The organism is Acinetobacter sp. NIPH 1852 (genome assembly GCF_022549455.1).
Classification (GTDB): Bacteria; Pseudomonadota; Gammaproteobacteria; order Pseudomonadales; family Moraxellaceae; genus Acinetobacter.
Genome location: NZ_JAKZGG010000016.1, coordinates 1 through 57,671 on the forward strand (window position 1 = coordinate 1; position 57,671 = coordinate 57,671).

The 57,671-nt window shown below is 41.0% G+C and carries 55 protein-coding genes (1 of these 55 running past the window's edge); 22 read left to right on the top strand and 33 right to left on the bottom strand.

Annotation, left to right across the window (positions count from 1 at the left end; genetic code table 11):
* Positions 1–297: 297 nt before the first annotated feature.
* From MMO38_RS12560 to MMO38_RS12585, 6 genes are all read left to right on the top strand, one after another.
* Positions 298–1,179: a VacJ family lipoprotein gene (locus MMO38_RS12560; RefSeq protein WP_005198378.1), complete on the top strand. Its 882-nt coding sequence runs from the start codon at positions 298–300 to the stop codon at positions 1,177–1,179.
* Between the two features lie 131 nt (positions 1,180–1,310).
* Entirely contained in the window at positions 1,311–2,279 is a 969-nt protein-coding gene (gigA, locus tag MMO38_RS12565) for an RsbU family protein phosphatase GigA (RefSeq protein ID WP_004672565.1), read from the top strand.
* Positions 2,280–2,381: 102 nt separating this feature from the next.
* Positions 2,382–2,903: an anti-anti-sigma factor GigB gene (gigB, locus tag MMO38_RS12570; RefSeq protein ID WP_004672564.1), complete on the top strand. Its 522-nt coding sequence runs from the start codon at positions 2,382–2,384 to the stop codon at positions 2,901–2,903.
* A gap of 25 nt (positions 2,904–2,928) precedes the next feature.
* Positions 2,929–3,753, top strand: coding sequence for a carbon-nitrogen hydrolase family protein (locus MMO38_RS12575; RefSeq protein WP_241323751.1), 825 nt, complete (start codon positions 2,929–2,931; stop codon positions 3,751–3,753).
* A 205-nt stretch (positions 3,754–3,958) separates the two neighbouring features.
* Positions 3,959–4,321: a DUF4951 domain-containing protein gene (locus tag MMO38_RS12580; RefSeq protein ID WP_004672562.1), complete on the top strand. Its 363-nt coding sequence runs from the start codon at positions 3,959–3,961 to the stop codon at positions 4,319–4,321.
* A gap of 118 nt (positions 4,322–4,439) precedes the next feature.
* Positions 4,440–4,874, top strand: a complete 435-nt coding sequence (locus tag MMO38_RS12585; protein WP_004672561.1) for an organic hydroperoxide resistance protein — start codon at positions 4,440–4,442, stop codon at positions 4,872–4,874.
* 63 nt (positions 4,875–4,937) lie between these two features.
* Here MMO38_RS12585 and gspE read toward each other — a convergent pair whose 3' ends face one another.
* Entirely contained in the window at positions 4,938–6,428 is a 1,491-nt protein-coding gene (gene gspE / locus MMO38_RS12590; protein WP_034595181.1) for a type II secretion system ATPase GspE, read from the bottom strand.
* Positions 6,429–6,521: 93 nt separating this feature from the next.
* On the opposite strand from gspE, the gene MMO38_RS12595 reads away from it, so the two are divergent.
* Both MMO38_RS12595 and MMO38_RS12600 read left to right on the top strand, forming a co-directional pair.
* The gene (locus MMO38_RS12595) at positions 6,522–7,340 is read left to right on the top strand and encodes a hypothetical protein (RefSeq protein ID WP_241323752.1); all 819 of its coding nucleotides are present in this window, start codon (positions 6,522–6,524) and stop codon (positions 7,338–7,340) included.
* A 9-nt stretch (positions 7,341–7,349) separates the two neighbouring features.
* Positions 7,350–8,267, top strand: a complete 918-nt coding sequence (locus MMO38_RS12600; RefSeq protein WP_004672555.1) for a mechanosensitive ion channel family protein — start codon at positions 7,350–7,352, stop codon at positions 8,265–8,267.
* On the opposite strand, the gene MMO38_RS12605 is transcribed toward MMO38_RS12600, so the two are convergent.
* Positions 8,268–11,114 (bottom strand): DUF2339 domain-containing protein, encoded by a 2,847-nt coding sequence (locus MMO38_RS12605; RefSeq protein ID WP_241323753.1) that lies wholly within the window; start codon positions 11,112–11,114, stop codon positions 8,268–8,270.
* A gap of 188 nt (positions 11,115–11,302) precedes the next feature.
* Between MMO38_RS12605 and polA the strand changes: the two genes are divergently transcribed.
* Positions 11,303–14,068 carry a DNA polymerase I gene (gene polA, locus MMO38_RS12610; protein ID WP_241323754.1) on the top strand — a complete coding sequence of 922 codons (2,766 nt, stop codon included), beginning with the start codon at positions 11,303–11,305 and terminating at the stop codon, positions 14,066–14,068.
* A 57-nt stretch (positions 14,069–14,125) separates the two neighbouring features.
* On the opposite strand, the gene MMO38_RS12615 is transcribed toward polA, so the two are convergent.
* The 5 genes from MMO38_RS12615 to ppx all read right to left on the bottom strand — a co-directional run bounded on the left by MMO38_RS12615 (position 14,126) and on the right by ppx (position 19,301).
* Entirely contained in the window at positions 14,126–14,674 is a 549-nt protein-coding gene (locus tag MMO38_RS12615; protein ID WP_004672550.1) for a YggT family protein, read from the bottom strand.
* A 16-nt stretch (positions 14,675–14,690) separates the two neighbouring features.
* Positions 14,691–15,530: a pyrroline-5-carboxylate reductase gene (gene proC / locus MMO38_RS12620; RefSeq protein ID WP_241323755.1), complete on the bottom strand. Its 840-nt coding sequence runs from the start codon at positions 15,528–15,530 to the stop codon at positions 14,691–14,693.
* 3 nt (positions 15,531–15,533) lie between these two features.
* Positions 15,534–16,919 carry a tRNA lysidine(34) synthetase TilS gene (gene tilS / locus MMO38_RS12625; RefSeq protein WP_277602863.1) on the bottom strand — a complete coding sequence of 462 codons (1,386 nt, stop codon included), beginning with the start codon at positions 16,917–16,919 and terminating at the stop codon, positions 15,534–15,536.
* Positions 16,856–17,680 (bottom strand): acetyl-CoA carboxylase carboxyltransferase subunit alpha, encoded by an 825-nt coding sequence (locus tag MMO38_RS12630; RefSeq protein ID WP_241323756.1) that lies wholly within the window; start codon positions 17,678–17,680, stop codon positions 16,856–16,858. The genes tilS and MMO38_RS12630 overlap by 64 nt, the downstream gene beginning before the upstream one ends.
* Before the next feature lie 100 nt (positions 17,681–17,780).
* A complete protein-coding gene (gene ppx, locus MMO38_RS12635; RefSeq protein WP_241323757.1) occupies positions 17,781–19,301 on the bottom strand; it encodes an exopolyphosphatase in 1,521 nt (506 codons plus the stop codon).
* A 269-nt stretch (positions 19,302–19,570) separates the two neighbouring features.
* Between ppx and trxA the strand changes: the two genes are divergently transcribed.
* The 3 genes from trxA (at position 19,571) to MMO38_RS12650 (ending at position 22,117) form a co-directional block, all read left to right on the top strand.
* The gene (gene trxA / locus MMO38_RS12640; RefSeq protein WP_004672540.1) at positions 19,571–19,897 is read left to right on the top strand and encodes a thioredoxin; all 327 of its coding nucleotides are present in this window, start codon (positions 19,571–19,573) and stop codon (positions 19,895–19,897) included.
* 321 nt (positions 19,898–20,218) lie between these two features.
* Positions 20,219–21,487: a transcription termination factor Rho gene (gene rho / locus MMO38_RS12645; RefSeq protein ID WP_004672538.1), complete on the top strand. Its 1,269-nt coding sequence runs from the start codon at positions 20,219–20,221 to the stop codon at positions 21,485–21,487.
* 399 nt (positions 21,488–21,886) lie between these two features.
* A complete protein-coding gene (locus MMO38_RS12650) occupies positions 21,887–22,117 on the top strand; it encodes a hypothetical protein (protein WP_004672536.1) in 231 nt (76 codons plus the stop codon).
* 101 nt (positions 22,118–22,218) lie between these two features.
* Here the strand turns inward: MMO38_RS12650 and MMO38_RS12655 are convergent, their stop codons facing one another.
* Genes MMO38_RS12655 through pheS form a run of 3 tightly spaced genes read right to left on the bottom strand, consistent with a single transcriptional unit; the run spans position 22,219 to position 25,906 of the window.
* Positions 22,219–22,515 (bottom strand): integration host factor subunit alpha, encoded by a 297-nt coding sequence (locus MMO38_RS12655; protein WP_000126166.1) that lies wholly within the window; start codon positions 22,513–22,515, stop codon positions 22,219–22,221.
* Positions 22,512–24,893 carry a phenylalanine--tRNA ligase subunit beta gene (pheT, locus tag MMO38_RS12660; RefSeq protein ID WP_241323758.1) on the bottom strand — a complete coding sequence of 794 codons (2,382 nt, stop codon included), beginning with the start codon at positions 24,891–24,893 and terminating at the stop codon, positions 22,512–22,514. The genes MMO38_RS12655 and pheT overlap by 4 nt, the downstream gene beginning before the upstream one ends.
* Before the next feature lie 32 nt (positions 24,894–24,925).
* Entirely contained in the window at positions 24,926–25,906 is a 981-nt protein-coding gene (gene pheS, locus MMO38_RS12665) for a phenylalanine--tRNA ligase subunit alpha (protein ID WP_004672532.1), read from the bottom strand.
* 156 nt (positions 25,907–26,062) lie between these two features.
* On the opposite strand from pheS, the gene MMO38_RS12670 reads away from it, so the two are divergent.
* Entirely contained in the window at positions 26,063–27,055 is a 993-nt protein-coding gene (locus MMO38_RS12670; RefSeq protein ID WP_241323795.1) for a hypothetical protein, read from the top strand.
* Here the strand turns inward: MMO38_RS12670 and MMO38_RS12675 are convergent.
* The 9 genes from MMO38_RS12675 to thrS all read right to left on the bottom strand — a co-directional run bounded on the left by MMO38_RS12675 (position 27,052) and on the right by thrS (position 33,820).
* On the bottom strand, positions 27,052–27,432 hold the full coding sequence (locus tag MMO38_RS12675) for a hypothetical protein (RefSeq protein WP_004672528.1): 381 nt from the start codon (positions 27,430–27,432) through the stop codon (positions 27,052–27,054). The two genes, MMO38_RS12670 and MMO38_RS12675, sit on opposite strands and share 4 nt — an antisense overlap.
* A 255-nt stretch (positions 27,433–27,687) precedes the next feature.
* Positions 27,688–28,047: a 50S ribosomal protein L20 gene (rplT, locus tag MMO38_RS12680; RefSeq protein WP_004664213.1), complete on the bottom strand. Its 360-nt coding sequence runs from the start codon at positions 28,045–28,047 to the stop codon at positions 27,688–27,690.
* A gap of 11 nt (positions 28,048–28,058) precedes the next feature.
* Positions 28,059–28,253 (bottom strand): 50S ribosomal protein L35, encoded by a 195-nt coding sequence (rpmI, locus tag MMO38_RS12685; RefSeq protein WP_004672526.1) that lies wholly within the window; start codon positions 28,251–28,253, stop codon positions 28,059–28,061.
* Between the two features lie 198 nt (positions 28,254–28,451).
* Positions 28,452–28,880, bottom strand: coding sequence for a YqaA family protein (locus MMO38_RS12690; RefSeq protein WP_241323759.1), 429 nt, complete (start codon positions 28,878–28,880; stop codon positions 28,452–28,454).
* Between the two features lie 59 nt (positions 28,881–28,939).
* Complete coding sequence (locus tag MMO38_RS12695; protein WP_241323760.1) at positions 28,940–29,791, bottom strand: arylamine N-acetyltransferase; 852 nt, start codon at positions 29,789–29,791, stop codon at positions 28,940–28,942.
* A gap of 347 nt (positions 29,792–30,138) precedes the next feature.
* On the bottom strand, positions 30,139–30,759 hold the full coding sequence (locus MMO38_RS12700; protein ID WP_241323761.1) for a glutathione S-transferase N-terminal domain-containing protein: 621 nt from the start codon (positions 30,757–30,759) through the stop codon (positions 30,139–30,141).
* Between the two features lie 130 nt (positions 30,760–30,889).
* A complete protein-coding gene (locus MMO38_RS12705; protein ID WP_241323762.1) occupies positions 30,890–31,207 on the bottom strand; it encodes a hypothetical protein in 318 nt (105 codons plus the stop codon).
* A 133-nt stretch (positions 31,208–31,340) separates the two neighbouring features.
* Positions 31,341–31,892, bottom strand: coding sequence for a translation initiation factor IF-3 (gene infC, locus MMO38_RS12710; protein ID WP_081398967.1), 552 nt, complete (start codon positions 31,890–31,892; stop codon positions 31,341–31,343).
* A gap of 5 nt (positions 31,893–31,897) precedes the next feature.
* Complete coding sequence (gene thrS / locus MMO38_RS12715) at positions 31,898–33,820, bottom strand: threonine--tRNA ligase (protein ID WP_241323763.1); 1,923 nt, start codon at positions 33,818–33,820, stop codon at positions 31,898–31,900.
* 266 nt (positions 33,821–34,086) lie between these two features.
* Here thrS and MMO38_RS12720 point away from each other — a divergent pair, with 266 nt between their 5' ends.
* Complete coding sequence (locus MMO38_RS12720) at positions 34,087–35,730, top strand: acyl-CoA synthetase (RefSeq protein WP_241323764.1); 1,644 nt, start codon at positions 34,087–34,089, stop codon at positions 35,728–35,730.
* 43 nt (positions 35,731–35,773) lie between these two features.
* Here the strand turns inward: MMO38_RS12720 and yjgA are convergent, their stop codons facing one another.
* The 9 genes from yjgA to mazG form a co-directional block, all read right to left on the bottom strand.
* Positions 35,774–36,313 carry a ribosome biogenesis factor YjgA gene (yjgA, locus tag MMO38_RS12725; protein ID WP_241323765.1) on the bottom strand — a complete coding sequence of 180 codons (540 nt, stop codon included), beginning with the start codon at positions 36,311–36,313 and terminating at the stop codon, positions 35,774–35,776.
* Positions 36,314–36,315: 2 nt separating this feature from the next.
* Positions 36,316–36,585, bottom strand: coding sequence for an HPr family phosphocarrier protein (locus tag MMO38_RS12730; protein WP_005198445.1), 270 nt, complete (start codon positions 36,583–36,585; stop codon positions 36,316–36,318).
* Positions 36,582–37,433: an RNase adapter RapZ gene (gene rapZ / locus MMO38_RS12735; RefSeq protein ID WP_004672505.1), complete on the bottom strand. Its 852-nt coding sequence runs from the start codon at positions 37,431–37,433 to the stop codon at positions 36,582–36,584. The genes MMO38_RS12730 and rapZ overlap by 4 nt, the downstream gene beginning before the upstream one ends.
* 29 nt (positions 37,434–37,462) lie before the next feature.
* Positions 37,463–38,308: a pantoate--beta-alanine ligase gene (gene panC / locus MMO38_RS12740; protein ID WP_004672504.1), complete on the bottom strand. Its 846-nt coding sequence runs from the start codon at positions 38,306–38,308 to the stop codon at positions 37,463–37,465.
* 3 nt (positions 38,309–38,311) lie between these two features.
* The gene (panB, locus tag MMO38_RS12745) at positions 38,312–39,121 is read right to left on the bottom strand and encodes a 3-methyl-2-oxobutanoate hydroxymethyltransferase (RefSeq protein ID WP_241323766.1); all 810 of its coding nucleotides are present in this window, start codon (positions 39,119–39,121) and stop codon (positions 38,312–38,314) included.
* Positions 39,122–39,160: 39 nt separating this feature from the next.
* Entirely contained in the window at positions 39,161–39,649 is a 489-nt protein-coding gene (gene folK, locus MMO38_RS12750) for a 2-amino-4-hydroxy-6-hydroxymethyldihydropteridine diphosphokinase (protein ID WP_241323767.1), read from the bottom strand.
* Positions 39,646–41,100: a polynucleotide adenylyltransferase PcnB gene (pcnB, locus tag MMO38_RS12755; RefSeq protein WP_241323768.1), complete on the bottom strand. Its 1,455-nt coding sequence runs from the start codon at positions 41,098–41,100 to the stop codon at positions 39,646–39,648. The genes folK and pcnB overlap by 4 nt, the downstream gene beginning before the upstream one ends.
* 139 nt (positions 41,101–41,239) lie before the next feature.
* Positions 41,240–41,668, bottom strand: a complete 429-nt coding sequence (locus MMO38_RS12760; protein ID WP_241323769.1) for a ComEA family DNA-binding protein — start codon at positions 41,666–41,668, stop codon at positions 41,240–41,242.
* Positions 41,637–42,443, bottom strand: coding sequence for a nucleoside triphosphate pyrophosphohydrolase (mazG, locus tag MMO38_RS12765; RefSeq protein ID WP_241323770.1), 807 nt, complete (start codon positions 42,441–42,443; stop codon positions 41,637–41,639). The genes MMO38_RS12760 and mazG overlap by 32 nt, the downstream gene beginning before the upstream one ends.
* A 98-nt stretch (positions 42,444–42,541) precedes the next feature.
* Here mazG and MMO38_RS12770 point away from each other — a divergent pair, with 98 nt between their 5' ends.
* Complete coding sequence (locus MMO38_RS12770; RefSeq protein WP_241323771.1) at positions 42,542–43,327, top strand: SDR family oxidoreductase; 786 nt, start codon at positions 42,542–42,544, stop codon at positions 43,325–43,327.
* Between the two features lie 461 nt (positions 43,328–43,788).
* Positions 43,789–44,217 carry a hypothetical protein gene (locus MMO38_RS12775; RefSeq protein WP_004672494.1) on the top strand — a complete coding sequence of 143 codons (429 nt, stop codon included), beginning with the start codon at positions 43,789–43,791 and terminating at the stop codon, positions 44,215–44,217.
* 98 nt (positions 44,218–44,315) lie between these two features.
* Here MMO38_RS12775 and MMO38_RS12780 read toward each other — a convergent pair whose 3' ends face one another.
* The 4 genes from MMO38_RS12780 to cysM are packed head-to-tail and all read right to left on the bottom strand — an operon-like array spanning position 44,316 to position 49,859.
* Positions 44,316–46,622, bottom strand: coding sequence for a bifunctional (p)ppGpp synthetase/guanosine-3',5'-bis(diphosphate) 3'-pyrophosphohydrolase (locus MMO38_RS12780; protein WP_241323772.1), 2,307 nt, complete (start codon positions 46,620–46,622; stop codon positions 44,316–44,318).
* A 46-nt stretch (positions 46,623–46,668) separates the two neighbouring features.
* Positions 46,669–48,060: a 23S rRNA (uracil(1939)-C(5))-methyltransferase RlmD gene (gene rlmD, locus MMO38_RS12785; RefSeq protein WP_241323773.1), complete on the bottom strand. Its 1,392-nt coding sequence runs from the start codon at positions 48,058–48,060 to the stop codon at positions 46,669–46,671.
* Positions 48,061–48,069: 9 nt separating this feature from the next.
* Positions 48,070–48,891, bottom strand: coding sequence for a 3'-5' exonuclease (locus MMO38_RS12790; protein ID WP_241323774.1), 822 nt, complete (start codon positions 48,889–48,891; stop codon positions 48,070–48,072).
* A gap of 17 nt (positions 48,892–48,908) precedes the next feature.
* Positions 48,909–49,859 (bottom strand): cysteine synthase CysM, encoded by a 951-nt coding sequence (gene cysM / locus MMO38_RS12795; RefSeq protein WP_241323775.1) that lies wholly within the window; start codon positions 49,857–49,859, stop codon positions 48,909–48,911.
* 147 nt (positions 49,860–50,006) lie between these two features.
* Here cysM and MMO38_RS12800 point away from each other — a divergent pair, with 147 nt between their 5' ends.
* The 5 genes from MMO38_RS12800 (at position 50,007) to rsfS (ending at position 56,168) form a co-directional block, all read left to right on the top strand.
* Entirely contained in the window at positions 50,007–52,817 is a 2,811-nt protein-coding gene (locus MMO38_RS12800; RefSeq protein WP_241323776.1) for an ATP-binding protein, read from the top strand.
* 77 nt (positions 52,818–52,894) lie between these two features.
* Positions 52,895–53,683, top strand: coding sequence for a crotonase/enoyl-CoA hydratase family protein (locus tag MMO38_RS12805; RefSeq protein ID WP_241323777.1), 789 nt, complete (start codon positions 52,895–52,897; stop codon positions 53,681–53,683).
* Between the two features lie 321 nt (positions 53,684–54,004).
* Positions 54,005–54,871 (top strand): NAD(P)-dependent oxidoreductase, encoded by an 867-nt coding sequence (locus tag MMO38_RS12810; RefSeq protein ID WP_241323778.1) that lies wholly within the window; start codon positions 54,005–54,007, stop codon positions 54,869–54,871.
* 22 nt (positions 54,872–54,893) lie between these two features.
* Entirely contained in the window at positions 54,894–55,688 is a 795-nt protein-coding gene (locus MMO38_RS12815) for a TIM barrel protein (RefSeq protein WP_241323779.1), read from the top strand.
* A gap of 81 nt (positions 55,689–55,769) precedes the next feature.
* Positions 55,770–56,168, top strand: coding sequence for a ribosome silencing factor (gene rsfS / locus MMO38_RS12820; RefSeq protein ID WP_004672480.1), 399 nt, complete (start codon positions 55,770–55,772; stop codon positions 56,166–56,168).
* A gap of 82 nt (positions 56,169–56,250) precedes the next feature.
* Here the strand turns inward: rsfS and MMO38_RS12825 are convergent, their stop codons facing one another.
* A complete protein-coding gene (locus MMO38_RS12825; RefSeq protein WP_241323780.1) occupies positions 56,251–56,634 on the bottom strand; it encodes a hypothetical protein in 384 nt (127 codons plus the stop codon).
* Positions 56,635–56,911: 277 nt separating this feature from the next.
* On the opposite strand from MMO38_RS12825, the gene MMO38_RS12830 reads away from it, so the two are divergent.
* On the top strand, positions 56,912–57,671 hold the 5' portion of the coding sequence (locus MMO38_RS12830; RefSeq protein ID WP_241323781.1) for an SDR family NAD(P)-dependent oxidoreductase. The gene runs 62 nt beyond the window's last position; only the first 760 of its 822 coding nucleotides appear in the window; it begins with the start codon at positions 56,912–56,914; its stop codon lies off the right edge, out of view.

Consider the following 57,671-nt stretch of genomic DNA (forward strand, 5'->3'; position numbering starts at 1 on the left):
ACTCAAGATTTAAATCTTTCAATCCAAATCCTTGTTTCTCAACAAGTTTTTATCTGCATCACCGCCGATGGATGTGCATTCTACAGCATTTCCAACTCCACACAACCCCTTTTTTTAATTTATTGTGACGAGTGGGTGTTTTTAGATCAATTTTCACATTACTTCTTATATTTTGTCAGTGAATTTGCTTTAATAATAGATGAGTACTTTAACTGTATTCTGCTTAATATGTTTTGTGCTAAATAGTACAATCATTTTTATGACCGTATTTCGCTCAGACCGCGATTAAGGATTAATATGCATTACTCCAATTTTATCTTGCTTGGGTTGTTAACTGCTGGAGCATGCTCATCCGTATTTGCTCAAGAGACACTTAATGAAGCAGCAACCGATAGCAATCCCACTGTAATCTCAAATGAACATAAGACATCAACAATACAAGCAATAAAAGATTTAAAACATCTCACTAAAAATGATTTAAAAGTCAATGCAAATGCCGCTCAGCCAGATGAAGTGAAAGATCCATTACAACCATTAAACCGTCAGATTTTCCTTTTTAACGATGCATTAGACCGCAATCTATTGAAACCGGTAGCAATACAGTATGTTGCTAAAGTTCCTGTAGAGGTTCGTAGCCCTTATCGTCAGTTCCGTAAAAATCTGGGCGAACCGTGGAATGCTGTGAATCAAGTGATTCAAGGCCGACCTAGCCGCGCAGCAAAAACCTTAGGTCGTTTTACTGTGAATACACTCACAACCTTAGGTTTTGCTGACCCTGCTCGTCGTTTAGGGTTATCAACAGAAGAAGAAAACTTCGGTGTGACTTTAGGCTATTACGGCGTTCCTTCTGGCCCTTATGTCATGTTGCCTTTTTTTGGCCCAAGTACGTTTCGAGATGGTTTTGGCTTAGCGGCAGATAGTTTTGGTCGTCCACAGAAATATTTACTTGACGATCAAGATGGTATTTATTGGTCAAGCAATGTATTGCAAGCTGTAGATGCCCGTTCACAGCTTCTCGATATTGAAGAAAGCTTGAAAGGTGATAAATATTCGATGATTCGTGACTTTTATTTGCAACGTAAGGCTTTCCAAATTGCAGAGAAACGTGGTGATGCAAATGACATTTCCTTTATCAACGATGCAGATGATAATGATGAATCATTTTCAGATGAAGAATAGTTAAATTAAAATAATGTCTTACAAACTTATGTGTCGCTAGTGAATTTAAACGCTAGCAACACTAGGTTTTAAGTTATCTTTCATCTATGATGAATTAAAAAGTGATCATACAAAGGATTGGCAATACATCAATGTATTTCATTCAACCCACACGCTCCATACCTTACTTAGATCAAGCTTTAACTGAGTTACCGACCCTCCAAATCATTCAAGTGAATGATTTGGATTTGTATGATCAAACAATTATTGCGATTGCTGATGTACAAGACTTCCTAAAATATCAATGGAAACTTCCTACCATTGTGCTTGCATTTGAGCATGAAGGTGCTGCACTTGCTCAAGCTTGGGAAATGGGTGCATTAGCAGGTTGGATGTGGGATAATCTTCCCAAGAATCCAATACATGCTTTATTTAAAATTGATGCGCAATACAAGCGAAATCAAGACAGCCGCGACCTTCCCTCTGCGGCAGAGTTACAGCAGCGTCTTTTACCAAATCCAATTCAATTACCAAACTATCAATTTGAATCTTTTTTCCAACCATCAGCCTATTTATCGGGAGATTGGTACGATTACTGGCGATTAAATGATGAAGAGGTCTTATTTTATCTAGCTGATGTTTCAGGGCATGGTGTCACCAGTAGTTTATTGACATCATGGATGGCAGCTTTTCATGGTCGATCAAAAACGCCAAGTCAACTGATTCAGAAACTTAATGCCATGTTGATGCAAGAAAATATAGAAAAACATATTACGATGGTAGCAGGGATTCTAAATCTAGTAACAAACGAAGTTCGTTGGTCGAGCGCAGGACACTATCCTCCTCCTATTATTTTTGAACCAAACCAACCACCACAAATTCTATCAACCAGTAGTTTTCCCTTAGGGCTCACAGAAGAACTCGAAGTTGAAGAGCATCACTGTATACTCAATCGTCAAGCACGGTTCATTTTATGTTCTGACGGCGCGCTTGAACCTTTCGATGGTGGATTGAATGATCAGTTTAATCAATTGGTCGAACATCTACAGAATAACTCCTTCCGAGCCCCAGAACATGTCGCTGATGACATTGCCATTCTAAGTTTATGCCGAATGAATTAATCATAAAATCAATATCTTAACCAGTTCACAGTATCCAAGCCCTTGTGTCTGGAATATCACTATGGGATAATTTTATATCCTTTCTCTGAAAATGGCATTTATATGTCAACAGGTCATGTTGAATATGCAAGTTTGAACGGAACGCATATTTTCAAGCTTATTGGCGAAGTGCGTGCTCACTCTTGTATAAGTCTAGACAAACTCCTCAACCGAATTGAACAACAACAGAACGTTGTTGGTGCAATTGTTGATCTTACCCAAGCCACGTTTATTGACAGTACCGTCTTAGGAATACTGGCAAAACTAGGCTTAAAGCTTAAGCAAGCGCATCACATACAAGCCGTAATGCTTTCAACCAATGCCGATATTACAACCTTAGCCAACAGCATGGGGCTAGCACAAGTGTTTGTAATTTTAGATTATTGTGGTGACCCAAATGTATGCACGCTAGAGCTTACTGAAGAACATATCACGCATAGTGCTATGCTTAACACCGTGCTTGACGCGCATAAAACACTCATGCGTTTGAATGAAAATAACCAGAATATGTTTGAGCCTCTGGTTAAACAATTGCAAAAAGAACAAGATTGCTTAAGTATCGATGTACAAAAACAAAATGTTTGATCACTAAATTAATTGTGACTGGCTTATGACCTTACTTTCAGTTGTACAAATGAACTCCCAAGATGACATTGAAGCTAACTTCCTTGTCATTGAATCATTGATCCAACAAAGTAAGGCACAAGCCACAAAACTGATTGTCTTTCCTGAAAACTTTGTCTGTTTTGCTGCAGGTAAACAACGTGAAACTGCTGCTCAATTTGAAAGCATTCAAAAACGTTTAGAGCAACTCGCTCACCACTATCAAATTTGGATCGTTGCTGGCACACTCCCTTGCCCTTTTCGCCCCGATGGTTCAATCGTTCCCGACGGCCGCGTTCGGACTGTGAGTCTATGTATTAGCCCTGAAGGCACAGAAGCGCGCTACGACAAAATTCATTTATTTGATGTTCAGGTTGGAGATCGCGTTGGTGGTTATCAAGAATCAACATTCTTTGAACCAGGCAATGAGGTTGTTGTAGCAAAAACTCCATTTGGCAATATTGGCTTAATGGTCTGTTATGACTTACGCTTCCCTGAGCTTGCCTTAACTTTACGTCAGCAAGGTGCAAATATTTTAACTGCTCCCGCAGCATTTACTTACACCACAGGACAATTACATTGGCAGTTATTGTTGCAAGCGCGTGCAATGGATAGTCAATGTTATGTTTTGGGTGCAGCACAACAAGGTTGGCATGGTCAGCAGCGTCAAACTTGGGGGCATGCGGGTATCATGGATAGTCGTGGTCAACTGGTGCAAATGCTCAATACAGAAGGTCATGCTTTAATCAGCTCAACTTTTGATCTCGCAGAACAAGAAGCGGTACGTCTTGCAATGCCGTTGATGCAACATCGCCAACTCATCCATTATTAGAAATATATTTCCTACTTTAAATATCTAAACTTCAATTAAACCTTTATATTTTGGCATGAGCTGACTGTGCTGATCATTTTTATTCATGTCAGCCAACTTAAATCATGATTTAATACAAATTATTGAACTCTGTCGAACAAAGCAAAATGACTTTATTCGATGAGTGAAATAATATTGTCAATTCATTCTTATTAAGCTTTTGTTCATGTTTAGATTTATTAGCATATTGTTTTTTCTAGGGGCAACGACACCACTCCATGCTACATCAGTAGAAGATATTCCTGATGTATCAACCAATACGCAAAATAATTTATCCACACCACAAAACTTGTCTCTCAATACTTTTGGTCAATGGATCATTGGCTGGGGCACAGGGGCAGAAGGTGCGAGACAACGCTTAGACTATATTCAGCCTGAAGATGTGGTGATCATTAAACAAAAAGGGACAACCTTGGAAATGATCAAAGCATGGCAGCAATATTATGAGCAAGAAGCTCAGAAAAATATAAGTAACCCCACCGCTCGTTATAGAGCAAGATTAATGAAAAAAATTGCAGAGCTTTGGTAAACAAATCCTATAACAATAAGCGCTTAATATTCAAAATTGAACAACCTTTACTTACTTGTTTTTTAATTCATATAGCGTACGATCTAATGCTATTCAATAATATTCAGGAATAATAATCATGTCTTTAGAAAAAGTGGTTTATAGCGCAAAAGCGAAAGCAACAGGTGGTCGTGATGGCCGTGCAACGTCTTCTGATGGTGTTTTAGATGTTCAATTAGGTGTGCCAAAAGAAATGGGCGGTGCTGGTGGTGCTGTCACCAATCCAGAGCAACTTTTTGCCGCAGGTTATTCTGCATGCTTCTTAGGGGCAATGAAGTTTGTTGCGAATCGCGATAAGTTCAATATAAGTAAAGATGCTTATGTTGAAGGTGAAGTTGGGATCGGCCCTATTCCAAATGGATTTGGTATTGAAGTGACTTTAAATGTCTATCTCTTGGGAATGGAGCAAGCAGAGGCACAGCAACTGGTTGATGCTGCTCACATCGTCTGTCCATACTCGAATGCAACACGCAATAACATTGATGTGAATTTTAATATCGTGACTGCTGAATAATACTCTCGCTGATAAAAAACAGCATGGGTTCACCATGCTGTTTTTTTTCGTACCGCTGATTGCTTATCCTTCGGCAGCTTCATTGGTGACTCGCAATACTTCTTCTAAAGTGGTTTTGCCAGCCAAGACCTTTCTTAAACCATCATCACGAATTGAGCCCGATTGTTTACGAACATAGGTTTCTAACTCATATTCAGCAGCATTGCCATGAATCAAACGGCGCATCGATTCATCAACGGGTACAATTTCATAAATTGCCGTTCGTCCGCTAAACCCTACGTGTGAACAATGCTCACAACCCTGCGGCTCTGGTAACTCCATTTGATGATTGACATCGAGGTGTTTGAAAAGCTGTTGTTCAAAATCATCTGCTCTACGCCATGTCACACAATGTGGACATAAAGTACGAACCAAACGTTGTGCAATCACGCCAATCAGAGAGCTTGCAAGTAAGAAAGGCTCAATCCCCATGTCTTTTAAACGAGTGACTGCACCAATTGCAGTATTGGTGTGTAGCGTTGATAAAACCAAATGACCCGTCAATGACGCTTGAACCGCAATTTCAGCCGTTTCAAGATCTCGGATCTCTCCGACCATGACCACATCAGGATCTTGACGCAACATCGCTTTAAGCGCACGAGCAAAGGTCATATCAACTTTGGTATTGACCTGTGTTTGACCAATCCCTTCGAGTTGATATTCAATCGGATCTTCCGCAGTCAAAATATTACGCGTGTGGTCATTCAGATCAGAGAGTGCCGCATACAGTGTGGTGGTTTTACCCGAACCCGTTGGTCCGGTCACGAGGATAATGCCATGTGGACGATGTACCAATTGAGTTAAACGTGCATAATCACCTTGCATCAAGCCTAAATGGGTCATATTTAAACGCCCAGCTTGCTTATCCAGCAAACGCATCACCACGCGTTCACCATGTGATGATGGCAATGTCGATACACGCACATCAACTTCGCGTCCAGCTAAGCGCAAGGAAATACGACCATCTTGCGGAATTCGCTTTTCTGCAATATCAAGTTTAGCCATGACTTTGATACGTGAAACCAACAACGGCGCTAACTCACGACGCGGCTGTACGATTTCACGCAGTTGACCATCAACACGCAGGCGTACCGAAAGTTTTTTCTCAAAGGCTTCAATATGAATATCAGATGCACTGACACGAATTGCTTCTGACAGCAAAGCATTGATGAGACGCACAATCGGCGCATCATCTTCCTGATCCATCAAATCTTCCGCTTCAGGAACTTGATCCGCCAAGCTCAACAGATCGGGGTGATCTTCTAAACCCGCGGCAACTTGTTGCGACTCGCCTGTATCTCCTGCATAGCTTGAACTGAGTAAAGCATGAAACTCTTGCTCGGTACAAAGTTGATCATGAGCTGACTTCCCCAAAATTCGACGTGCTTCCTGCAAAGCAATACGCGCCGTTTCCTTGCGTCGCACAATAAAAACTTGATCGCCTTCATAACGGAACAAAACGCCATGCCGTTTGGCAAAACTATATGGAATTTGTATTTGTTTAAGTATTTGCATCACACAAATAATGATAAAAGAAAGCATTGAGTGTACTCTAAGCTGGTTACAGCGTGAAGTCTCTTTAGCATCCTCACAAAGGAATTTTGCATCTTGTCTCAAAATAATCTATATGAAACGCCTCATTCAGAATCTTTGAAGTGGTGGGGCGAACAAAAATTTGAAATTCAACAAGCCAAAGCTTGGCAATTCGGTTCATTACTCTTCCGTCTCACACGCGGAATTAAAGAGTGGCGATTGGAATACCATCGTCCGCACTATCAGAACGATTATGAACAACAATGGCGAATTCTAACGGATATTGAATTTGCAATGCCACAACCTGCAAAAATTGAACGCTACATGCTGCATAAAACCAATGAGACGTTTCATTTGATGCCACGTTTGGCTGATCGTTCCGTGGTCATTAAACCCGTAGATCCTATTTATATCCCAGCAGGTCAACGGGGAACACTTTATATCAGTACCCCTCTGTGGATTGCTGGTTTGGCTGACGGATTGGTAGAGCCTTTGTTTGACATTCCTGTGATTCAACCCAAAGACACGTGGTTTGGCAAAAATCCTCAACATGGAGAAATTTGCTACGCCACTTCGGTTGATGGTCGCACGGATTTAAACCTTTTAACACCGCGTGCTTTTCGCGCAGTCACGCCCATCGAATTTCAAAACAACAGCCCACATCAACTCCGTTTTGACCGTATGAATGTCCCCGTTCCTGCCCTCCCTCTATTTTATAGTGAAGGCACTGGTCGACTATGGACCTCCAAGATCAAGGTTTATTATGATGGTGCTGAACAAGCACGAATTCGCATCGAGAATAGAACGCCAAATCAAGCAGGAGAAGTGACCTATATTCACCCTCCACGCTCACCCAATAGTACTTTTTTGAATATGTTTGACTCGTTTTTTTAAGAGGTTGCTATGCCAGATTCCAATATTCCGAAAGATGTTGCAAGCAACCTCACCAGCATATTTACCAATATTAATTTTGCGCGACTCAGTGAAATTGTAGTCGCGATTATTTTATGTTTTATTGGTTTTATCATTGCAAGATTATTATCCAATACCTTTATTCGAACCATTGGCAACCGACTCAATGCACATCAACGCCTTTTGTGGCGCAGAGGGATTTTCTATTTCATTTTCTTACTGTTCATTATGACCAGTCTAAGAGAAGCAGGATTTAAACTCAGCGTTTTTTTAGGCGCGGCAGGTATTCTCACCGTCGCACTGGGTTTCGCCTCACAAACCTCTGCATCCAATTTGATTAGTGGTTTGTTTCTGATCGGTGAAGGTTCTTTTGAAGTCGGTGATACTATTCAAATCACCTTGATTCGAGGACACACCATTGAAGGTGAAGTCATTTCGATTGACCTACTTTCGGTCAAGCTTCTGACACTAGATAATGTGTATATTCGCCTGCCAAACGAGCAATTGATTCGTGCACCCGTCATGAATTTATCTAAATATCCAATACGACGTATTCCCATTACACTGGCAATTAACTTCCACGAAGATATTATTAAAGTCAGACAGGTGTTATTAGATGTCGCATCAAAATACCCGCTCGTGATGGATGACCCTAAACCAGCCGTCACAGTGACTGCTTTTAAAGAATCTTCAATCGAAATTTTATTTGCGGTATGGTGTCGTCAAGAAAACTATATTCAAGTTCGTGATGAAATGCAGGAACGTGTTCGTAATGGTTTCTTAGAAAATGAAATTGAAATTCCAGTACCAAAAATGGGTTTAATTGATCGACCTGCATCATTGGAAAATGACGAAATCGATCAATACACACACCAAAAAGAGCTCAAAAAAGAACAGAAAGAGAAATAATCAGCGCTGTTTCTCAGGCTCGTCAATCGCAGGTGGCAGAGGTGCAAGATATGCTATCACTAACATGATAGCACCAGACCCAATAAATGAAATCACACGGGTCAATGTGCCACTTTGCGATAGGTCAAGTAATAATAATTTAGCCACCACGATACCTAACAACGCAGCACCCACAAACCAAATTTGACGAATATGACGACGACTAGAAAAAGTCATTAATACAAAAGCCAAAATCATCCACAATAAGGTCAAGCTCAGTTGCACATCACCGTTTCGCCAAATTGCCCCACCCCATAACGGCGTATCCAAATAGTGATGCATGGCACGAACCACCACACTACTCAAGACCAATAAACCAATTAAAATGGTTGTAACTTTAAAGCCCCATTCAATCGATCTTTCAGCACTGAAATCATGATGATAAATGATCCAAATCATGCCAATGAACATCAACAAAGACAGAATATCAGTCAAATTTAACAGCGGTAACACATAATATTGCTCAGCAGAATAAGGATCTAGACTGACCAGCACCAACCAAAACAAAGTTAAACCCCAAACTGGGAGCTGATGCAGCAATTGGGTCTGCTTCGATGTAAACAACCAAATACTATAGATCGCTGGGATAAGTGCTAAAGCAATCACTGGCATGCTCGGGAAAATAGCCAAGCCAATGCTCGCTAAGCCCAACCAAAGCAAAGTTGACCACACCAGTAGATAAGTTTTGGACACGAATGGTTTCAACGCTATGAGCATCAAAGATAAACCGATTGAAGCAACCACAAAGCCAACTTGACTTAAGTGACTTGACCAATGCCCTAACCAATAGACATTTTCAGCCAAACTGGCGCCATAGAGTAAAAATAATAGTCCGCCCAACAAGGTGAGCTGTAGATGCTGCCATTGCAATTTTGATTTCAAATATACTGCAACGCTAAATATCGCCAGTAATACCACAGCAACTGCTAAATAAGGACTGAGCCCATGTTGCTGCCACTGCATCAACTCAATAGCAGCGATCGAACCCGCGTACATGCCTAATGCGATAAAAATCCCACTCAACATGCGTGAACTAAAATACTTTTCGACTTGTTGATAATGTAATAAATAGAATGCCGAGATAAATTGAGCTAAGGCATAAATGACAGTACTGAGGACTGGGAAATGGTCATTGGACCAAACTTGGAACATTAGTGCAATTGAACTGAATAGAACCAATGCCACCCCAATGTAACGACTCAAACGATAACGTTCAGTCACTCCCCAAACTATCAATGCTGTTCCTTGAATCACCCAACCTGTTGAGGTCCAATGTGCACCTTTGGCAAGCGGGAAGATCAGTGCGATAAAGACCACTGCAAGGATAAAAAAGCTTTTTGCTAAGATCGATAATTGGGGATGCTGACGTTTAATCCAGATATTTAAAACGATATAAACAACCGCCAATGCCACTGCACCCCAAGTCAATGCTGAAGTTGAGTTATGCATCAAATAAGCATGTAAAGAAAAGCCAAGCACAGGCACACTAAAAATCAGCCCAACATCCAAAATCGGCTGTAAACGCTGCGCTTTAGGCGCTGTTTCTTCTTGCAGGTTTTGCGCACGTAACATCAATTGGCTATAACGAATACTCAGCCAAATAAATAAGGCGATATGCAACCAAAGGATAAAATCAAGGGTTGTGTATTGCTGATGTTCTGCATAAATAGCAATGACCGCCCCACCAATAAACATGGTCACAAAAAAGGCAATTTGGTGCAGAATCTTCCAAGGTTGAATAAAATTCACCGCTGCAACTGCTAAGTTAATTATGAAATAATAACCAAACAAGAAAATCACATCAGGATGGTTTTGCGGAATAAGTAATGGCGCAAGATAGGCCATGGTCAACGCAAGGATCGCCAAATACAGGGCTTGTTGTTTGAGGCTGAGATAGACGGTTGCCAATAATAAAATCACAAAAAGAATACTGGCAGTGGTCAAACTAGCAATCACTGCAAAATGATGCGAGAAAATAAGTGTTAAAAAGACAATCGCTAAACCTAAACCTTGTAAAGCCACTGCAAATAGCTGATTTTTCTTTTGTAGCAAATAACCTGCGATTGTTGTAATCCCACCTGCACAGGCGATAAAGCCAAGTTTAACACCGAGACTCAACTGCCAATGTTCACTGGCAAATCGTAACAGCAATACCACACCAACCATTAAGATCGCCACCGCGACACGTAAAATTGGATTGCCATGGATCATCCAATCAAATGCAGGCTGCCACCATGCTGCATCTTTAGATTCAGACGGAGGTTTTATAGGGAAAGGGTTTTGAGTATTGGGTTGTTGACTTGATCCAGTATTGGCTTGCATCCAAGCAGGATGTTGTGACTCAGACACTGATAAAGTAGTGGTCGTTAATGGCGGAGATGATTCAATTTCTGGAACAAGCGGTGCAAATTCAGTTTTCGGTGTAGTCATTGAGAACTGTTCTAAATGCAGCAATCTGGTTTGAAATGCACTGATGGTTTGAATCAAACACAACATCAGTACCAATAATGCACCGCCTGCGAGCCACATCCACGTGTTGGCATAAGCAAATAACGCAACCAATGCGGCGCTATAAATCAGTACCCGCTGTATCCCAATTCCTGTGGATTGACCCGAAAAACCAGAACAGGCTTGCTCCAACTGACATAAGCGTTGATGAATTTCAGAAAGGATGTGCACAATAACAACGGTTAGCCCCACGGTGGCAGCAACAATGGTTCCCTGCCATTTAAATGCAATGGCGCAAGCCAGCAACACAGTCAAAGCAATTAAAACAATGACAATTCCCTGTTTGTCTTTTTTATACATAGACTTATATCAATAAAACAGCTTCATTGAGGCTATCTTACTTGATCACTAGATAAGCAGCTATTTTTGCATACAAAATACTGCAATTTTTTAAAGCGACGTAACTCGTCATTGCACAACACGGCGACAAGGACAGACAACACTTTTTCACGTAAAATACCTGCTAACTTATAATTGGGATTTGCGAAATGCCACCTTTTGTCTTGGTTGACGGGTCTTATTTTTTATTTCGTGCTTATCACGCGTTACCACCGTTAACGACGTCTACTGGCTTACATACCAATGCAATACGTGGTGCAATTTCAGCAATTCAAAAATTGATGCGTCGTACACAACCGACGCATATGGCGGTGATTTTTGATACGCCTGAACCTACTTTTCGCCATGCTCTTTCTCCTATTTATAAAGGTGATCGTCCAAGTATGCCCGAAGAATTGTCTCAACAAATTCCATATTTGCACGCATTAATTAAGGCACAAGGGATTCCTTTATATTATCTCGCAGGCGCTGAAGCCGATGATATTATTGGAACTTTGACCAAACAAGCGCTGAGTGAAGGTCATCATGTTTTAATCTCCACTGGCGACAAAGACATGGCACAACTGGTCAATGAACATGTCAAACTTGAAGATAGTTTCAAAGAACGTGTGCTTGATGAAGCGGGTGTTTTTGAAAAATTTGGCGTTCATCCGCATCAAATTATTGATTATCTCACCCTCATGGGCGATGCATCAGATGGCATTATGGGGGTTCCAGGTATTGGCGCAAAAACTGCAGCTAAGCTTCTAAACGAATACGGCTCACTAAATAATATTATTGCCAATGTCGATCAGCTAAAAGGCAAAATCAGTCAAAACATTAAAGACAGTTTAGACAACATCAAAATTGATCACCAATTGGCAAGTATCGTCTGTGATCTTGAGCTAAATCTAGATTGGCACGAGCTTAAACTCAGCAATCCAAATATTGATCAGCTACGTGATCTCTATACAGAACTCGAATTTCGTAATCAATTACAATCCTTAGACCACCCGAATAATCCAAATACCTCGGCTTATCAGCAAACCTCACAAAAAATTGTGAAAGCAGAGCAAAAAGCTGAAACGATTGTGACCGAAGATCACGCCACACTTTCAAGTCAAGATGATCAGCTCGGAACAGCCACTTATCATACGGTTCTCACACAACAAGACTGGGATGCATTGTTACAACGAATGCAACAAGCAGATCATTTTGCCATTGATACAGAAACCACGAATTTAGATTATCGTATTGCCGAACTTGTTGGTTTTTCGGTGGCATTTGATGCCAATGATGCATTCTATGTGCCTGTGGCGCATAATTATGAAGGTGCACCCGAACAACTGAATCGTGACCAAGTTTTAGCTCAAATCAAACCAATCCTTGAAAATGAGCAGGTCAAGAAAATTGGTCATCATCTAAAATATGATGCCCATATTTTTGCCAATCATGGCATTACCATTCGTGGTTGGTATTTCGATACCATGCTGGCATCTTATGTGTTAAATGCAGCAGCCACACGTCATGGTATGGATGATGTCGCACGACTTTATCTGAGCCATTTGACCACCACCTTTGAACAAATTGCAGGTAAAGGTGCCAAACAGAAAACCTTTAATCAAATTGAACTCGAAGTTGCAGCACATTATGCGGCCGAAGATGCACATGTCACTTATCGACTGTATGAAGTTTTATCAGGAAAATTAAAAAGCTCCCCAGAACTAGTAAATATTCTGCACAATATCGAAATGCCAGTTGCGCGTGTGTTGACTGCCATGGAAGAAGATGGCATCAAGCTCGATCATCAGTTCCTTGATCAGCTCAGTGTTGAATTTTCAAAGACCATACAAACACTAGAAAATCAGGCCACTGAACTGGCAGGTGAAGCTTTTAATGTTTCTTCACCAAAACAAGTGGGTGAAGTCTTATTTGAAAAGCTGGGGATTAAAGGCGGTAAAAAAACGGCTACGGGACAGTTCAGTACCAGTGAAAGTATTTTAGAAAAAATTGAACATCCACTCGCCGAAGTCATTTTAGAACACCGCGGCTTGGCAAAACTGAGAAATACCTACACAGACCGTCTTATTGAGCAATCGCATGATACAACACATCGTGTGCATACCAGTTATCACCAAGCCTTGACCACAACTGGTCGCCTATCTTCGACAGACCCAAACCTACAAAACATTCCTATTCGCACCCCAATTGGACGACAAATCCGTAAAGCCTTTATAGCACCTGAAGGTCGCGTGCTGTTGGCAGCCGATTATTCACAAATTGAACTGCGTTTGATGGCGCATTTTTCTCAAGACGATGCTTTGATCCATGCATTCCAACAAGGGCAAGATGTACACCGTCGTACGGCGTCAGAAGTATTGGGCATTGCGATTGAAGATGTCACCAATGACCAACGCCGCCAAGCCAAAGCCGTCAACTTCGGTCTGCTTTATGGCATGTCAGAATTCGGCTTAACCCGTCAACTGGGCTTTACTCGAGAAGAGTCACGTAGCTATATCGCACGTTATTTCCAACGTTATCCAGGTGTTTTGGATTATATGGAGCGCACGCGTCAGATCGCACGTGAACAAGGTTTTGTTGAAACAATTTTAGGTCGTCGTCTATATACCCCTGATATTTTGGCAAGCAATAAAATGATCAAGCAAGCCGCTGAACGAGCTGCGATTAATGCGCCACTGCAAGGCAGTGCGGCTGATATCATCAAGTTAGCGATGATTGCCGTGGATCAAATGTTACCAAAAGAACAAGCTAAACTCTTGTTACAAGTACACGATGAATTGGTCTTTGAAGCGGACGCAGCAATTGCAGATGAACTCTCCAAGCAAATCGCCGAAGTGATGCAATCCGTCTTGAAAATCTCAGTTCCATTTGTGGTTGAAGTTGGACAAGGGCTGAATTGGGACGCTGCTCACTAACCCTGATTCTGAGCAAAAAAAAAGAGATGCTAAGCATCTCTTTTTTTTTAATCAAAGCTAGACAATTGCTCTGAGCATTGTTTCAGCCACAAATAACACTAAAAATGCCAGAATCGGTGATAAATCAATCATCCCCATACTTGGCATGACTTTACGGAAAGGTGCCAAAATCGGCTCGACCAATTCCTGAATCACCTCCATATAAGGCGATCGGAATTGTGAAAGCATCATGATCCAGCTACAAATAATAAAAGCAAAAATCATATATTTAAGGAGCGTCACTAAAGACAAGAGCATTTCTTTTACTGTAGAAACAATAAAATACAAGGTGCTCCCCGTACCAACGCCAGCTAAATGCTTTTCTCCCCACATTTTGAGGAAGTAAAGCAAAATAACCAAAACCAATGCGGCTAAATTAACCCGTCCTTTGCTCACCGTTGGGAAAATACGGCTGAAAACATCTACAATCTTGGTCGCTTTCGTTGTTGAAAGCACCACGGGATTGTAGGGAGTGACTGCCGCCAATTGCATTAAAAAACGGAAAAAGATCAATAAAATAGCAACATTGATCAAAACACCAAAAATTAGCGCAGAACTTGCACCCATAATTGTCTTATCCTACTTAAACTGATTTAGTCTTGTCACTCAACTCTTGCGCAAGCTCTTGGCTGCGTTTTTGAGCTGCTGCAAGCGCTGCTTGAATATTTTGTGAAATCTGTGCACGATCAAACACCTCTAAGGCTGCTTGAGTTGTGCCATTTGGTGAAGTCACATTTTTACGTAATTCTGCTGGAGAATTTGAACTGGTAATCGCCATTTGCGCCGCGCCCAGCGCAGTCTGCAAGGTTAATGCAGTAGCAACTTTTTCATCTAAGCCTAAGTTTTTACCCGCGCGAATCATACTTTCCATTAGATAGAAAAAGTAGGCAGGGCCTGAACCTGATACTGCAGTTACCGCATCAATTTGCGCTTCATTATCAACCCAAATGGTTAAACCCGTCGCCGCTAAAATTTGACTGGTTAATTCACGATCTTTAGTACCTACAGCCGCAGGTGCATAAATACCATGTGCGCCCGTTTGAACCAATGCAGGCGTATTCGGCATCACACGTACAATACGTTCGCTACCGCCGATTAAATCTGAAAGGGTTTGAATCTCAGCGCCCGCAATAATTGAAATCACGAGTTTATCTGACAACAACCCTTTTAATGGTTGTAAAACCGTTGCTAAGACCTGTGGTTTTACCGCCAATACAACAATATCAGCATCTTTGATCGCTGCAACATTATCTGTCGTGGTTTGAATCTCTTTTTCTTCTAATATTTGACGAATCTGCTCTACTGGGTCAGACACTGTAATGCGTGTAGTTGGTAAGCCACGAGAAAGTAACCCACCGATCAAGGCTTGCGCCATATTACCGCCGCCAATAAAACAGATATTTTGATTCAATGATGTCGCCATGTCCTACTCGTCATGTAATAAAGACTGATGAAAAATACAGTCAGAAATTAAACTTGGTTGCCAACCGCCCTGCACCAGATACTCAGATTGCGCCAACCAAAAACCTTTTGGGCTAAAAACCCCAAGCATAACATTATCCACGACTAATATTTGAATTGTATGACGTAACCAAGGCAAAATCTGCGCATCTTGAATGGCTTTTTTGAGCGGCCAATGCCCAACTCGCCCATACAGATGGATTTTTTCACCACCTTGTCGTTTCAACAACTGCAACTCTCTATCGAATAATCGAGGAGAAAGACCTAGATTTTGAGATTCGATTTTAAACTGTCCTGCTGCCACCTGAATATGCTGTCCTAACAAATAACGCTGTGAAATAACATCAGCAAGTGTCGATAATTTTTCTGCATACAGGATGTCATGGCTTAAACGGTACAACGTTTTTTGATAACGCACATAATAATACGGATGCACATGTAAGGTCGCTTGGGCATCTGGTTTGGCAGCAATCACTTCTTGTTGTACACGCTGAACCATGTCGTAACTTGGTCGGTATTGTGCATTGCCTTTCATCCATGAGGAGAGCAATTGACGTTGACGTGCATGAGATAACTTTTTGAGTTCAGTTAAATTGAGTTCATGGTCGGTGGCGCATTGCTGCCAATCATTTTGCAGCACTTGATCTAAAATCTCAGCCGCATCTTGCATCAAATAACTACTACGTGCGACCGCCGCCTGCATTTTTGGAAAGCGATGTTGCAATACATCCCATAAGACTTCACGACACCATGCCCGATCATAATGAGTATCTTGATTGCTTGGGTCGGTCACGTACTTAAGACCGATGTGTTGTGACCATTGTTCAATCTGTGCTCGACTTAGATCTAAAAATGGCCGCCAAATGGTCAGCTCTTTACGTACGTCGATTTGTTGCATCGCCGCCAACCCATTGACACCTGCACCTGAGAATAAACGCAACAAAACCGTCTCGGCTTGATCTTGTTGATGATGCGCTAAAACTAAAATCTCATTGGCTTGTAAATGTTGGTGATAGGCTTGATAACGGGCTTGGCGAGCTTGTTGTTCTAAATTGCCTGTTTCAACTTGTACTTTCTGAATGATACAGGGAATATTAAGTATCTTTGCCTGTTGTTGCACCAACTCCCCCCATAGCACACTCGGCTGTTGTAATTGATGATCAACATAAATGGCACGAATTTTATCGGGAAAAAGTTCAGACATTAGAGACAGCAACAGCATGGAATCCATGCCGCCGCTACATCCAATTAAGAATTGAGTTTGCTCTGAAAAATGCTGTGCTTGCGCTAAGACGCGATGCCTAAATTGCTGCTGCCAAACTTCATTAAACGTTGATAACGTGCTTCGCATCGTGCTTGTGCATCCATCGGTTGCAATTCATCCAAGGCTTGTTTTAACACATCTTTTAGGTCATGCATGACTTTTTCAGGTTGCAAATGCGCACCCTCACCTTCATCCACGACATATTCAACAATACCAATCGCTTTTAACTTATCCGCAGTCAATGCAAGTGCTTCACTCGCTTGCGCTGCTTTATCTGCTGTTTTCCATAAAATAGAAGCACAACCTTCAGGCGAAATCACCGAATAAATACTGTGTGAAAGCATGATAACACGATCAGCCACACCAATACCCAAAGCACCACCTGAACCACCTTCACCCAGTACGGTTGCGATCACAGGCACTTTCAAACTGGATAGTTGTGCCAAGCTCGTTGCAATTGCTTCTGCCTGACCACGTTCTTCAGCACCTACACCAGGATAAGCACCCATGGTATCGACAAAAGTAAAAACAGGTAAATTGAAACGTTCAGCCATATCAAGTAAACGTTGAGACTTTCGATAACCTTCTGGGTTACACATCCCAAAGTTATGTTGCAGTTTCTCACGGGTACCACGTCCACGATGTTGACCCACCACCATCACGGGTTGGCCATCAAAACGTGCTAAACCACCAATCATCGCACCGTCATCACCATATAAACGATCGCCGTGAAGTGCATCAAATTCAGTGAAAATTTCACTCACGTAATCGAGGAATTGCGGACGTTCAGGATGACGTGCAATTTGAACCGTAGTCCAAGCCTTGGACTGAGTCGCTTTATTTTTCATAAGTCGTAAATAATCCCTAACAAGGATGCAAGGTCTGTTGACACTTTCTATAAGTTATACGCACATTGCGTTTCAAGCTGAAAGATCAACAGCTCCTAGGTTAATCAACAAATTTATCTGACACGATATGTAAACCAATGTTCCAATGCTTAAATTGCACTTGTTCATCATGCAAATCTGCAACCAGTAAAGGCCATTGCTTCGCATCGCCAGAAACACTCAGTTGCCATTGTTGATCATTTACCACACTGAGTTCAATGGCAGGAAGCATCTGATCACTACGACTATGATTTAGTAAAACTGCAAGACGAAGAATCATGCAAAGATAAACCAAATGATGACCACCAACTTTTAATACATCGTTTTTAGCATCTGCACGTAACTTACGACGATGATGAGAAATCAGATGCGAAAGATGATTTTGATCAATTTGTGAAAAACCAGGAATATCTGAATGTTGTAATAAATAGGCACCATGACGGTGATAACCACCATGACTAATGGCCAATCCAATTTCATGTAAATAAGCCGCACGACGCAGTAAGTCACTGTCTTCAGTCGTTAAATGTAATGATTCAGCTACACCATTAAACAAGTGCTGGGCGGTATTGACCACACGCTCTGCCTGTTTTGGATCGGCATTGTAACGACCCATCAATGCTTGAACACTGCGATCGCGAATATCTTCATGTTTGAATCGACCCAACAAGTCGTACATTACACCTTCACGTAACGCACCATCCGAATAAGCAAGCTTATCAATGTTTAATACATCAAAAATCGCATACAAAATCGCAAGTCCAGCTGGCAAAACTGCTCGACGATCTTCACGTAAGCCTTCGAAATCAATTTCTGAAGTATGCTTAAATTTCAACAAACGATCTTTGAGCTTATATAGACCATCACGAGTCAGGTTTTCTTGTTCATCACTCAAGCCGAGATTTACTAAAATTTGACGACAGGCTTTAATGGTTCCGCTCGAACCCACCACGGTATCCCAGCCTTCCATTTTATAGGTATTGGCAATACCTGACATTTCTTTACGTGCAGCAACAACAGCCTTATCAAAGGCCTTGGTTGAAATCTCACCTTCAGCAAAAAAAGTCTTACTATATGCCACACAGCCCATCTGCAAAGACTCGGTATAAATCGGCTCGAACTCTTCACCAATAATAAATTCTGTTGAACCACCGCCAATATCAACCACTAAACGACGTCCGCCATTGGCCATGGTATGTGACACACCGAGATAAATGAGGCGCGCTTCTTCACGACCTGCAATAATTTCAATAGGTTTAGGCAAAATTTCAGCGGCTTTTTGGATAAACTCGTGACCATTCTTGGCTTGTCTTAATGCATTGGTCGCAACGATTCTCAGGCGATTTGGCTGCACCGAGCTCAAACGCCCAACAAAACGCGCTAAACAAGCTAAACCACGTTGTTGAGCAGCTTCTGTTAAATTTTTATTTTCATCTAGCCCAGCAGCTAATTGTACTTTTTCTGACATTGAAGCAACTTTTTTCACTTCACCGTGATCAACACGAGCAATTGCAAGATGGAAACTGTTCGACCCCATATCTATTGCAGCAAGTAATTCTTCATCAATCAGAAAATCAGACATTATTCGTATAAACCCATGCTCAATTCACGCATTAGAGTAATTCACATGCTTACAATTTTAAAGTCATTTTAAACAATAAAACGCGTGTATTTTCGCTTATAGCTTATAAATGATTGTTTAAGTCGATGAACAGCATCGTGAGCAACCATTAGACTTTTCACTTTCTAACTTGAATAATCAGAACAAACCCTTACATTGAATAAAGTAGCAATGTAATATTCTTTCTGATACTGAATTGATACTTTATTTCTTAAATTTGGAGCAACCCCATGTCTGCGACTATTGTTAATACAACTGATGAAAACTTCCAAGCAGATGTATTAGATGCTGAAACTCCCGTACTTGTTGATTTCTGGGCTGGCTGGTGTGCGCCTTGTAAAGCCATTGCACCAGTCCTCGAAGACTTGTCAAACGAATATGCAGGAAAAGTTAAAATCGTTAAAGTTGACGTGACTGCATGCGAAGAAACAGCAGTAAAATACAACATCCGTAACATTCCAGCATTATTGATGTTTAAAAATGGTGAAGTTGTTGATCAACAAGTCGGTGCAGCACCCCGTTCTAAACTTGCAGCATTTATTGACCAAAACATCTAATTAAGTTGTATAACTGTCAATCTGCGGAAATACGCTATTCATTGATTAGCGTATTCCTCCGTAAAAATTGACAAAGCAGTTGATTTCGTCTATATTTCTCGATCAAGAAGCTTTGAATGGAATCTACTTCATCGCCCTTCTTACACGATACAAAACATAAGATCGCCGCTCGGCAATAACAATTGTTTTCACATTTCTCTCTGAAACAATGAACCAGACTACTGGATCGTAATTGTTTAATACAATTACATCAGTATATATGCGGTCGATTTTTTCTTTCCCAACACAATCCTCCACTTATTCCATTCTGTCTGACCACTTATGAACTTAACTGAACTCAAGAAAAAACCCATTGGCGAACTCATTAAAATTGCGGAGTTTATGGGCCTTGAAGGCATGGCACGTAACCGTAAACAAGATATTATTTTTGCCATTTTAAAACGCCATGCAATGAATGGCGAAGAAATCTTTGGTGATGGCGTTTTAGAAATCCTTTCTGATGGCTTTGGTTTTTTACGCTCCGCTGCTGGTTCATATTTAGCAGGACCAGATGACATTTATGTCAGCCCATCACAAATTCGCCGTTTTAATTTACGTACGGGTGATACCATTACAGGTACGATTCGCCCACCAAAAGAAGGTGAACGTTATTTTGCTTTATTAAAAGTGAATCAAATTAACTATGACACACCAGAAAACTCACGTAACAAAATTTTATTTGAAAACTTAACCCCATTGTTCCCAACCGAACAAATGGTGATGGAGCTTGGTAATGGCACAACAGAGGATCTAACCTCTCGTGTTGTCGACCTTGTGGCACCGATTGGTAAAGGTCAGCGTTCAATTATTGTTGCACCGCCAAAAGCGGGTAAAACAATGCTTTTACAAAACATTGCTCAATCCATCGTTCGTAACAACCCAGAAGTCTTCTTGATCGTTTTACTCATTGATGAACGTCCAGAAGAAGTGACCGAGATGGAACGTACAGTTCGTGGCGAAGTCGTGGCATCAACTTTTGATGAAGCCCCTGCTCGACATGTCCAAGTTGCGGAGATGGTCATTGAGAAAGCGAAACGTCTAGTCGAGCATAAAAAAGATGTTGTGATTCTGCTTGACTCTATTACTCGTTTAGCGCGTGCCTATAACACGGTTGTTCCATCATCAGGAAAAGTACTTACAGGTGGTTTGGATGCGCATGCGCTCGAACGCCCAAAACGCTTCTTTGGTGCTGCACGTAATATCGAAGAGGGTGGTTCACTGACCATTATCTCGACGGCATTGATCGAAACAGGCAGTAAAATGGATGATGTCATCTATGAAGAGTTTAAAGGTACAGGTAACCAAGAGATTACGCTCGATCGTCGTATCGCGGAAAAACGTGTCTTCCCTGCCATGAACATTAAGAAGTCTGGCACACGCCGTGAAGAACGCTTAATGGGAGAGGATAACCTTCGTAAAGTTTGGATTTTACGTAAGCTACTTCACCCAATGGACGAACTTGCGGCGATGGAGTTCTTACTTGATCGCATGAAAGAAACCAAGACCAATGATGATTTCTTCGACCAAATGAAGCGTAAAGCTGCAAACTAGGTCGATCATCCAATGTTCACAACAGCCACCTTTATGGTGGCTGTTGTGATTTGGTTGACATGTTTACACAACAGTTACAATTAGATTATTCTTTGATAGCAAACCATTATCCATCTGATTTATATACTTAAATACAAACAAGTTCTGCTATTTCTCTCTAGAATACCGATTCACAAATGATCCTTCATAGTTATTTTCTATCAAAAAATGACCTATTTTTGTCTATTTTTGTCGTTTTGCCAGACAGAATAGTAGTAATTCATGATTTGCTTTGATAGGATAGCATCTGACTAGTTAGGCTGCTCCCTGCGTTGTTTCCTAAAATATTTAGGAATAATAAAAGCACAAACAGACTAACTCAGGTTTTTTTTAATCTCACAATTTTATGAGAGTGATGCCATGTTATTCAAAAAATTCGCTGTTATTGCTGCTGTTGCAACTACTTTAGCTTTTGTTGGTTGCTCTAAGAAAGAAGAAGCTGCTGCTACTGACGCAACTGCTGCTGCTTCTGAAGCTGTAGCTGCTGCTTCTGAAGCGACTGTTGCTGCTTCTGAAGCGACTGTTGAAGCTGCTGCTGAAGTTGCTGCTGCTGCATCTGAAGTTGCTGCTCCTGCTTCTGTTGCTCAATAATCTAGTTTTAGATTAAAAAAAGAGAACCTTTTGGTTCTCTTTTTTTACGCCTGAAGATCTATTTAAGTCAGTTAAAATTGTTTCAGACTTAAAAAAGCAGATCAATCGATCTGCTCATTTCCAACACGTTGTCTAAATTTCTGACCCGCTCTAAAGGTCACAACTCGACGAGCAGAAATCGGAATCTCCTCACCCGTCTTTGGATTACGGCCAGGGCGCTCACGCTTATCACGTAACTCGAAATTCCCGAACCCAGAGAGTTTGACTTGTTCGCCCGCAATCAATGCTTGGCTAATTTCGTCAAAAAACAATTCGACCATTTGTTTTGCTTCACGGCGATTTAAGCTCGTGAGTTCACTTAAATGGTCCGCCATATCTGCTTTTGTTAATGCTGTCATGAGGCCCTCAATGTCGCTTGATAAGTGTTTTCCAACACTTGAATAATGTTATCCATACCAGATTTGATTTCAGCATCTTCAAGCGTACGAGTTGGGTGCTGCCATAACAATGCGAAAGCTAAAGAACGTTTGCCTTGTTCGACTCCTTGCCCCGTATACACATCGAACAACCATGTAGAGTCAAGTAACTCTCCCCCAGTCTGTTCAATCATGCGCTGAATATCTTTCACCACAATCTTATCAGAGATTAAAAGCGCAATATCACGTCTAACTGATGGAAAACGTGATAATTCTGTAAAATTAGATACATAAGATTGCAAAACTGCTTGCTGATCGAGCTCAGCAACCCAAGTCGTACCCAAATCCAAATCATTTTCCAAAGATGGATGTAAACGCCCTAAATAACCGATTGACTGCCCATCGACCAGAACTTCAGCAGACTGCCCTGGATGCAACCACGCTCGCTCGGTGCGAACAAACTCAACCTTAACACGTCCAGCCGCCAAAATTTCTTCAATTTCACCTTTAAAATCAAAGAAATCCATTGCAGTCGGCTTAGCATGCCAAGATTCAGGTACCTGTGAGCCTACTGCAATCAATGCCAATGTTGGAATCTGCTTAAGGTCATGAATATTTTGCGCATTTTGATAGTCAAAACGCAAACCCAACTCAAAGAAACGAACACGATGTTGTTGACGATTCAAGTTATATTGCACACAAGGAATCAAACTAGATAACAGTGTGCTACGCATTGCCGCCAAATCACTTGAAATTGGATTCGCAAGCATGAGCGGTTGTACATTTGGATTGAGTTGTTTTTCCAATTTCGCATCAGCAAAACTAAAGCTAATCGCTTCCTGATAACCCAAAGTTGCAACACTTTGACGTAGTTGTGCAATATCAAAACCATCTTGGTACTTTTTTAACTTCACATCAATTTGTGGCAAACTGATTTGAATATTGTCATAACCATGAATACGGGCAACCTCTTCAATCAGGTCTTGATAAATCACCATATCATAACGATGCGAAGGCGGAGTCACAGACCACTGGTCTTCAGCTAAGGTCTCAACAGCACAACCAAGGCGACTCAAAGCATCCGCAATAAAATCACCTGCAACTTGATATCCTAACAATTGATCAACTTGACTTTGTTTTAACTGAATTGTTTCACGTTTTGGCAATAATTCAGCTTGTTCAGCAACTGTAATTGGACCAAATTCCCCACCAGCAAAGGCCTGAATCAACTCAGAAGCACGATGCATTGCGATCATTGGCAACTCAAAGTCAACACCGCGTTCATAGCGCTGTGATGAATCGGTATGCAAACCAAAACGACGTGCACGACCAGCAATCGCTAAAGGTGCAAAGAACGCACTTTCAAGGAAGATATCTTGCGTATCATCCGTAACCGACGAATCTAAACCACCCATGATGCCAGCAATCGCCAATACTTTTTGATCATCAGCAATCACCATCATGTCATCTTGCAGTTCAACTTGTTGATCATTAAGCAAGGTCAATTGTTCTTTTGGCTGAGCTTGGCGTACCTGAATCGAACCATCAATCTTCGCCAAGTCAAAGGCATGCATCGGTTGACCCAACTCAAGTAAGACATAATTAGTGATATCGACCAAAATACTATGGCTGCGAAGACCAGAACGCGTAAGCGCTTGTTCCATCCACTCAGGCGTTGCTGCTTTTACATTTACATTTTTGATGATACGACCCAAATAGCGCGGTGTACCTTCAGTGCTAATCACTACTGATTTTTCATCTGAAATGCTTGCTGCAATGGCTTGAATTGTAGGTTCATTAACTTTGAGTTGATTAATCACGGCGATTTCACGCGCAATACCACGGATACTAAAACAGTCGCCGCGGTTTGGTGTGATGCTAATATCGATTACATTGTCATCGAGTTTGAGATAGTCACGGATATTCATCCCGACAGGTGCATCAGCTGGTAATGCCAATAAACCATCAATTTTATCTTCTAAATCAATTTCAGAAGCACCGCAAAGCATACCTTGTGATTCCACACCACGTAGCTTGCCTTTTTTAATTTTAAAATCGCCAGGCAACACAGCACCAATGGTTGCTACAGGTGCTTTCATTCCTACGCAAACATTTGGCGCACCGCAAACGATCTGTAATGACTCATCTGAACCAATATTTACTGTGGTAACACGTAAGCGATCCGCATCTGGATGTTGCTCAACCGTAACGACCTCACCCACAACAACCCCAGTAAATGGTTTGGCTACAGGCGCCAACTCATCGACCTCCAAACCAAGCATGGTGAGTTGATCAGACAGTGCTTCGCTATCAATTGAAGGGTTCACCCACGTGCGCAGCCAATTTTCACTAATTTTCATTTGTATAAACCTTTGTTAATCCTGAAATACTATTAGGCGAATTGGCGTAAGAAACGCACGTCGTTTTGGTAGAACATACGCAAATCATTGATGCCATAACGCAACATTGCAAAACGCTCTACCCCTAAACCAAAAGCAAAGCCTTTGTATTTATCAGGATCAATACCTGCGGCACGCAGTACATTTGGATGTACCATGCCACAACCTAAAACTTCTAACCAGCGACCACGCTCGTCCATGATATCCACTTCTGCACTCGGCTCTGTGAATGGAAAATAAGAGGGACGGAAACGTACTTTTAAGTCTTTTTCAAAGAATTCATTCAGCAGGTTAATTAATAAACCTTTTAACTCAGCAAAACTTGTATTTTCAGCAACGTATAAACCTTCGATCTGATGGAACATCGGAGAATGCGTCTGATCGGAGTCACAACGATAGACACGACCCGGACACACAATACGAATAGGCGGCTGATTTGTTTCCATGGTACGGATTTGCACACCCGATGTATGGGTACGAAGTAGATGTGTCGCATCAAAATAGAAAGTATCGTGCATCGCACGTGCTGGATGATGACCCGGAATATTTAGCGCTTCAAAGTTATGATAATCGTCTTCAACCTCAGGACCATGTGCGACTTGGAAACCCGCTTTGGTAAAGAATTGGCAAATACGCTCTTGAACTTGAGTGACAGGATGGATACTCCCCATGCGTTGACCGCGACCGGGTAAAGTAATATCAATCGTTTCACTTGCTAATTTTTTTGCAAGTTCAGCTTGTTGTAAGGTCTGTTGGCGCTCAGTCAAAGCAGCATTGATTGCTTCACGAACAGCATGGATCGCAGCACCTTGTACTTTTCGCGCTTCAGGGTCCATTTTTCCAAGTGCTTTCGACTGTTCTGCAAGCTGGCTTTTCTTCCCTGTAAATTGGACTCGTACTTGATCGAGTACAGCAAGGTCTTGAGCCGCTGCAATGGCAGCAAGCGCTTCAGTGGTCAGGGCTTCCAGTGACATAGTAACTCTCAAAGCAACAAATTATAGAAATATAATAAAACGCTATAGTTTATCAGCTTTTTATCTGTTTTTTGAAGATTAAGCCGATTGAAAAAACATATACCGCAACAATTTGATAAAATCGCCATTACCGCTAAAAAACCAAGAGTAAAAACAATGGCGCTCGATCAAATTTGGAAAGCACAATTGACGCTTGTCACCTATGGCAATGAGTTTTTACAGCAAGACTTAAATATGAATGATTGGGTTAACCATCCTATCTTTGCTCAACATCATTTGGTTTTTCGTGATTTAGCATCTCAACAGCTTTTGGCACAACATTTTCGAGTTTGGTTAGAGGCATTAAAACAACAAGGGGTGGATAAACTCAGTCTACATAATTCAACCATTCTCAATGAAGAAAGTAACCCCAATCCAAACGTTGAATTACTTCCCTACGCTCACTTTATTGTCAGTCATCAAGGCAAAAATAAAACGGCATGGATTTGCGGTCACGAACTTGCCGAATGGTACACTCATGATCATCCCTTTACCGCCCCTTCTGCGCAGCAAGTTAAACTCCGACAAGAGATCTTTTGGCGTTATCCACTCAATGAGAAACTAACTAAAAAAGTCACATTAGACTTAAAAGTCAATGATTGGCAAGAAATAGAAAAGTACATTGAAAGTGAAATTTTTAATCATCAATGTGCTGAAGATTTCTTAGAACCAGAACAAGTCGACCTACCTTTTTATGGATATGAACTTGAACAGAGCCATTTAGATAAAACGGTCTTAGCTATTATTCCAACAACCCATCAAGCAGATGCCGCACACCATTTATTACACCGCATGTCTGCTTTGATTGACTTCTTACATTCGCGCTGCAATCACCCTTATACAACCCAAGGTGAAATTCTGAGTCCAGAGGAACAAATTAATTTACGCAATTTTGTTAAAAAAACCGACGATGTATTTGGTAGACTCATCAGCAAGATTGCCAATCATTATAAAAATATTGATTTTGACATGCCGATGGAACCTTATGATCGGACTATGGATGTCCCAACCGCATCAGGAAATCTACACAAGACCAATCACTCCAGCGTCATTAAACTGGTGCTGATCACCGTTGTAATTTGTATTTTGGCTTATTATTTTGGGCTTTAATATTCAGTGTAATCCAGCTCATCTTCGTCAATATTGATGAAGTCTGGCTCAGGGGTTTGCTCAAATCGTACCGCTAGAATCTCAGTTTGCTTAAGTAAGCTTGCTTTAGCAACACGATGCATCCCATCCATGACTCGCCCCTCAGCACACAAGATAATCGGATAACTGAGATCTGCATCCTGAACTAATTGAAAATGCTCAATGATTTGCTGTGTCGTCGGATACTGATCTGGAAACCAATAGGCTTCGTTGAGTTCCTGAATATCAACCAGTTGAACTTTCTTGGCAATACACGTTTTTGTCAGCTCAACGAGCTGATGTACATCCCAAATATGTGTATCCTCGCCAACTTGTCTAAAGTGATATTGTCTACGCACGTTTTAATCCATCATTAGTTATCGAAAATACCACTTCGCCAGAATCTGAAACCATTTCTGGTTGGCGGACACTAACCACACCACTCATCGTCTTAGCCATACTCTTAATTATATTATATGGTTTATTTTTATTGATTCAGAGATATGAGATTGCCAAGTTTTTATTGCTTATTACCACAATTTTGTCGGTACTAATAATTATAGGAAGGAAATAAAAAAGACCGCTAAAAAGCGGTCTTTTTTGAATCTCTAAGCTTATGCAGCTAATGCACCTTTAGCTTTTTCAGCTAAAGCAGCAAATGCAACTGCATCATGCATAGCGATGTCAGCTAATACACGACGGTCGATGATTACTTGAGCTTTTTTCAAGCCATCAATCATGCGGCTATAAGACAAACCGTTAAGACGAGCACCAGCATTGATACGCGCAATCCATAAAGCACGGAATTGACGTTTCTTCTGACGGCGGTCACGGTAAGCATATTGACCAGCTTTGATTACTGCTTGGAACGCTACGCGATAAACGCGTGAACGAGCACCATAGTAACCTTTAGCGCGAGCAAGAATTTTTTTGTGACGACGATGAGCCACTACACCACGTTTTACACGAGCCATTTATAATCTCCTTAGATGTATGGGCACATACGACGAACTGATGCAACATCACTTACGTGAACCATTACACAGCCGCGCAATTGACGAATACGCTTAGCAGATTTTTTGGTCAAAATGTGGCGTTTGAACGCTTGTTTACGCTTAATACCGTTAGCAGTCGCTTTAAAGCGTTTAGCTGCTCCACGGCGAGTTTTCATCTTAGGCATAACAACCTCTTTTGAACACCTGTTCGGAACGTTTGCACCATTGCAAAAACGACCTGCAGGTAAGGGAGGCAGTATCATATAGTATTTTTGCTTAAAACTAAAGCAAAAATTATGGGTTCAAAGCTGAACATTCGAGAGCATTTACAGATTTGATAAAGTCCTCAAAATTCCACTCAATAACCTTAGGGACTAAGATATTCAGCTAAACAACCCGATATATAGCGCATACATAAATAGATAACGCCCACCTTTGGCAATCGTCACAATCAATAAAAACCGTCCAAACCTTTCTTTCATTATGCCTGAAATCATGGTGATGGGATCACCAATCACAGGCACCCAACTCAAAAGTAAGGAATAAAAACCATATTTATGATAAATCTGCTGGGCTTGTTCTAAACGAGGCTTAGAAACGGGAAACCATTTTTTATCTTTAAAATGTTCTATTTTTAGCCCCAACCACCAATTCACACATGAACCTAGTACATTACCAATGGTTGCTACGAGAAGTAAATAAAAGGGATTTGAAAGACCTTGTATCAACAGCGTCATTAAGACTGCTTCTGACTGCAACGGGAGTAACGTTGCTGCTCCAAAAGCAGAGAGGAATAATAAAAAATAGGACATCAGTGTGTAGAGGCACTCAAACAAAGATCAAAACAATGTCCAGACAATACCATCTAAAACTATTCAATCAAAGCGAGTTTATCCCACACCTGTTGAAGTTTCTCCTGATTCATCTCAATCTGAAAAACAGTTTTTATTGTTTCCTCAAAATCATTAAAAGTGGATAGAATTTTTTTATCTGACTTCTGTTTAGCATGTATTCTTAATACACGATCCTTTAACGTCATTCTGGCATCCGAATTGGCAGTGAACAACATCAAATGCTGTGTAAACATGGATTCCGGGGATGTTGATATATACCAATTTGCAATCATAGCATCGGCTGGGGCAATCTTTTGCTCAGGATTAATGGCATAGACATTAACCCATTCATCATGCAGAAAAACTTGCAACATATATTTCATATCCGTCAGCAGTGAAGTATCGATTCCACACGCTGCAATATCAACGAATCTGAAAGGCTCTAATGGCGTTGGCTGCATTTCCCCGATGCGATCTAAAGATAGAATTGTTGTCGGTGTCATGCCACCAAACCCTGGATCATATAAAAATAATTGTTGATCAAGTCGAACCAGTGTTACCAAGTGCGTCCGGACTGGTACAGTTGTTGGGATACCTTGATAATAAACTCGACCTAATACGTTATAGGCTTCATATCCCAATTCAGTTAACGCGATTTTGGTTAAAGAACTATGCTCTAAACAATACCCTTCCCGATTTTCAATTAATAACTTCTGAACAAGTCGATCAGGTTCTAATGAAACTTCTTCTCCCAAAAAAGAAGCAATATTACCAAAAGGAATGTGCTGCACATGCAAGCTTAATAATGTCTTTAGATGATCCTGCGTCGGTGTGAAGTCCCCTTCAAAACCAAGCTTATTTAAATAACGTGTTGAAATTATTTGCTTCATGACTGACTATACTTTTTTATGATTAAACTATCCTATAATGATCAAGCCAATTTTAGTTTAAAAATTACACAACTATAAAAGAGTCATTCACACCCTGATTAGAACATTCTTTTTGAAATGTCTAATTCTTCATCCGAGCTGTCTTAGATCGAAAAACATAAGTAAGGATTGAGAAAAGAAATGGGGAAATAAAAGCCCTAAAACACCAATCAAAGCAAAAACCAAGATCGCTAAATGAGTCTCTGAATATAGCTTTTGCAGCTGAGCGCAAAGGATTGCTGTGATGAAGAGCAATCCCATTGCAATTGCCCAATGCTTAAAATAGCTGTGCCTTCCCATGCCCGGATTCATCCAACTTTTATTGACAAGGCTTTTTGGATCGCAGGACGAGCGGTTAAGCGCTCAATATAATCTTTCACATAAGGATAATCTTCGAGTTGAATACCTTGCCATTCATAGCGTAATGCCCAAGGTAAAATCGCCATATCCGCAATTGAATATTCTCCCGCAACAAATTTCTGACCAACCAACTGTTTATTCAACACCCCATAGAGACGTTTAGTTTCATTGATATAACGATCAATCGCATAGGGAATACGCTCAGCAGCAAACTTATTAAAATGATGATTCTGACCAAGCATAGGCCCGAATCCACCCATTTGCCACATCAACCATTGCTCAACTTCGACACGTTCTTGCTCATCACTTGGGTAAAATAATCCCGTCTTACGACCTAGATATTGCAAAATTGCACCTGATTCAAATACTGAAATTGGTTCACCCCTCGGTCCATTCTGATCAACAATCGCAGGAATTTTATTATTCGGAGAAATCTTTAAAAAATCTGGTTGAAACTGATCATTCTCTAAAATATTGATGGGAAAAATTTGATATGCAAGTCCCATTTCTTCTAAAGCAATTGTTATTTTATGCCCGTTGGGTGTACCCCAATAATATAAGTCAATCATTTATATTATCCTATTCATCGTTATCATGACTGTTTATCGCGTTATAGCATATTTCATCCTCACTCCGTATTAGTCATGTACGAAACAAAACAATAAAATACATCTTTTCAATGAGCTGATGAAAGAAAAACTACTGGCTTGCCAAGTATGCTTTGGCTTTTTCACCTAAAAATCGTCGTCCTGCATTTTCGCCATTGATCCATTCTTCCACTGAAAATAAGTCGAACAACCCAACTTTAACTAAAGTTGGAATAGCTAGTACTAATTCCTGCTCGACCTCACCACGCGCACCCGCATTATATAAACTAATGTTATGCAACATGGTTGCCACAGTTCCTGTTTGAACCTGACTACCATCTTTTAATCTGACTTGCGGCAGAACCTCTCCATCCTGTACCACTTTTTGATTTATTTCAGATAATTCATGTGTACCATTTATTGTAGACATTCGCATGTGCCCCTATAAAAATAGTTTAATATTCAAGTAAATTTAACATGATATTTAATGATGCGCGCGACTGCATTTAAAAAAATTGCAAAAAAAAGCACCGCTTATTGCGGTGCTTTTTTATCAAGAAAAATTACTTTTTCTTTTTCGGGCCTAATAACATGCCCATTTGACGGCCTTCCATTTTTGGTGCTTGTTCAATGACACCAAAATCAGCCACATCAGCTTCAATTTTTTGCAACTGAACCAAACCAAGCTGTTGATGTGCCATCTCACGACCACGGAAACGCAAGGTGATTTTCACTTTATTTCCTTCTTCAAGGAAACGTAAAATTGCACGCAATTTTATCTGATAATCACCCACATCCGTTGCAGGACGTAACTTGATTTCTTTCACTTGCACTTGATGCTGTTTCTTCTTCGCATCTTTTTGCTTTTGCTTTAGGTCAAACAAGTGCTTGTTGTAATCCATGATTTTACAAACAGGTGGTTCTGCATTAGCAACAATCTCAACAAGGTCAAGATGCGCTTCTTCAGCAGCACGCAACGCTTCAGTTAATGAAACGACCCCTTTTTGTTCACCATCAGCTGCGACAAGACGTACTTCTTTTGCACGAATCTCATCGTTAATGGCAGGACGGTTACTTTTAGCACCTTGTTGTTGGTTACGGTCAGGCTGTTTAATCTTTATTACTCCACAATGTACCGGCCACGTTCGGCGACGGCAGATTTCACTAAGTCAACAAATGCATCGATTGACATAGTACCTAAATTTTTTCCTGAGCGAGTACGCACGTTTACGGTACCTTCTTCAACTTCTCGATCACCAAGAACCAAAAGATAAGGAATACGCTCTAGGGTACGCTCACGAATCTTAAATCCGATTTTTTCATTTCTCAAGTCAGAAATAGTACGAAGACCATTTTCTTTGAGTTTTGCAACCACTTGTTCGCATGCTTCAGCTTGTGAATCGGTAATATTCATTACACAAGCTTGAATAGGAGCAAGCCAAGGTGGCATGAAACCAGCGTAGTGTTCAATTAGTATACCAATAAAACGCTCGAAACTGCCAAGAATTGCACGATGTAACATGACTGGTTGATCACGATCGTTATCTTCTGTGACATAAGAGGCATCTAAACGAATCGGCAAGTTGAAATCACACTGGATTGTACCGCATTGCCATACACGACCTAAGCAATCTTTCAATGAAAATTCAATTTTCGGACCATAAAATGCCCCTTCACCAGGTTGCAAGTCCCAAGCCAAGCCAGCATCATCCAGTGCATCTGCCAAAGATTTCTCAGCGATGTCCCAAAGTGCATCATCACCAACACGCTTTTCTGGACGTGTTGACAATTTCATTTGCACTTCTTCAAAGCCAAAATCTTTATAAACATCTAAAGTCAGTTTAATAAAGTCAGCGACTTCCTTACCAATTTGCTCTTTGGTACAGAAAATATGTGCGTCGTCTTGCGTAAATCCACGAACACGCATAATACCGTGTAAAGAACCCGATGGCTCATTACGGTGACAAGAACCAAACTCAGCCAAACGAATTGGTAAATCACGGTAAGATTTTAAGCCTTGGTTAAAGACCTGTACGTGACATGGGCAGTTCATTGGCTTCACTGCATAGTTACGACTTTCTGAGTGCGTCGTAAACATGTTTTCAGCATAGTTTGCCGCATGTCCAGATTTTTCCCACAAGCTAAAATCAACAATTTGTGGTGTCTTGATCTCTTGGTAACCGTTGTCTTGCTGAACTTTACGCATGTATTGTTCAAGCACTTGGTAAATGGTCCAGCCGTTCGGATGCCAGAACACCATACCCGGTGCTTCTTCTTGCATGTGGAACAAGTCTAGAGCTTTACCAATTTTACGATGGTCACGCTTTTCAGCTTCTTCAATACGTTTAATATAGGCAGCTAACTGTTTCTTATCAGCCCAAGCTGTACCATAGATACGTTGTAGCTGTTCATTTTTCGCATCACCACGCCAGTAAGCACCAGAGATTTTAGTGAGCTTGAATGATTTTAAAAATTTAGTGTTTGGTACGTGCGGACCACGGCACATATCCAAATAATCTTGATGATAGTACAAGCCCATTTGCGTTTCATTTGGCATGTCTGAGATCAAGCGTAATTTGTATTCTTCGCCACGTGCAGTGAACTCAGCAATCACTTCATCACGTGGCGTCATTTTCTTAATAACGTCGTAATCTTGATCGATGAGCTGTTTCATGCGCGCTTCAATCGCAGCCATATCATCCAAAGTAAAAGGACGTGGCATCCAGATATCGTAATAAAAGCCTTCTTCAATAACAGGGCCAATTACCATTTTCGCTTCTGGGAACAATTGCTTAACAGCATGTCCAACGAGGTGTGCGCATGAATGACGAATGATTTCTAAACCATCTTCATCTTTAGGCGTAATAATTTGAACTGTTGCATCTTCTGTGATGAGATCAGAAGCATCCACCAAACGATCATTGATACGTCCCGCAACGGTATTTTTTGCAAGACCCGGCCCAATACTTTGAGCAAGTTCCATCACGGATATCGGCTGATCAAATTGTTTCTGATCACCATTTGGTAAAGTAATGATTGGCATAATAAAATCCTTAAGGAGTGATGCCCTCTACGAAGGAGCATATCACCGCGAGATTATGTATTGAGGTAAACCCCAAAAGATAAAAAACGGCGGATAAAAAGTATCGAAGATTTTACACAGGTTTAGGCTAGGATGAAACCTTTGTGTCATAAAAACCCAAGTTCATTCAAGGTTTTCTCTCCGACTAAAGCCTAAATGATTTAGATTGAACTAAACACTATGTTGATCTAGTTAAAGATGACAATAACATTCACGGAGCAATACACATGGTTAGTGCATATGATGAGTTACCACAAACACCCGCAAACTTCGTAGCCCTATCACCACTACGCTATTTAGAGCGTGCCGCCTATATTTATCCAAATCAAGCTGCGATTATTCATGGTGAACGTCATATTACATGGAAACAAACCTATCAACGCTGCCGTCAATTCGCCCATCAACTCGAAAAATTAGGCATTCAGAAAAATGATACCGTCTCGGTGTTATTACCCAATATTCCGGCCATGATTGAAGCACATTTTGCTGTACCGATGGTCGGTGCGGTTTTAAATACCTTAAACACTCGCCTTGATGCAAAAACCATTGCCTTTATGCTTGAACATGCTGAGGCAAAAGTCCTATTGGTCGATCCAGAATTTCGCCCAATCGCTGAAGAAGCACTTGCACTTATTGCACAAGAAATTATTGTAATTGACGTATTTGATGCCGAATTCGATGGTGAGCAAATTGCGATTGGACAATACGAATATGAATCTTGGATCGCCCAAGGTGATCCTGAGTTTGAATGGTACTTACCTCAAGATGAATGGGATGCGATCAGCCTAAATTACACCTCAGGCACAACGGGTAATCCAAAAGGTGTGGTCTATCACCATCGAGGAGCCTACCTCAATGCTGCAAGTAATATTTTAGCTTGTGGGATGAAACCACGCGCGGTGTATCTATGGACACTCCCCCTATTTCACTGCAATGGTTGGTGTTTTGCATGGTCAATTGCAGCCAGTGGTGGTACTAATATTTGCTTACGCCGTGTTGATCCAACGCTGGTCTTTAAATATATCGCCAAGCATAAAGTTGATTATTTCTGTGGTGCGCCGATTGTTTTATCCATGTTGATCAACGCACCTCAAGAACAAAAAATAGCATTTGAACACCATGTTGAAGTCATGGTCGCTGGTGCCGCCCCTCCCGTTGCCATCATTGAAGGGATGCATCATATCGGCATCAATGTCAATCATGTGTATGGTTTAACCGAGACCTATGGCCCTTCGGCACTTTGCGCAGCGCAAGCAGGCTGGAGTGATTTATCTATTCAAGAACAAGCTCAGCTTCATTCCCGTCAAGGTGTGCCATATCCGTTGCAAGACAGTATGCGTGTACTTGATCCCGAGACCATGCAACCTGTACCGAATGATGGCGAGACCATGGGAGAAATTATGTTCCGTGGCAATATCGTCATGAAAGGTTATTTGAAAAATCCACAAGCCACTGAAGAAGCGTTTAAAGGAGGGTGGTTTCATACCGGTGACTTAGCCGTCTGTCATCCGGATGGCTATGCCAAAATTACCGACCGCTCTAAAGATATTATCATTTCAGGTGGCGAAAATATTTCATCTTTAGAAGTTGAAGACGTTTTATATCGACACCCAGCAGTACTCACTGCGGCTGTGGTGGCAAAGCCAGATCCTCGCTGGCAAGAAGTACCATGTGCATTTATTGAATTAAAACAAGGCGCATCTACGTCAACGGAAGAGATCATTGCCCACTGTCACAAAGAGCTTGCTCGCTTTAAAGTTCCTAAAGATATCGTGATTACTGAAATTCCAAAGACATCGACAGGCAAATTACAGAAATTTATTTTACGCGAGTGGGCTAAGCAACGTGCGTCAGGTGAGTTTGGAAATTAATCCAAAAAAAAAAGAAGTTTCAAATGAAACTTCTTTTTGGTTTTTAGCCTTGTTCAGATAACAACGCCACTTGCTGTACATAATTCACCAATTTAAGCTTAGAGGCTGCAAACTCTTCTTCACTCACTTCTCGTTTAATATCACGATGGATCCGCAGTACATGCTGGCGTAAAGTATGGCGTTCAGAGGCATTATAGACTTTACTAAATTCATTAATGATTGGATCACCCTGATCAATCATACGATCGACCCAACGTAACAACTGTGCTTGTTTCTTCGCACCTTGCTGTGGGGTTAGATAAGATAAAATCGTTGTTTCATTTTCATTGCGCAATAATTTACCAATTCGTAGAAACTGACGACGTTTTGCTTCATATGAACTAATCGTTTGTACATCAAGCAGTGCATCAATTAAACGCTCATCGACAGGCAATTTTTGAATCTGTTTTGGATTCAATTGAGCCAGTTGTTCACCCAAAGCAGCCATGCGCTGTACTGCTTTTTTTTGCTCAGTTCTACTTGCACGCCCTTCTAATGACTCAAAATCTTCATCGGTATAACGCTGCTGGGTACGACGTGACACTATTACTCTGCCTCATAAAATTTTGCTGCGAACAGCGATTGAATTTCTTCCAGTGCCTTTTCTTCATCAGCACCTTCAATGACTAATCTTAATGTGGTGCCCTTACCAGCGCCCAACATCAACAACGACATAATATTTTTTGCATCAACCAACTTATCGCCCTTACCAATTTGGATAGAAGAACGAAACTTCGTCGTCACCTCAATAAGTTTACCAGATGCGCGCGCGTGTAAGCCGAGTTTATTAATTACATCAATCGTTGTGTCTATCATGACCAGTGCTTCATTTCTCTATGTAAGATTTGGACAGCCCATTTTGCCTCAAGGGCTTGTTTGAGTCTATCCACAATATAAACTGAACGATGCTGCCCGCCAGTACATCCCACTGAAATGGTCATATAGTGGCGATGTCCCTCTGCAAAGGCAGGCAACCATTTATCTAAGAAAGCATAAATATCTTCAAACATTTCATTGGTTTGCTGACTACTTTCTAAAAAAAGGCGTACTGGCTCATCCAAGCCAGAAAAACGACGTAATTCTAAATCCCAATGCGGGTTAGGTAAATGACGTACATCAAATACATAATCAGCATCCAGTGGAATACCGTGCTTATAACCAAAGGACTGTAAAATAACAATCAAATTATTCGATTGCCCAAGTTTAGACAACAAAATATGCTTTAAATCATGGACACTTTTATCCGAGGTATCAATATGCACTGTAGAGCGGAATTGTATCGGAATTAACAGTTGTTTTTCTTCCTGTATACATTGCAACAGGCTATTAAAACGATTGGCCAATGGATGCGGTCTTCTTGATGCACTAAAACGCGCAATCAAATTTTGATCTTGTGTGGTTAAGTAAATAATATCCACTGAACCATGTTTTTGTAATTGGTCAAAAACTTGATCGAAGTCTCGCATATCGGCACGAGTACTTCGAACATCGACACCTAAAGCGAGTTGTTCCAGATTATTTTCACGATCCAGTTTGGCTACAATTTCAGGCAACAATGCCAAAGGTAAGTTATCTATACAATAATATCCCAGATCTTCAAGCACTTGTAATGCAGAGGATTTCCCTGAGCCAGATTGTCCTGTGACGATAAGAATACGCTTCATGGCATTTTGCCCTTTTTATTTTTCAAGTTCTAAGTTTTAAAATGTATTTGTAAATTATCAATCAACCGCGTTGAACCTAGTTTTGCAGCAATAAATAAAACCAAATCTTGGTCAAATTGTTCAATAGGTTGCAAGTTGGTTTGTCGAGCTTCCACATAATCCACAATGAACCCTGCGTGTGTCAATTGAGCAGAGACATTTGCTAACACTTGTGAAAGTGCTTGTCCCTCATGCAATTGTTGCTCAGCTTGTTTTAACGATTGATAAATTGTAGGTGCAACAGCTCGTTGTTGTTCAGACAAATATCCATTGCGTGAACTTAGCGCCAAGCCATCTTCAGCGCGCACAATCGGCACACCGATGACTTCAAGTGGCATGTTTAAGTCTTGAACCAACTGACGAATCACAGCCAACTGCTGATAGTCTTTTTCACCAAAAAAGGCATAGTCAGGTTGCACAATATTGAACAACTTAGTGACCACCACAGCGACCCCATCAAAATGGCCTGGGCGTGACTGACCGCATAAATCTTCGGTGATTTGATTCACACGAATATTGGTCAAACGAGGATGCTTGCCATACATTTGCTCAACAGAAGGTGCAAAAATAATATCGCAACCCACATCAGCCAATAGCCGACTATCTTGCTCTAAAGTACGCGGATAACTATCAAAATCTTCGCCCACACCAAACTGAATTGGATTGACAAAAATACTGACCACCACTACATCACAGATCTTTTTTGCAGCACGCACTAAAGTCAAATGACCTTCGTGCAAATTTCCCATCGTCGGTACGAAACCTATCATTTTTTTTGTACTGCGTGCAGGTGCAAGCGACGCAGTTAAGCCTTGTATCGTTGTTTCTGTTTTCATGAATCAAAGCTCAACTTGGAAAGTATGTTCTTTTGCAGGGAAAGACTGATCTTGAACTGCAGCATGATACGCTTTAAATGCATCTAAAATAGCAGTTTCACCGGCCTGCTCTTTCATAAAATTACGAACAAAACGTGCAACACGTCCAAAAGTTAAGCCCAACATGTCTTGTGCAACGAGTACTTGCCCATCGGTTTCATTGCCCGCACCAATCCCAATCACAGGTGTATTTGGGAATAATTCAGCAATTTCTTTACCGAGTTGTGCAGGAACACATTCGAGCAATAAAACAGCCGCACCAGCATCCACAACCGCTTGGCAGTCAGCAATCAATTGATCTGCCGCTTCGCGCGTTCTTGCTTGAAGCTTATAACCACCAAATACATGTACTGATTGTGGTGTTAAGCCCAAATGTACACAAACAGGAACGCCGTTACGGGTCAAGACTTGAACCAACTCACTCAACCAAGCCCCGCCTTCAATCTTGATCATTTGTGCGCCAACTTGCATGACTGCTCTGGCATTTTTCAAACCATCTTCAACGGTCGCATAGCTCATAAATGGCAAATCAGTCATGATTAAGGCATGCGAATTGCCACGACGTACCGCCGCAGTATGGTAAGCCATATCTTCCACTGTGACAGGAAGGGTTGAATCTCTTCCTTGAATCGCCATCCCTAGAGAATCACCGATTAAAATCGTATCAATTTCAGCCAACTCCATTGCTTTCGCCATGCTTGCATCGTAGCAAGTTAGGCAAGAAAACTTGCGTCCTTCGGCTTTAAACTTTCTTAAGTCACTTAGACTAATCATGATGATGTCCTCTACAGGCATTTCCAGAACAAAATAATCTTAAGCGGTTGCCCAAGACTGATTTGCGATTACAATCAAGTTTGCTTGCTGTACCAGTTCTAAATCTTTTAACGGATGACCATTTAACTGTAAATCGGCATCTAAATCTAATAAAGGAATAACCACAAAATCACGCTCAAGAATCCCCGCATGAGGTACCGTCAAACGTTCATTATGTATTTGCTCTTGACCATAGATCAGTAAGTCTAGATCAAGGGTACGCTCGCCCCAACGACGTAAACGTACACGCCCTGCTTCTTGCTCAAAGTGTTGTAATTGATCCAATAAAGCTAGAGGCGCAAGTGTGGTATCCAGTTGAACAACCGAGTTTAAGAAATTGGGTTGATCTTGAGGTCCCATCGGTGGACTTTGATAGAGCTTGGAAACCTGTACGGGACCTAAAGTCGCGAGTTTCGCAACAGCTTCTTTTAAAATCTGTTGCGAATCACCTAAATTACTTCCAAGACCAATAAAAGTGCGAATTGTCATTGCGTTGGTCCAAATACCACTTGGCTCAAATCACGTTGAACACGCTTACGCTTGAGAATCGGATGATCTGCATGAATCTTATGCGGATCCATCGTTGCTTTTTCAGCGAATCGACTCGCAGATTCAGGTGCTCTCACGCGTTCTTTCTTAGCACGACGATTTCTTGGTTCTGGCTCATTGACTAAAGGTTCTATTTCAGTAACTTTAATGTCATCCGCATCAGCAACCTTGCGACGAGTTCTTGTGCGCTGACGATTGTACTGACGAATTGCCGCTTCTTTTTGATCAGCTGACATTTCTTGGTAGTTTTCCCACCAAACACCCATACCTTCAGTTTGGGTATCGCCAGATTTCTCACGAAGTAACAAGAAATCAAATCCAGCACGGAAGCGTGCATGCCCAGCCAAAGCTTCTATTTGCTGTGGTTTAGGATTCAATAAACGGGTTTGCATTTCCCAAACTTCACGAATAAAAGTTTCAGCAAAGCGTGGAATAATGGTACGGGTTGCTTGACGCTTCAACACATCGAGTCCAGCTTGAGCACGTGCTTCAGCAGGAACAATCCCTTTATTTAAATAAAAGTCACAGCGCTCTAGAAAGGGTTTCCATAGTAATACTGCATAAAAGAATGCAGGATTGATGGTTTTCCCAATTTGAATCCGTTGATCGGTATTTCGAGCCGCACGCTCTATAAATGCGGTGATATTCGGTGGAATTTCGGCAAATAACTGCTTCCATACACCAAAATCAATCAACATTGGTAACACACGTGTTAAGTGCCCCATGGTAAAGAGCTTTTGCGATTCATCATATAAGCGATGTGGCGAGACATCACGCAACAACTGCGTCATATCTGGATTAAATACATCGAGAATCGATTGATCAATTTGAAAATTCAGTTTTGCTGCAAAACGCAATGCTCGCAACATACGCACTGGATCCTCTTCAAAACGCTGCGCAGGTTCACCGAGGAAACGTAAGCTACGTGATTTAACATCCTCAACAGCACGGCAGAAATCCAGCACGACGCCTTGTCGAGGTTGATAATACAAAGTATTGATTGAGAAATCTCGACGCGCGAAATCCTGCTCAATCGTTCCCCAATTATTATCACGAAGAATCATACCAGATGCATTGGTGACTGCTTTTTTAGGGGGTGCACGGAACGTCGCAACTTCAATAAGCTCGCGACCAGAATAAACATGTGCTAATTCGAAACGTCGCCCAATAATACGGCAACGTCGACCAAAAACTTCTTTCACTTGAGCGGGTGTTGCATCCGTAACTGCATCAAAATCCTTCGGATTAAGACCTAACATCAAGTCACGAACACCACCGCCCACAATATATGCCTCATAACCTGCTTTAGTCAGGCTATCAATCACATCTAATATTGAGGAAGGAAGTTGAGTTGTGGATAAACCACATTTTGACGCACGCAAAGTTTGCAAAAGACACTGTCTCCTACGTCAGGACGTAAATAACAATTTGTCGCTAATCATAGCTCTAACACACACAAAGGGCAATTTATTCTGTTGAAGATTCAATAGATCGATGCGTTTAATGTGTGATTTCATAACAAAAGCGCTTTTAAAGCACCAGTCTTGCTTTATTCTTTTCAAGTAACTTTGGTCCTATTCCTTTTACATTCATCAGTTCATCCACCATTTTAAAACCACCATTCTTTTGACGATACTCGACAATAGCTTGCGCCTTTTTCTCCCCGACACCAGCTAAAGTTTGCAACTGCTGTAAGTTCGCCTGATTTAAACTAATTTTATCACCGCGAATATTTACAGAAGATGAAACTTGCTTGGTTGTTTGCTGCTGCGTAGGTCGTGATAGATAATAGTTATTGTTAGGCTGATTCGCCAATTGTTGATCACGTGTTTGCTGCTTCGCTTTCCATTTTTCATAGGATTGATCAAACTGCTGTGCATGAATACTCGGTACCAAACCCAAGCATAAAACCATGCACAAAAAAATATTATGTTTGCTGCTGAGTTGCGGCAAATTCATTGGATGTCCCCTGAAGTTTTAATTGTCGTTTTGCTTGCTCCCATAGTTCATCCATTTCTGCCAAACTCATTTCTTGCAAGTCTTTCTGTTGTCGTTGTGCCTGTTGTTCAATAAAAGCGAAACGATGTCTAAATTTATGAATCGTTGCCAACAGCGCTGTCTCACTCGACAGCCCAAGTTTACGTCCTACATTGATCAAAGAAAATAGACAGTCACCAAATTCTTCTTCTATTTCATTGGCTTTTTGATTTTTTATCGCTTGCTGTAACTCTGCCAACTCCTCATCCAATTTTTCATAGGCATCTTCTACCGTTTCAAAGTCAAAACCAAGTTGCGCCGCTTTGTGCTGGATTTCATGTGCCTGTACAAGTGCAGGTGCATGCTTAACCTCATCTAAACGCGACTGGGCTTTGCCCTGCTTCTCTTGCTGCTTGATTTTTTTCCATAATTCGCTGACTTGTTCAGGATTCAAATTTTGATATTTTTCTGACTGAAATACATGCGGATGGCGACGAATGAGTTTGCTACTGATCGCATCCACAACATCTTGAAAATTAAAAGCACCTTGTTCACTAAACATTTGTGATTGAAACACCACTTGCAGTAACAAGTCTCCGAGTTCATTGCGGATTTCATCTAAATCCCCCACTCGAATCGCAGCTTCAACCTCATAAGCCTCTTCAATGGCATAGCGCGTCAAACTGCTTGGTGTTTGTTGTTGATCCCATGGACATTTTTCTCGTAACTGTTGCATGATTTCTAATAACTTTTCCATGATGATCTCCCAAACCCAATACAGCCAAATTGTTGCAGCATAAAGCAGCTTATGCGTAATATACACCCACTCAAGAAATATCAATATAAAGGAAAGCCATGCAATATAGCGTTTTTATCACTGGGGCAGCGCAAGGAATCGGCGCGGAAATCGCTCGACTTTTTCATCAAAAAGGCTTCAAAGTCGGAATCTATGATATCAATGAACAACAGGCCCAAGCTTTAGCTCAAGAACTTGGGGAAAATGCTAAAGCGGGATATCTAGATGTGAGCAATGATCGCCAATGGCAAATCGCGCTACAAGAGTTTCAACACTGGGCAGGTGAACTGAATATTTTAATCAATAATGCTGGAATTTTATATTCTGGTGCGTTTGAACAAACTTCAATTCAATCACACCAGCGTACGATGGATATTAATATCAAAGGGGTTTTAAACGGCTGTTATACTGCTTTTCCATATCTTAAAAATGCCAGTTTTGCTCGCGTGATTAATCTCTCTTCAGCGTCTGCGATTTATGGTCAAGCTGATTTAGCATCCTATTCTGCCAGTAAATTTGCAGTGCGTGGCTTAACCGAGGCACTCGATGTAGAGTGGAAAAAATATAATATCCGAGTCTTGGATGTCATGCCTTTGTTTGTGCAAACCAATATGGTGAAAGACATGAATGCAGGGAGTATTCAAAATATTGGCGTGGATTTAACCCCTGCCGATGTTGCAAAGCAGGTCCTGTATTTAGCACAACAAAAAGATCACCTACTGCTCACAACACATACGCCTGTCGGAATTAAAACAAAACTCCTGTATCAACTATCTAGTATTAGTCCACAATTTCTAAATCGGCTCAGCAATTTATTATTATCTAGACAAAACAAACCATTTTAATCACATTATTAGACCTCTTTCATCATTAATTGCATCCTCCTTGTATTTCTCCATACTGGAGAAGTAAAATAGATTTATGAAGGAGGTTTATTATTTCAAATAAAATATAAAGAGGCTGAGTTTGATAATACCACCCCACATTTAGTTGAACTTTCACGTAAAATCAAAAAACACCAATAAAATCCAGAGAAAAAACAAACAATCATCATTAAAAAAAATAATAAACAAGTCAAAAAACTCAAGACAAAAACAAATTAAACAATATAAATCAATTGGATAAAACAAAAATTTTTTAAAAAGGATATAGTTAATAAAAATAAAATTAACTTTTATGACGCAGTAGACAGACAATTCTTTAAAAAAGTATTAAAAAATCGTGACATTTAAAAATATTTTAAATAGAATCCACCCGCCATACTCATCTTGGCCATTTAACCGAAAACTTTTAAAGTGTTTATAATATGAAAAAACTATTAGTTTTAACTGCTGCTGCAACCCTTTCTTTTTCTACTTTTGCAGCAACTGAGGGTAAACCTTTCTCTACAACTGAATTAAGAGCGATGGACTGCCCAACGCTTTCTGTTGAGCAAGCCAATGCAAAACGTGAACTCGCTGCCGCAGAAAAAAATATTGCCAACATTAATGCTAACGCTCAAGCACCAGGTAAAGCAATTAGCAAATGGGCTGGTGTTGCAGGCGGTGCATTAGCTGCATTTGGCGGTAACTCTGAGAAAACAGCGAAAGCAAGTCAAATTGCAAATAATATTGCAGGTGAAGACGATACTTCTGATGTGAACAATCTTTCTGTTCAAGAAGCAGTTAAAGCCAAGGCTCAAACCAATATTGATAATATTGCCACTTATCAAAAAAGCAAAAAATGCAAAATCTAATATAAATATTATGTTCAGATAAATCTGATCATTCATATTTATTGATCGCAAATATAATAAAACCCGCTTAAGCGGGTTTTATTATGATCCAACAATATTTAACTGCCTTGAACCAAACGTCTTGCACTAATAATCCCCGGTTGTTGCTCTAAACGAGCCAACAAACGAGAGAGTTGTGCTAAACCTTTGACTTCAATTAGCAACTTCATATTGGCAATACCATCTGACTCAGATATCGTATTGACCTGACGAATATTGATTTGATCAGAAAAAATCACTTGGGTTAAATCTTTAAGCAAACCACGACGATCATAAGCCTCAACCACGATCTGCACACTCTGACCGCGGGTCGGCTGCATTTCCCAATCCGCTTCTACTGCACGCTCAGGCTCTAGCCCTGTCATCCGTATATAATCCGTACAAGCGACCTTATGAATACTCACGCCACGATTTAAAGTGATGTAGCCGCCAATCGACTCGCCATGTACAGGTTGACAGCATTGAGCGATGTGTAATTCCACATTATCCAAACCATCAATCAATATCCCATGTGCAGACAAAGTATGACTAGCACGCGGATTTAATGCTGGCTTCAACACCAACTCAGGTTCATCTTGATCCAAATGCATCTGACGATTCACTTGGTTAATCAGCGCATGTAGACTAATGTCCCCACTGACCAATGCCACCAAAATGTCATCACCAGATTTCAGATTAAAATGAGATGAATAATCTTTTAAATCAATACTTTTAGGGTGAATCGCCAGCCGTGCAAGCTCCTTGTTCAGCAGCTCTCGACCCACTTCGATATTCTTACTACGATCTTGTTGTCTAAACCAGTGACGTAGCTTGTCTCGTGCGCGCGAAGTTTTGATATAACCTAAGGAATTCACCAACCAATCACGGTTTGGCTCTCGATCTTTCTTGGTTAAAATCTCAACCTGTTCACCCGTTTTTAAGGTATAGGTTAATGGCACATAACGCTGATTTACCCGTGCGGCATAGCATTTGTTCCCCACCTCGGTATGCACATGGTATGCAAAGTCAAGAACCGTTGAACCGCGTGCCAATTCTTTAATATCACCATCACGACTAAACACATAAATCTTTTCAAAATTCTCAAAATCTTGAATCTGATCTATACCACTTGACTCATCATCTTCGCCATGTGGTGTGGTTTCAGTACGTTCCTGATAATGCTCAAGTACTGCGCGCAATGAATGCAAGCGATCATTAAAAGAATGATCGGTATTTTTTGCACCTTCTTTATAGTTAAAGTGCGAGCAAACCCCGAGTTCGGCTTCTTCGTGCATCTCAAAAGTACGAATTTGCACTTCTAGAGATTTATTCTCTGCAATGACTGCCGTATGCAAAGAGCGATAACCATTGGCTTTCGGGTTGGTGACATAGTCATCAAACTGATTTGGAATATGCCGCCATAACTGATGCACAATCCCCAAGGCATGGTAACAATCGGGTACGCTTTTCAACAATACACGCACTGCGCGTATATCATAGAGCTGATCGAAGCTGAGATTTTTGCTTTTCATTTTTCGATAAATCGAATAAATGTGCTTCACTCGCCCTGTAATTTCAGCATCAATATCATATACAGCCAATTCAGTCTTGAGCTTGTCAATCACAAATTGAATATACTGCTCTCGCTCCAAACGTTTTTCATTTAGTAACGATGCAATTTCTTTATAACGTTCAGGCGCTAAATAACGAAAGGCAAGGTCTTCCAGCTCCCATTTCAGTTGCGCAATCCCTAAGCGATGTGCCAACGGAGAGTAAATGGTTAAGATTTCACGAGCGACACGTTCTTGGCGCTCTTTACTTGCATTGGCTAACTCACGCAACGCATAAGTACGTTCTGCAAGCTTGATTAAAACAACACGCACATCTTCTGTCACTGAGATGAGCATCTTGTATATGCCGTTTAAATGTTCACGCTGGTTATTATTAAAATGATCTTCTAGTCGCTTATTTTTTTCAATCAACTCAGACAGTTTACCCATCGCAAGCGTACCTTTGACGAGCGCCAATACTTGCTCGCCAAACTCACGCTGAATATCTTCTAGAGTGATTAAGCCCTCACGTACACTGCGATATAATACTGCCGCTGACAACGTATCTTCATCTACATGTAAATGCGCTAGAATATCTGCCATACCAATCCCAGTACTAAAGGTGTTGGTATGATGATTAACCGTAGTTTCTAACTCTTTTGCTAAGGTAAGCTCTGCAACTTTTTGTAGTTGTTTTAGCTCATCCCTATCCAAGATATCGCACACTCGATCTAGCCAAGAAACTAGACTACTTTGCGCTTCAGCGGCATGTTCTACAGTCGCTTCCTCAGACAATTCTTGGAATCGTCCAGGTAACTGTTCACGTACTGTGACCATACCATTCTCCTCTGGATATATAACTCATTTTCTAATCGTTTATCTCTTAGATTTTATCAAACTGATTTTTTTCAAATAAGGCAATAGATTCAACATGTTCAGTATGGGTAAACATATCCATCACTGCGGCTTTCCTAAGCCGATAACCATATTGCGCCAATACACCCGCATCCCTTGCCAGTGTTGAAGGATTACATGAAACATAAACGATTCTTTTTGCTCCAAAGTTCGGTACATATTGCATTACCTCAAATGCACCCGATCTAGGTGGATCAATCAATAATGCATCAAATCCTTGTTTTGCCCAAGAATGATGCGAAAAGTCTTTTGTTAAATCTTGTGAAAAAAACACAGCATGAGCCAAATCGTTTGCTTTCGCATTCTCTGTGGCCCGTTGTACCATTTCATCACTTGCTTCAACACCTACCACTTGACCCGACTCACCAACACAACGTGCTAAAGGCAGAGAGAAGTTACCTAACCCACAGAATAGATCAAGTACCCTTTCTCCTTGCTGTAATTCTAGCAATTCACATGCCAATTGAACCATTTTAGCATTTATAGCGCCATTTACCTGTGTAAAATCCAAAGGTGAAAATGCAAAGTTGACATCAAAATCTTCTAAACGGTAATGCAGGCGCATCGGCGCTCGTGGATCATCCACGCGATGGACACTGTCCGAACCTTTAGGTTGCAAATACAACTGCCATTGCTTGTCTAACGCAAATTGACGTAATTGGTTGACATCCGACACATTTAATTCATCTAAGTGACGAATTAACAATGCGACCTCGGTATCGCCCATCGCCAACTCAATATGACCAATCTGCGCTTTACCCGCTAAGTTTTCAAGTAGCGCTCTTAGCTCAGGTAGGGTGTCCGATAAGCTTTGTTCCAACACCGTACACTGCTGAATCGCAGTTAAATGATTACTATGATGTTCCCGAAAGCCCATCACTAAACGGTCTTGTCTTGCGATATAGCGAACACCAATCCTAGCACGACGTCGATAGTCAGCTTTAACCGAACGAATTGGATCGAGCCACTGTTCAGGCTGTAAACCAGCAAAGTGCTGTAGATGAGACTGCAACACATTTTGCTTCAGTCGAATCTGCTCATCAGGATGGATATGTTGTAAGCTACAGCCACCACACACCCCATAATGTGGACAAATCGGCTCTATTCTCTGTTCAGCAGCCTCACTCTCAAGCGTCAGCATTTCAGCCTCTTCTAGACGAGTGGTCTGATGGGTAATTCTTGCCTGAACAGTTTCACCGACCAAAGCATTACGAATAAAAACTTTTTTACCCTGCTTTTCTTTCGGATGGTCTGCATGCGTTCCATAATGTGCAATCCCTCGCCCCTCATGCGAAAAAGCTTCGACTTGAAAGGTATAAATGGGATTTTGGGCTGGACGCTGTTTCGCTTTATGTTTCAAAAGATGAACCTAATTTTGGGGCGCAACAGTGTGTGCGGTGAATACAGTATATTGCGATGTTCGCTGCCATACCTGTAAAAAATCTGATTGTTGCGTTTGCGTTTGTAAATATTCAACTGTTGACTGAATCATTTGCTGATGATCCTGTTGATTTAGCTGACCTTTTAATAGTAACCAACGCAAATACACCAGCCACGTATTTAAAACATCACCTTCACAATAACTGGTCAGTTTTAACCACTGCTCTGTACGAACATACTCAGGCACATGATAGCCAGACTCACCACGCTTACCAGGAAAACCAAGAAGACACGCAATATCATCCAGCTTTTGGAAATTACGACCATTAAACATCGCCATAACATCCATCAAATCAACATGACGATGATGATAACGGTTCTGGTAATTATTAAAGCGTTTTTGGTTATCAATTTCACCTTGATCAAATAAGCTCGGTGCCGTAAGTCCGTGATACATGGCTCGGAATAAGATCACAGGTAAATCAAACTGTGAACCATTCCAACTGACCAAAGTTGGCTGTTTCTTATCAAAAATAGATAAAAACTTAGTCAACATTTCCGCTTCAGAATTTTGTTCCCGACTAAATGAAAACAATCGGAAACCTTTTTCATCAATCCATAAACCTGAGATACATACGATTTCATGTAAAGGCAAACGCTGAAAGTCTATACCAGACTCTTGACGACGGATCTTGGTCAGTGCCTGTTCCACATCGGCTTCAGGTAAATCAAGGTGATAAAGATGAGCACCAGCTTTTAAATCAGTCAGTGTTTCAATATCAAAAACTAAAATCGGAAAACGTAAGCTCATCATTCAATACAATTCATTTAGGCTTGGTCTTCATCTTGCACTGAAAACAATCCAGTCGACAAGTAACGATCACCTCGGTCGCAGATAATACAAACAATCACGGCATCTGGATTCACTTCTGCGATTTTAAGCGACGCCCAAACGGCACCGCCCGAAGATGTACCTGCGCTAATGCCTTCCTTACGAGCCAGTTTACGCATGGTTCTTTCCGCTTCGATCTGCGGAATATCCATAATACGATCGACTCGACTAGCATCGTAAATGGTAGGTAAATATTCTTGTGGCCAACGGCGAATACCCGCAATGCTCGATCCATCCGAAGGTTGTAGACCAATAATTTGAATCTCAGGATTTTGTTCTTTTAAATATTTTGAGACACCCATAATCGTGCCTGTGGTTCCCATCGAACTGACAAAATGCGTGATTTTTCCAGCAGTTTGCTTCCAGATTTCAGGGCCTGTGCTGAGATAGTGTGCTTCTACATTATCAGGGTTGCCAAACTGATTGAGTACAAAGCCTTTGCCCTGTTCTTGCATTTGTAGCGCCAAGTCACGCGCGCCTTCCATGCCTTGTTGCTGTGTCACTTCAATTAACTCAGCCCCATACGCCGACATGGCATCTTTTCGTTCTTGGCTCATGTTGTTCGGCATGATCAACTTCATGTTATAGCCGCGCATCGCTGCGACCATCGCTAAAGCAATTCCAGTATTTCCACTGGTTGCTTCAATTAAAGTATCGCCCGGCTGAATTTGTCCACGCTTTTCTGCTTGGATAATCATATTGTATGCAGGACGATCTTTGACTGAGCCTGCTGGGTTATTGCCTTCTAATTTGGCTAATACCGTGGCTTGAGTATGACTTGCTAACCGCTGTAAACGCACTAAAGGAGTTTTACCAACATAACGATCTAGCAAATAGTCGTCGAGTAAAAATTCATTTGCTAAAAAATCAGTTTGCATGTTCGTCATGATCGACACCGATATCAATGTGGCGACTATTGTATGAAAAAAACAGAGAAACTGCACCTTTTCACGCTGCTTTTTATTGGCCGCTAAACGCTCACACGATGTAAAGCGTGCTAAGATATTTTGCAGAATGATAAATCTGCCCCAACTATGTCAAATTTCAATAAAGCCATCTCTAAACGTTTACGGCTCAATCATGCTTACGGACAACTGATTGCACTCATTTTCGTGCCAATCGCCATTTTGACAGCCGTGGGAATCATCTGGGTTTTATCAGAAACAACCAATGCCGCCAAACAACAACAAAACGCTGAAGCTTCCGCCATTTTGGCACGTTACCATCAGACCTCAACTGAGTTATTTCATCTGATACAAGAACATCCAGATCAGTACGATCGTGCTCAAAACCTGATGCAGAAGATGTTTGATGAAAAAAACTTACAACGTGCAGTGCTAATTGACAATAAAGGACAAACCTACTTAACCGTTGGCTATCAAAATAATCGCTTTTGGCCGAACTTCCCAAAAAATGGTCATTTTTTTGGACCTATCCCACATAATGACAATAATATTTACGGGGTAAGATTAGATAACAGCAACCCCAATTCAGTCTGGTTAATGATCGAGCTGAACAACCACTCACTTGAACTCGCCCGCTATAAGATTTTACTTTCATTGGTTGCCACAGGACTGCTGACACTCTTAATTTTATTATTTTGCTTAAATGTTTTTTCTCGTCGTTGGCTCGCCCCGTTATACGAGATCCGTATGCAAATGCAACGCCTCAATGCCGATACATTGGATCAGCATATTGTGGTCAACAGTACGGGGGAACTCCGTTTACTCCAACGAGACATCGCCAATGTGGTTAAGCGCTTGCATTTCAGTTTCTTAGAGTTAAAAGAACATACTGAGCAAACTGAGGAAGACTTACGCCGAACACTGGACACTTTAGAAGTTCAAAACATTACCTATCGTCAGGCACGTGACCAAGCCATTTCATCAAACCAATCGAAATCGGTCTTTCTTGCCAACATTAGCCACGAATTAAGAACACCACTGAATAGTATTGATGGTTTTATTCACTTATTGCTACGTCAGCAGAACTTAAGCAACGAACAGAATTTATACCTACAAACCATTCGTAAATCATCGGCGCACCTTCTAGCGCTCATCAACGACGTTCTTGATTTTTCTAAAATTGATGCTGGAAAATTAGAGCTTGAAACTGCGCCATTTGACTTAGAAGAAGCCATCTTTGATGTGATGGATATGCTGTCTCCTTTGGCTGCACAAAAACATATCAATATGGCATTTTATTATGCGGATAATATCCCACAACATGTGGTCGGTGATGCATTACGCTTTAAGCAAATCCTAACCAACCTCATTTCAAATGCGATTAAATTCACACCTGATGGTGAGATCATCGTTCGTGTGCGTATGGAAGATGATGATATTGGACAATGTCTATTACATTTTAGCGTTCAAGACAGTGGTATTGGTTTAAGCGGTACAGATCGCAAGAGATTGTTTGAGTCCTTCTCGCAAGGTGATGCATCTGTCACACGTCAATTTGGCGGTACAGGGCTAGGCTTAGCCATCTCCAAACAACTGGTGCATTTGATGCGAGGTCAAATCGGCTTTGAAGACAACCAAGAACGCGCACCGACTGAAAAAGGCTCAACGTTCTGGTTTACCGCTTCATTTAAAGTAGAAGAACAAGATGCAATAATCGAACATCCTCGATTTGACCATTTACAAGTGGTGTCTTATTTAGCGCACCCAGCAACGGCAAGTGTACTCCGTTTATATCTCGAAAATTATCATGTTGATCATATCGAAACACAGTCGATTTTAGATTTATTTAGTCGACTCAATCATCTCAATCAACAAGAAAATACGTGGCTCATTGTCGATTATAGTGGTGATACCGAGGCATTGCTCAAAGAAATTCGTCAACGTTATCATGGCAATCTCGCTGTTTACGGCTATCAGATGAATCTCGATCCGAACATGTTAAATGAGTACCGTGCTCGACCAATCTACCAACCTTTGAGCCGTCGTGAACTGATCCAACTGTTAGGCAATCAACCTATTTTTGAGCAAGAGCCAGAGGATTTTAATGGTCAAGGCCTACATATCTTAGCGGTGGATGACCATTTACCCAACCTGATCGTGCTTGAAGCCCTGTTAGGTGAACTAAATGTCACCACCACCAAAGCATTGAGTGGACAGAAAGCCATTGATATCATTCAAGAGCGCATTGAACAAAAATCGCCTCCTTTCGATCTGGTCTTTATGGATATCCAAATGCCTGTCATGTCGGGCATTGATACCACTCGTGCGATCCGCTCATTAGAGTCAACTTTAGATTCAGGTATGCAACTGCCGATCATTGCACTGACTGCACATGCGCTGGCAGATGAAAAACAAAAACTCCTCAAAGTTGGTATGAATGACTATGTCACCAAGCCGATTCAAATGGAGCAAATCATTCAAATATTGACGCAGTGGACCAAGAATAATTTTAGCGCTCAGCCTGTAACAAATGAAACCAAACGCCCAATAGAATCGCTTGACCCACAGATTTTAAATTGGCAACAAAGTATCCAATTGGCTGCCAATAAAGAAGATTTAGCTCAAGACTTATTACGCATGTTAGTCGATAGTTTTGATACCGAACTCACTGAAATGCAACAACTGATTGAGGTGGAAGACTTCCCACAACTTGAACACGTGCTCCACCGTCTTTATGGCGCAACGCGCTATGTTGGTACCCCAACCTTACAACGTGTTGCAGGTGAGTTTGAACAATTTGTTTCCACGCTACGTAAAGAACGTCGCAAAGCAGATGAAGGCTTTATTCAAGAAACAAACCATCGTTTTAATGAGCTAAACTTTGCAATTGAACAAGTCAGACAATCAGCAAATTTAATCTTAAATTTGAATGACAGCTAAGGTGACTGTTGTGTCATGTTTCATCTTAAAAACTCATGCTATGCTGCCGATCATCAAACACAATAAGAGTATGACAGATGGCCGTTTTACGCGTTGAAAAGAATAATGGCATTGCAACGGTTTACCTCAACCGCCCAGACAAACGCAATGCAATGAGTTTTGCGTTGTTAAAGGAACTTGTCGCAACTGCCAAAAAAATTGAAAAAGATCGTTCGATCCGTTGTGTCATTTTAACGGGTGAAGCACAGGTGTTTAGTGCAGGTATCGACTTGTCTGATCTAAACAACCCTAAAAATACTGTATTTGCGGCATGGGAACTGATCAAACCGGGACAAAGCCTCTTTCAAAAAGCGTTCTTAATTTGGCAAAACTTACCGATTCCAGTCATCGCGGCAATTGAAGGCTATTGTTTCGGCGCAGGTATGCAACTTGCACTCGCTGCCGACATTCGTATTGCCACGCCAGATACTCAAATGTCAATCATGGAAAGTCGTTGGGGGCTTGTGCCTGATATGGGCTTAACCCGTTCTTTAAAAGGTTTAATCGGCGTTGATTTAGCCAAAGAATTGACCCTGACAGCACGTATTTTTGATGCGCAATATGCCAAAGAAATCGGCTTGGTCACGCATTTGGACGCTGATCCATTAGCAAAGGCAAATCGCATTGCCCAAGAAATGCTACAACGTTCACCTGATGCATTAATGGCTGCCAAACGCGTATTAGATGCAATGCAACATCAACCTCAAAAAGCGTTACGTTTAGAAAAGCTGTGGCAGCTTAAACTGATTTTAGGTAAAAACAGCGCGCTTGCACGCAAGAAAGATAAGAACCCTGAAGTTGAGTTCTTGCCAAGACAATATAAATAAGCTGAATTTAATCTCAAACCTATCCCATTATTTATTATTGTGGGGCGACATGGATGTCGCCGTTGAGCTGCCTTTCGCTGCTTTCAAAGCGTTGCTTTGAAATTGCTCAGGACGTACCCTCTGTCCAACAAAGGGTTTTTGTTACTTTTCATCCGTGAAAAGTAAGGTCAACGCCAACGCAAAGACAATTCAATTCCTCGCACTTTATGAGGCTACGTGAATTTTAAAGCTTAATATGACATAGGCTACAAATGGCGTTTCCAAATATCATATTTGAGCGAAAAGTTTTAAATCAAAATCGTTAAGTTATTGAGTTTTTATATGCAAATCAATCCACAAACACCTATCGCTTTTTTAGGTATGGGCTTAATGGGTACACGCATGACAGCCCGACTCCTTCAAGCAGGCTACTCAGTTGCCGTTTGGAACCGCAGCCCACATGCTTGTGAAACACTCATTAAACAAGGTGCAACTGCTTTAGAACTCGATCAGATTGCAGACTATCCCGTTATTTTGACCTGCTTGGCGGATGACAAAGCAGTTCAAAGTGTTTTCATGAAAATTCAGTCTTACCTACAACCACAACAAATTATCGTTGATTTCTCTAGCTTATCGGTAGCAGCAACCCAAGAATTGGCTCGATCAGCTCAACAACAACAAGTCACATGGATCGACTCCCCTGTTTCGGGTGGAACGATGGGCGCAGAACAAGGCACACTGGTTATCTTTGCAGGTGGAAATGCTCAGACCATCGAACAACTGAACCCAATCTATCAAGTCCTATCGCAACGTGTAACCCGTATGGGCGATTCAGGAACAGGACAAGCCACAAAAATCTGTAATCAACTGATTGTTGCAGCCAATAGCACATTAATTGCTGAAGCCGTTGCGCTTGCCGACCAAGCTGGTGTGGATACGACGTTACTCGCTCCTGCACTTGCAGACGGTTTTGCTGATTCTAAACCTCTACAAATACTTGCTCCCCGTATGGCAACACACACCTTTGAACCAGTGCAGTGGAAAGTCCAAACCCTCTCTAAAGATTTAAACAATGCTTTACAACTTGCACAAAGCTTTAACCTACAGATACCTGTCGCACAAAAAGCTCTACTACAGTTACAAGCACACCAACAAAATGGCTTTGCTGAGAATGATTTAGCTACTATCATTCAACATATAGAACAATAATTAATGAATCATGGAGGTTAATATGAGTCATCTTGCCGTCAATTTATCGATGATTTTTACTGAAGTACCTTTAATCGAGCGCTTTGCTTTAGCACACGCACATGGTTTTCAGCATGTTGAAATTCAATTTCCCTATGAATTAGAAATTTTTGATATCCAAACCCAACTTGACCAATACAACCTCTCTTTGTGTCTCATTAATGCCCCTGCGGGAGACCTGATGCAAGGTGGTAATGGATTGGCAGGTGTTCCTGGATTAGAAACGACATTTTATCAAGCACTTGAACTTGCGATCAGCTATGCCAATGCATTGAATGTACCTCGCATAAACATACTCGCAGGCAAACAACCCTTAGATGCCGATTTATTGCCTTGCTTAAACACATTAGCAAGCAATCTTAAGCTCGCATGTCATATGCTCACTGAGCATGATATTGAACCTGTTTTTGAAATGATCAATGGCACAGATATGCCCCGTTTTTTAATACAGAATATCGCCCAAGCGCAAGAAATGCTTGAAGCAGTGAATCATCCTGCACTTAAAATGCAATACGATTGCTATCACATGGCGATGATGGGGGAAGATGTTTTAGCAGGTTTACAAGAGAACCTACATCACATTGGGCATATACAATTTGCTGATTGTCCGAGTCGCCATGAGCCTGATACTGGAAATATTCCTTATAAACAAATCTTTGACTGGTTGTTACAAAGTGATTATCAGGGGATAATTGCCGCCGAATACAGACCAGAAACACATTCAGATCAATCATTTGCATGGAAAAAGAAATATTTCTCTAATGATGTGAACACATAATCTGTTACGGCTAAAATTTGAATTTTTTTGTTAAAAACGGTATATTTGACAATGAGCAATTGTCAGGAAAATATACGCCCCATGAATTTAGAACCATCGCCCAGCGCTTCTAATTCTCACGACCTAAAAATCAAAACTTCAAGCACCGATGTACAGGCTTGTTTAAAAGTCGTACATGAAGCCCTTACTGATGTAAAAGCCAAAGATATTCTAGAACTAGATGTCAGTTCTATTAGCAATGTTGCTGATGCAATTGTAATTGCCAGCGGCACTTCAACCCGTCATGTTAAAGCCCTCGCGGATAATGTTGCTGATGAAGCACGTAAAGCAGGTTTTCGCCCAATCGGTGTCGAAGGTGAACGAGACGCTGAATGGATCTTAATTGACCTAGGTTTCGTCGTTGTACACGTCATGTTGCCTACTGCTCGTAAATTCTATGACCTTGAAAGTTTATGGCGCGCTCCTGAGTCTGTCGCATAAATATTTTAAGTAAAAAAGCGATCTTATATAGATCGCTTTTTTAATTTTTAAAGGTCAGATTTTCTTTTTATATCTTCACATTTTATTGCTCAATCGTGTCTTTTCTTCCCTCTCGAATAACTTCAAGCATTATGTCGGACATTTCTTTTCTCATTTTTTCTACCCTCCCACTTTTTAGCTCATCAATCAACTTTAGTTGCTCTTTACTTATATCTTTATAGTTGTCACCCGCCAAGTTTTTTATATCAAACGTCCCCATCAATTGCCGCTCTTCTTGTCTACACTCATAAAAAGCATATTCAACAATGGCTTTTTCATCTTTATTCATTTTTATCTGGGACTCAACTTTTTGCATTAAACAATTTGCATATTTTTCACTGGCCTCTTCAAGAGGCTCTGCTAAGACCATAGAAGAAAAAGAAAAACAGATAAATGAGATCACGAAAAATATTGTTCTTTTGATCACCCAAACCTCTTAAAATAATTTAAATATGTCCGTAGAACACTACCATCCTTAATATCTAATTAAAACAAAAAACGACCTAAGGCAGCCTTCTCAAATTTTCAACGACTAACTTCGCATCACCAAAGCTAAAATCAATCAATCCTACATAAATTTATTCACATCAAAAGAAAATCGCCTCTCCTCGCTTTAAAACTGACATGCTAAATTGTCAAATTTAACGTATTATAAAAATGCTTAAACACTCAATCTATAAAAAGTCATAACTGGAGTAAACAAAGTGAAGATTCTCATTACTGGTGCAAATACAGGTATTGGTTTTTCCACCGCTGAACAATTAGTTAAGCAAGGACAGCATGTCATCTTAGCCTGTCGCAACCCGCAAAAAGCCCAAGCTGCGCAGGACAAACTCCGTGCACTGGATCAAGGTCAAGTCGACTTAGTATCACTTGATTTAAATAGCCTCGAAAATACACGTAAAGCAGCAGACGAAATCGCCAATCGCTATGGCAGCCTAGATGTTCTAATTAACAACGCTGGACTATTTTCAAAGACCAAACAATTAACACAAAATGGTTTTGAGCAACAATTTGGTGTCAATTATCTTGGTCATTTTCTGCTGACGCACAAACTTATTCCAGTTTTACAGCAAGCACCCAAAGCTCGAATTATCCATCTCGCTTCAATTGCACATTGGGCTGGATCAATCAAACCTAATAAATTTCGTGCCGAGGGTTTCTACAACCCATTGTTCTATTATGGTCAGTCTAAACTTGCCAACTTACTATTCAGTAATGCATTAGCCGAACAGATGGCAGGTAGTACCATTAGCAACAACGCCCTACACCCTGGTGGTGTCGCTTCTGACATTTATCGCGATTTGCCGAAACCCATTTATGAAGTAATGAAAATTGGTTTAGTACCCACTTCTGTTCCAGCCAAACTCATTACTCAAATGGCAATAGGGAATGAATGGGAAAATCGCAATGGCGAGTATGTGAGTGCACATATGCCAGACTGGAAATCACCTCATGCTAAAA

What these genes read in the sequence shown, in the direction of transcription:
- MMO38_RS12800 (WP_241323776.1), top strand. Translation starts at nt 50,007, where the DNA reads ATGTCAAATTTCAATAAAGCCATCTCTAAACGTTTACGGCTCAATCAT.
- rapZ (WP_004672505.1), bottom strand. Translation starts at nt 37,433, where the DNA reads ATGAAGCGTATTCTTATCGTCACAGGACAATCTGGCTCAGGGAAATCC.
- MMO38_RS12575 (WP_241323751.1), top strand. Translation starts at nt 2,929, where the DNA reads ATGACCTTACTTTCAGTTGTACAAATGAACTCCCAAGATGACATTGAA.
- MMO38_RS12815 (WP_241323779.1), top strand. Translation starts at nt 54,894, where the DNA reads ATGAGTCATCTTGCCGTCAATTTATCGATGATTTTTACTGAAGTACCT.
- MMO38_RS12600 (WP_004672555.1), top strand. Translation starts at nt 7,350, where the DNA reads ATGCCAGATTCCAATATTCCGAAAGATGTTGCAAGCAACCTCACCAGC.
- gspE (WP_034595181.1), bottom strand. Translation starts at nt 6,428, where the DNA reads ATGCAAATACTTAAACAAATACAAATTCCATATAGTTTTGCCAAACGG.
- MMO38_RS12615 (WP_004672550.1), bottom strand. Translation starts at nt 14,674, where the DNA reads ATGGGTGCAAGTTCTGCGCTAATTTTTGGTGTTTTGATCAATGTTGCT.
- MMO38_RS12810 (WP_241323778.1), top strand. Translation starts at nt 54,005, where the DNA reads ATGCAAATCAATCCACAAACACCTATCGCTTTTTTAGGTATGGGCTTA.
- trxA (WP_004672540.1), top strand. Translation starts at nt 19,571, where the DNA reads ATGTCTGCGACTATTGTTAATACAACTGATGAAAACTTCCAAGCAGAT.
- MMO38_RS12780 (WP_241323772.1), bottom strand. Translation starts at nt 46,622, where the DNA reads ATGGTCACAGTACGTGAACAGTTACCTGGACGATTCCAAGAATTGTCT.
- tilS (WP_277602863.1), bottom strand. Translation starts at nt 16,919, where the DNA reads ATGCGAAGCACGTTATCAACGTTTAATGAAGTTTGGCAGCAGCAATTT.
- rplT (WP_004664213.1), bottom strand. Translation starts at nt 28,047, where the DNA reads ATGGCTCGTGTAAAACGTGGTGTAGTGGCTCATCGTCGTCACAAAAAA.
- MMO38_RS12720 (WP_241323764.1), top strand. Translation starts at nt 34,087, where the DNA reads ATGGTTAGTGCATATGATGAGTTACCACAAACACCCGCAAACTTCGTA.
- rpmI (WP_004672526.1), bottom strand. Translation starts at nt 28,253, where the DNA reads ATGCCTAAGATGAAAACTCGCCGTGGAGCAGCTAAACGCTTTAAAGCG.
- MMO38_RS12650 (WP_004672536.1), top strand. Translation starts at nt 21,887, where the DNA reads ATGTTATTCAAAAAATTCGCTGTTATTGCTGCTGTTGCAACTACTTTA.
- MMO38_RS12700 (WP_241323761.1), bottom strand. Translation starts at nt 30,759, where the DNA reads ATGATTGACTTATATTATTGGGGTACACCCAACGGGCATAAAATAACA.
- MMO38_RS12560 (WP_005198378.1), top strand. Translation starts at nt 298, where the DNA reads ATGCATTACTCCAATTTTATCTTGCTTGGGTTGTTAACTGCTGGAGCA.
- cysM (WP_241323775.1), bottom strand. Translation starts at nt 49,859, where the DNA reads ATGACGAACATGCAAACTGATTTTTTAGCAAATGAATTTTTACTCGAC.
- MMO38_RS12705 (WP_241323762.1), bottom strand. Translation starts at nt 31,207, where the DNA reads ATGTCTACAATAAATGGTACACATGAATTATCTGAAATAAATCAAAAA.
- MMO38_RS12775 (WP_004672494.1), top strand. Translation starts at nt 43,789, where the DNA reads ATGAAAAAACTATTAGTTTTAACTGCTGCTGCAACCCTTTCTTTTTCT.
- MMO38_RS12585 (WP_004672561.1), top strand. Translation starts at nt 4,440, where the DNA reads ATGTCTTTAGAAAAAGTGGTTTATAGCGCAAAAGCGAAAGCAACAGGT.
- pheS (WP_004672532.1), bottom strand. Translation starts at nt 25,906, where the DNA reads ATGTCACTGGAAGCCCTGACCACTGAAGCGCTTGCTGCCATTGCAGCG.
- MMO38_RS12770 (WP_241323771.1), top strand. Translation starts at nt 42,542, where the DNA reads ATGCAATATAGCGTTTTTATCACTGGGGCAGCGCAAGGAATCGGCGCG.
- pheT (WP_241323758.1), bottom strand. Translation starts at nt 24,893, where the DNA reads ATGAAAATTAGTGAAAATTGGCTGCGCACGTGGGTGAACCCTTCAATT.
- MMO38_RS12630 (WP_241323756.1), bottom strand. Translation starts at nt 17,680, where the DNA reads ATGAAAAATAAAGCGACTCAGTCCAAGGCTTGGACTACGGTTCAAATT.
- polA (WP_241323754.1), top strand. Translation starts at nt 11,303, where the DNA reads ATGCCACCTTTTGTCTTGGTTGACGGGTCTTATTTTTTATTTCGTGCT.
- panB (WP_241323766.1), bottom strand. Translation starts at nt 39,121, where the DNA reads ATGATTAGTCTAAGTGACTTAAGAAAGTTTAAAGCCGAAGGACGCAAG.
- MMO38_RS12805 (WP_241323777.1), top strand. Translation starts at nt 52,895, where the DNA reads ATGGCCGTTTTACGCGTTGAAAAGAATAATGGCATTGCAACGGTTTAC.
- ppx (WP_241323757.1), bottom strand. Translation starts at nt 19,301, where the DNA reads ATGTCTGATTTTCTGATTGATGAAGAATTACTTGCTGCAATAGATATG.
- MMO38_RS12655 (WP_000126166.1), bottom strand. Translation starts at nt 22,515, where the DNA reads ATGACAGCATTAACAAAAGCAGATATGGCGGACCATTTAAGTGAACTC.
- rsfS (WP_004672480.1), top strand. Translation starts at nt 55,770, where the DNA reads ATGAATTTAGAACCATCGCCCAGCGCTTCTAATTCTCACGACCTAAAA.
- MMO38_RS12605 (WP_241323753.1), bottom strand. Translation starts at nt 11,114, where the DNA reads ATGTATAAAAAAGACAAACAGGGAATTGTCATTGTTTTAATTGCTTTG.
- panC (WP_004672504.1), bottom strand. Translation starts at nt 38,308, where the DNA reads ATGAAAACAGAAACAACGATACAAGGCTTAACTGCGTCGCTTGCACCT.
- mazG (WP_241323770.1), bottom strand. Translation starts at nt 42,443, where the DNA reads ATGGAAAAGTTATTAGAAATCATGCAACAGTTACGAGAAAAATGTCCA.
- folK (WP_241323767.1), bottom strand. Translation starts at nt 39,649, where the DNA reads ATGACAATTCGCACTTTTATTGGTCTTGGAAGTAATTTAGGTGATTCG.
- MMO38_RS12580 (WP_004672562.1), top strand. Translation starts at nt 3,959, where the DNA reads ATGTTTAGATTTATTAGCATATTGTTTTTTCTAGGGGCAACGACACCA.
- gigB (WP_004672564.1), top strand. Translation starts at nt 2,382, where the DNA reads ATGTCAACAGGTCATGTTGAATATGCAAGTTTGAACGGAACGCATATT.
- MMO38_RS12690 (WP_241323759.1), bottom strand. Translation starts at nt 28,880, where the DNA reads ATGTCCTATTTTTTATTATTCCTCTCTGCTTTTGGAGCAGCAACGTTA.
- rho (WP_004672538.1), top strand. Translation starts at nt 20,219, where the DNA reads ATGAACTTAACTGAACTCAAGAAAAAACCCATTGGCGAACTCATTAAA.
- MMO38_RS12695 (WP_241323760.1), bottom strand. Translation starts at nt 29,791, where the DNA reads ATGAAGCAAATAATTTCAACACGTTATTTAAATAAGCTTGGTTTTGAA.
- thrS (WP_241323763.1), bottom strand. Translation starts at nt 33,820, where the DNA reads ATGCCAATCATTACTTTACCAAATGGTGATCAGAAACAATTTGATCAG.
- MMO38_RS12730 (WP_005198445.1), bottom strand. Translation starts at nt 36,585, where the DNA reads ATGATAGACACAACGATTGATGTAATTAATAAACTCGGCTTACACGCG.
- MMO38_RS12790 (WP_241323774.1), bottom strand. Translation starts at nt 48,891, where the DNA reads ATGAGCTTACGTTTTCCGATTTTAGTTTTTGATATTGAAACACTGACT.
- MMO38_RS12670 (WP_241323795.1), top strand. Translation starts at nt 26,063, where the DNA reads ATGGCGCTCGATCAAATTTGGAAAGCACAATTGACGCTTGTCACCTAT.
- MMO38_RS12760 (WP_241323769.1), bottom strand. Translation starts at nt 41,668, where the DNA reads ATGAATTTGCCGCAACTCAGCAGCAAACATAATATTTTTTTGTGCATG.
- proC (WP_241323755.1), bottom strand. Translation starts at nt 15,530, where the DNA reads ATGGCGACATCATTGAATCAAAATATCTGTTTTATTGGCGGCGGTAAT.
- gigA (WP_004672565.1), top strand. Translation starts at nt 1,311, where the DNA reads ATGTATTTCATTCAACCCACACGCTCCATACCTTACTTAGATCAAGCT.